This window comes from Nocardiopsis endophytica (assembly GCF_027706725.1).
Classification (GTDB): domain Bacteria; phylum Actinomycetota; class Actinomycetes; order Streptosporangiales; family Streptosporangiaceae; genus Nocardiopsis_A; species Nocardiopsis_A endophytica.
In genome coordinates this window covers 1-54305 of record NZ_JAQFWQ010000003.1, presented here as the reverse complement: position 1 = coordinate 54305, position 54305 = coordinate 1, and the positions used below count along the sequence as shown (strand labels likewise).

At 73.9% G+C, this 54305-nt stretch carries 59 protein-coding genes and 1 tRNA gene (1 of these 60 running past the window's edge); 24 read left to right on the top strand and 36 right to left on the bottom strand.

Going from position 1 to position 54305, the window contains the following annotated elements:
- On the top strand, positions 1–387 hold the final stretch of the coding sequence (locus tag O4J56_RS01725) for an ATP-binding protein (RefSeq protein WP_270683251.1). 2481 nt of this gene lie to the left of the window's left edge; 387 of the gene's 2868 nt are visible here — the last part of the coding sequence; its start codon lies off the left edge, out of view; the stop codon is at positions 385–387.
- Here the strand turns inward: O4J56_RS01725 and O4J56_RS01720 are convergent.
- From O4J56_RS01720 to O4J56_RS01690, 7 genes are all read right to left on the bottom strand, one after another.
- Positions 381–2084: a polyamine aminopropyltransferase gene (locus O4J56_RS01720; RefSeq protein ID WP_270683250.1), complete on the bottom strand. Its 1704-nt coding sequence runs from the start codon at positions 2082–2084 to the stop codon at positions 381–383. The two genes, O4J56_RS01725 and O4J56_RS01720, sit on opposite strands and share 7 nt — an antisense overlap.
- Complete coding sequence (locus O4J56_RS01715) at positions 2084–2506, bottom strand: DUF350 domain-containing protein (RefSeq protein WP_270683249.1); 423 nt, start codon at positions 2504–2506, stop codon at positions 2084–2086. Before O4J56_RS01715 ends, O4J56_RS01720 begins: the two co-directional genes overlap by 1 nt.
- A 180-nt stretch (positions 2507–2686) precedes the next feature.
- Positions 2687–3025 carry a hypothetical protein gene (locus O4J56_RS01710; protein WP_270683248.1) on the bottom strand — a complete coding sequence of 113 codons (339 nt, stop codon included), beginning with the start codon at positions 3023–3025 and terminating at the stop codon, positions 2687–2689.
- Positions 3022–3678, bottom strand: coding sequence for a DUF2617 family protein (locus O4J56_RS01705; RefSeq protein WP_270683247.1), 657 nt, complete (start codon positions 3676–3678; stop codon positions 3022–3024). Before O4J56_RS01705 ends, O4J56_RS01710 begins: the two co-directional genes overlap by 4 nt.
- A 1-nt stretch (position 3679) precedes the next feature.
- Positions 3680–4339 carry a DUF4178 domain-containing protein gene (locus tag O4J56_RS01700; protein ID WP_270683246.1) on the bottom strand — a complete coding sequence of 220 codons (660 nt, stop codon included), beginning with the start codon at positions 4337–4339 and terminating at the stop codon, positions 3680–3682.
- Positions 4340–4560: 221 nt separating this feature from the next.
- The gene (locus tag O4J56_RS01695; RefSeq protein WP_270683245.1) at positions 4561–5187 is read right to left on the bottom strand and encodes a hypothetical protein; all 627 of its coding nucleotides are present in this window, start codon (positions 5185–5187) and stop codon (positions 4561–4563) included.
- A gap of 106 nt (positions 5188–5293) precedes the next feature.
- Positions 5294–5638: a hypothetical protein gene (locus O4J56_RS01690; RefSeq protein WP_270683244.1), complete on the bottom strand. Its 345-nt coding sequence runs from the start codon at positions 5636–5638 to the stop codon at positions 5294–5296.
- 302 nt (positions 5639–5940) lie between these two features.
- Between O4J56_RS01690 and O4J56_RS01685 the strand changes: the two genes are divergently transcribed.
- Positions 5941–6014 (top strand) — tRNA-Pro (locus O4J56_RS01685).
- A 264-nt stretch (positions 6015–6278) separates the two neighbouring features.
- On the opposite strand, the gene O4J56_RS01680 is transcribed toward O4J56_RS01685, so the two are convergent.
- From O4J56_RS01680 to O4J56_RS01670, 3 genes are all read right to left on the bottom strand, one after another.
- Positions 6279–7454 carry a methyltransferase domain-containing protein gene (locus O4J56_RS01680; RefSeq protein WP_270683243.1) on the bottom strand — a complete coding sequence of 392 codons (1176 nt, stop codon included), beginning with the start codon at positions 7452–7454 and terminating at the stop codon, positions 6279–6281.
- Positions 7451–7585 carry a hypothetical protein gene (locus O4J56_RS01675; protein ID WP_270683242.1) on the bottom strand — a complete coding sequence of 45 codons (135 nt, stop codon included), beginning with the start codon at positions 7583–7585 and terminating at the stop codon, positions 7451–7453. The genes O4J56_RS01680 and O4J56_RS01675 overlap by 4 nt, the downstream gene beginning before the upstream one ends.
- A gap of 200 nt (positions 7586–7785) precedes the next feature.
- Positions 7786–8364, bottom strand: a complete 579-nt coding sequence (locus tag O4J56_RS01670) for a TetR/AcrR family transcriptional regulator (protein ID WP_270683241.1) — start codon at positions 8362–8364, stop codon at positions 7786–7788.
- Between the two features lie 91 nt (positions 8365–8455).
- Here O4J56_RS01670 and O4J56_RS01665 point away from each other — a divergent pair, with 91 nt between their 5' ends.
- Positions 8456–8902: a DUF1772 domain-containing protein gene (locus tag O4J56_RS01665; RefSeq protein WP_270683240.1), complete on the top strand. Its 447-nt coding sequence runs from the start codon at positions 8456–8458 to the stop codon at positions 8900–8902.
- A gap of 72 nt (positions 8903–8974) precedes the next feature.
- On the opposite strand, the gene O4J56_RS01660 is transcribed toward O4J56_RS01665, so the two are convergent.
- The 4 genes from O4J56_RS01660 to O4J56_RS01645 form a co-directional block, all read right to left on the bottom strand.
- Positions 8975–9925 (bottom strand): aminoglycoside phosphotransferase/kinase family protein, encoded by a 951-nt coding sequence (locus O4J56_RS01660; protein ID WP_270683239.1) that lies wholly within the window; start codon positions 9923–9925, stop codon positions 8975–8977.
- Positions 9926–9988: 63 nt separating this feature from the next.
- Positions 9989–11644, bottom strand: coding sequence for a ribosomal protection-like ABC-F family protein (gene abc-f, locus O4J56_RS01655; RefSeq protein WP_270683238.1), 1656 nt, complete (start codon positions 11642–11644; stop codon positions 9989–9991).
- A 294-nt stretch (positions 11645–11938) separates the two neighbouring features.
- Entirely contained in the window at positions 11939–12313 is a 375-nt protein-coding gene (locus tag O4J56_RS01650) for a hypothetical protein (RefSeq protein ID WP_270683237.1), read from the bottom strand.
- Positions 12310–12474 carry a hypothetical protein gene (locus O4J56_RS01645; RefSeq protein WP_270683236.1) on the bottom strand — a complete coding sequence of 55 codons (165 nt, stop codon included), beginning with the start codon at positions 12472–12474 and terminating at the stop codon, positions 12310–12312. The genes O4J56_RS01650 and O4J56_RS01645 overlap by 4 nt, the downstream gene beginning before the upstream one ends.
- A 464-nt stretch (positions 12475–12938) precedes the next feature.
- Here O4J56_RS01645 and O4J56_RS01640 point away from each other — a divergent pair, with 464 nt between their 5' ends.
- Entirely contained in the window at positions 12939–13751 is an 813-nt protein-coding gene (locus tag O4J56_RS01640; protein WP_270683235.1) for a GntR family transcriptional regulator, read from the top strand.
- A gap of 44 nt (positions 13752–13795) precedes the next feature.
- On the opposite strand, the gene O4J56_RS01635 is transcribed toward O4J56_RS01640, so the two are convergent.
- Positions 13796–15160 (bottom strand): hypothetical protein, encoded by a 1365-nt coding sequence (locus O4J56_RS01635; protein WP_270683234.1) that lies wholly within the window; start codon positions 15158–15160, stop codon positions 13796–13798.
- A 135-nt stretch (positions 15161–15295) separates the two neighbouring features.
- Between O4J56_RS01635 and O4J56_RS01630 the strand changes: the two genes are divergently transcribed.
- Complete coding sequence (locus tag O4J56_RS01630; RefSeq protein WP_270683233.1) at positions 15296–16273, top strand: hypothetical protein; 978 nt, start codon at positions 15296–15298, stop codon at positions 16271–16273.
- Here O4J56_RS01630 and O4J56_RS01625 read toward each other — a convergent pair whose 3' ends face one another.
- Positions 16274–16990 carry an SDR family oxidoreductase gene (locus O4J56_RS01625; protein ID WP_270683232.1) on the bottom strand — a complete coding sequence of 239 codons (717 nt, stop codon included), beginning with the start codon at positions 16988–16990 and terminating at the stop codon, positions 16274–16276.
- A gap of 73 nt (positions 16991–17063) precedes the next feature.
- Between O4J56_RS01625 and O4J56_RS01620 the strand changes: the two genes are divergently transcribed.
- A complete protein-coding gene (locus tag O4J56_RS01620; RefSeq protein WP_270683231.1) occupies positions 17064–17879 on the top strand; it encodes a helix-turn-helix transcriptional regulator in 816 nt (271 codons plus the stop codon).
- 33 nt (positions 17880–17912) lie between these two features.
- Here the strand turns inward: O4J56_RS01620 and O4J56_RS01615 are convergent, their stop codons facing one another.
- Positions 17913–19040, bottom strand: a complete 1128-nt coding sequence (locus O4J56_RS01615; protein ID WP_270683230.1) for a M48 family metallopeptidase — start codon at positions 19038–19040, stop codon at positions 17913–17915.
- A gap of 149 nt (positions 19041–19189) precedes the next feature.
- Positions 19190–19735 carry a GNAT family N-acetyltransferase gene (locus O4J56_RS01610; RefSeq protein WP_270683229.1) on the bottom strand — a complete coding sequence of 182 codons (546 nt, stop codon included), beginning with the start codon at positions 19733–19735 and terminating at the stop codon, positions 19190–19192.
- Positions 19736–20319: 584 nt separating this feature from the next.
- Between O4J56_RS01610 and O4J56_RS01605 the strand changes: the two genes are divergently transcribed.
- Complete coding sequence (locus tag O4J56_RS01605) at positions 20320–21042, top strand: peptidoglycan recognition protein family protein (protein WP_270683228.1); 723 nt, start codon at positions 20320–20322, stop codon at positions 21040–21042.
- A 105-nt stretch (positions 21043–21147) separates the two neighbouring features.
- Here the strand turns inward: O4J56_RS01605 and O4J56_RS01600 are convergent, their stop codons facing one another.
- Positions 21148–21891 (bottom strand): GAF and ANTAR domain-containing protein, encoded by a 744-nt coding sequence (locus O4J56_RS01600; RefSeq protein ID WP_270683227.1) that lies wholly within the window; start codon positions 21889–21891, stop codon positions 21148–21150.
- A 35-nt stretch (positions 21892–21926) separates the two neighbouring features.
- Positions 21927–22559 carry a GAF and ANTAR domain-containing protein gene (locus O4J56_RS01595; protein ID WP_270683226.1) on the bottom strand — a complete coding sequence of 211 codons (633 nt, stop codon included), beginning with the start codon at positions 22557–22559 and terminating at the stop codon, positions 21927–21929.
- A gap of 299 nt (positions 22560–22858) precedes the next feature.
- Here O4J56_RS01595 and O4J56_RS01590 point away from each other — a divergent pair, with 299 nt between their 5' ends.
- Together O4J56_RS01590 and O4J56_RS01585 are read left to right on the top strand one after the other, a co-directional pair.
- Entirely contained in the window at positions 22859–23185 is a 327-nt protein-coding gene (locus O4J56_RS01590) for an STAS domain-containing protein (RefSeq protein ID WP_270683225.1), read from the top strand.
- Positions 23186–23261: 76 nt separating this feature from the next.
- On the top strand, positions 23262–23975 hold the full coding sequence (locus O4J56_RS01585; RefSeq protein ID WP_270683224.1) for a Crp/Fnr family transcriptional regulator: 714 nt from the start codon (positions 23262–23264) through the stop codon (positions 23973–23975).
- Positions 23976–24728: 753 nt separating this feature from the next.
- On the opposite strand, the gene O4J56_RS01580 is transcribed toward O4J56_RS01585, so the two are convergent.
- From O4J56_RS01580 to O4J56_RS01570, 3 genes are all read right to left on the bottom strand, one after another.
- Positions 24729–25346 (bottom strand): FMN reductase, encoded by a 618-nt coding sequence (locus O4J56_RS01580; RefSeq protein WP_270683223.1) that lies wholly within the window; start codon positions 25344–25346, stop codon positions 24729–24731.
- Positions 25343–26482, bottom strand: coding sequence for an LLM class flavin-dependent oxidoreductase (locus O4J56_RS01575; RefSeq protein ID WP_270683222.1), 1140 nt, complete (start codon positions 26480–26482; stop codon positions 25343–25345). The genes O4J56_RS01580 and O4J56_RS01575 overlap by 4 nt, the downstream gene beginning before the upstream one ends.
- A 144-nt stretch (positions 26483–26626) precedes the next feature.
- Positions 26627–27547, bottom strand: a complete 921-nt coding sequence (locus tag O4J56_RS01570; RefSeq protein ID WP_270683221.1) for a metallophosphoesterase — start codon at positions 27545–27547, stop codon at positions 26627–26629.
- A gap of 103 nt (positions 27548–27650) precedes the next feature.
- Here O4J56_RS01570 and O4J56_RS01565 point away from each other — a divergent pair, with 103 nt between their 5' ends.
- On the top strand, positions 27651–28106 hold the full coding sequence (locus O4J56_RS01565) for a GatB/YqeY domain-containing protein (RefSeq protein ID WP_270683220.1): 456 nt from the start codon (positions 27651–27653) through the stop codon (positions 28104–28106).
- 129 nt (positions 28107–28235) lie between these two features.
- Here the strand turns inward: O4J56_RS01565 and O4J56_RS01560 are convergent, their stop codons facing one another.
- From O4J56_RS01560 to O4J56_RS01550, 3 genes are all read right to left on the bottom strand, one after another.
- Complete coding sequence (locus O4J56_RS01560) at positions 28236–30674, bottom strand: penicillin-binding protein (RefSeq protein ID WP_270683219.1); 2439 nt, start codon at positions 30672–30674, stop codon at positions 28236–28238.
- Positions 30675–30821: 147 nt separating this feature from the next.
- The gene (locus O4J56_RS01555) at positions 30822–31940 is read right to left on the bottom strand and encodes an ArsA family ATPase (RefSeq protein WP_270683325.1); all 1119 of its coding nucleotides are present in this window, start codon (positions 31938–31940) and stop codon (positions 30822–30824) included.
- A 104-nt stretch (positions 31941–32044) separates the two neighbouring features.
- Positions 32045–33019, bottom strand: a complete 975-nt coding sequence (locus O4J56_RS01550; RefSeq protein WP_270683324.1) for an ArsA-related P-loop ATPase — start codon at positions 33017–33019, stop codon at positions 32045–32047.
- Between the two features lie 112 nt (positions 33020–33131).
- On the opposite strand from O4J56_RS01550, the gene O4J56_RS01545 reads away from it, so the two are divergent.
- The 4 genes from O4J56_RS01545 (at position 33132) to O4J56_RS01530 (ending at position 35554) form a co-directional block, all read left to right on the top strand.
- Positions 33132–33305 (top strand): DUF4177 domain-containing protein, encoded by a 174-nt coding sequence (locus tag O4J56_RS01545; RefSeq protein ID WP_017625908.1) that lies wholly within the window; start codon positions 33132–33134, stop codon positions 33303–33305.
- Between the two features lie 2 nt (positions 33306–33307).
- The gene (locus O4J56_RS01540; protein ID WP_270683218.1) at positions 33308–33769 is read left to right on the top strand and encodes a RidA family protein; all 462 of its coding nucleotides are present in this window, start codon (positions 33308–33310) and stop codon (positions 33767–33769) included.
- A gap of 131 nt (positions 33770–33900) precedes the next feature.
- The gene (locus O4J56_RS01535; protein WP_270683217.1) at positions 33901–34689 is read left to right on the top strand and encodes an NUDIX hydrolase; all 789 of its coding nucleotides are present in this window, start codon (positions 33901–33903) and stop codon (positions 34687–34689) included.
- 52 nt (positions 34690–34741) lie between these two features.
- On the top strand, positions 34742–35554 hold the full coding sequence (locus O4J56_RS01530) for an MBL fold metallo-hydrolase (protein WP_270683216.1): 813 nt from the start codon (positions 34742–34744) through the stop codon (positions 35552–35554).
- Positions 35555–36634: 1080 nt separating this feature from the next.
- Here the strand turns inward: O4J56_RS01530 and O4J56_RS01525 are convergent.
- A complete protein-coding gene (locus O4J56_RS01525; protein ID WP_270683215.1) occupies positions 36635–37042 on the bottom strand; it encodes a MerR family transcriptional regulator in 408 nt (135 codons plus the stop codon).
- Between the two features lie 143 nt (positions 37043–37185).
- Between O4J56_RS01525 and O4J56_RS01520 the strand changes: the two genes are divergently transcribed.
- On the top strand, positions 37186–38163 hold the full coding sequence (locus tag O4J56_RS01520) for an alpha/beta hydrolase family protein (RefSeq protein WP_270683214.1): 978 nt from the start codon (positions 37186–37188) through the stop codon (positions 38161–38163).
- Positions 38164–38254: 91 nt separating this feature from the next.
- On the opposite strand, the gene O4J56_RS01515 is transcribed toward O4J56_RS01520, so the two are convergent.
- Positions 38255–38938: a Crp/Fnr family transcriptional regulator gene (locus O4J56_RS01515; RefSeq protein WP_017625912.1), complete on the bottom strand. Its 684-nt coding sequence runs from the start codon at positions 38936–38938 to the stop codon at positions 38255–38257.
- Positions 38939–39325: 387 nt separating this feature from the next.
- Here O4J56_RS01515 and nth point away from each other — a divergent pair, with 387 nt between their 5' ends.
- The 3 genes from nth to O4J56_RS01500 are packed head-to-tail and all read left to right on the top strand — an operon-like array spanning position 39326 to position 41848.
- Complete coding sequence (gene nth / locus O4J56_RS01510) at positions 39326–39982, top strand: endonuclease III (protein ID WP_270683323.1); 657 nt, start codon at positions 39326–39328, stop codon at positions 39980–39982.
- Complete coding sequence (locus O4J56_RS01505; RefSeq protein WP_270683213.1) at positions 39979–40653, top strand: NUDIX hydrolase; 675 nt, start codon at positions 39979–39981, stop codon at positions 40651–40653. The genes nth and O4J56_RS01505 overlap by 4 nt, the downstream gene beginning before the upstream one ends.
- A gap of 16 nt (positions 40654–40669) precedes the next feature.
- Positions 40670–41848 carry a MarP family serine protease gene (locus O4J56_RS01500; RefSeq protein ID WP_270683322.1) on the top strand — a complete coding sequence of 393 codons (1179 nt, stop codon included), beginning with the start codon at positions 40670–40672 and terminating at the stop codon, positions 41846–41848.
- 33 nt (positions 41849–41881) lie between these two features.
- On the opposite strand, the gene O4J56_RS01495 is transcribed toward O4J56_RS01500, so the two are convergent.
- A complete protein-coding gene (locus tag O4J56_RS01495) occupies positions 41882–42028 on the bottom strand; it encodes a hypothetical protein (protein WP_270683212.1) in 147 nt (48 codons plus the stop codon).
- Between the two features lie 34 nt (positions 42029–42062).
- Here O4J56_RS01495 and O4J56_RS01490 point away from each other — a divergent pair, with 34 nt between their 5' ends.
- A complete protein-coding gene (locus tag O4J56_RS01490) occupies positions 42063–42821 on the top strand; it encodes an MBL fold metallo-hydrolase (RefSeq protein WP_270683211.1) in 759 nt (252 codons plus the stop codon).
- Positions 42822–42893: 72 nt separating this feature from the next.
- Here O4J56_RS01490 and O4J56_RS01485 read toward each other — a convergent pair whose 3' ends face one another.
- From O4J56_RS01485 to O4J56_RS01475, 3 genes are read right to left on the bottom strand one after another with little or no spacing between them, the layout of a single operon-like run.
- Positions 42894–43496, bottom strand: a complete 603-nt coding sequence (locus tag O4J56_RS01485) for a peptidylprolyl isomerase (RefSeq protein ID WP_270683210.1) — start codon at positions 43494–43496, stop codon at positions 42894–42896.
- Positions 43493–44020 carry an ATP-binding protein gene (locus O4J56_RS01480; protein ID WP_270683209.1) on the bottom strand — a complete coding sequence of 176 codons (528 nt, stop codon included), beginning with the start codon at positions 44018–44020 and terminating at the stop codon, positions 43493–43495. The genes O4J56_RS01485 and O4J56_RS01480 overlap by 4 nt, the downstream gene beginning before the upstream one ends.
- 24 nt (positions 44021–44044) lie before the next feature.
- On the bottom strand, positions 44045–44392 hold the full coding sequence (locus O4J56_RS01475; RefSeq protein ID WP_020380481.1) for an STAS domain-containing protein: 348 nt from the start codon (positions 44390–44392) through the stop codon (positions 44045–44047).
- Between the two features lie 271 nt (positions 44393–44663).
- On the opposite strand from O4J56_RS01475, the gene O4J56_RS01470 reads away from it, so the two are divergent.
- The 5 genes from O4J56_RS01470 to O4J56_RS01450 all read left to right on the top strand — a co-directional run bounded on the left by O4J56_RS01470 (position 44664) and on the right by O4J56_RS01450 (position 49629).
- Positions 44664–46943, top strand: coding sequence for a DEAD/DEAH box helicase (locus O4J56_RS01470; RefSeq protein WP_270683208.1), 2280 nt, complete (start codon positions 44664–44666; stop codon positions 46941–46943).
- Positions 46944–47313: 370 nt separating this feature from the next.
- Positions 47314–47451 (top strand): DUF4244 domain-containing protein, encoded by a 138-nt coding sequence (locus O4J56_RS01465; RefSeq protein ID WP_017558890.1) that lies wholly within the window; start codon positions 47314–47316, stop codon positions 47449–47451.
- Positions 47429–47857 carry a TadE family type IV pilus minor pilin gene (locus tag O4J56_RS01460; RefSeq protein ID WP_270683207.1) on the top strand — a complete coding sequence of 143 codons (429 nt, stop codon included), beginning with the start codon at positions 47429–47431 and terminating at the stop codon, positions 47855–47857. The genes O4J56_RS01465 and O4J56_RS01460 overlap by 23 nt, the downstream gene beginning before the upstream one ends.
- Before the next feature lie 170 nt (positions 47858–48027).
- On the top strand, positions 48028–48372 hold the full coding sequence (locus tag O4J56_RS01455; RefSeq protein ID WP_270683206.1) for an Rv3654c family TadE-like protein: 345 nt from the start codon (positions 48028–48030) through the stop codon (positions 48370–48372).
- 963 nt (positions 48373–49335) lie between these two features.
- A complete protein-coding gene (locus O4J56_RS01450; RefSeq protein ID WP_270683205.1) occupies positions 49336–49629 on the top strand; it encodes a hypothetical protein in 294 nt (97 codons plus the stop codon).
- Here O4J56_RS01450 and O4J56_RS01445 read toward each other — a convergent pair.
- The 4 genes from O4J56_RS01445 to ssd all read right to left on the bottom strand — a co-directional run bounded on the left by O4J56_RS01445 (position 49616) and on the right by ssd (position 53683).
- Positions 49616–50377 carry a type II secretion system F family protein gene (locus tag O4J56_RS01445; protein WP_270683204.1) on the bottom strand — a complete coding sequence of 254 codons (762 nt, stop codon included), beginning with the start codon at positions 50375–50377 and terminating at the stop codon, positions 49616–49618. The genes O4J56_RS01450 and O4J56_RS01445 overlap by 14 nt on opposite strands.
- The gene (locus O4J56_RS01440; protein WP_270683203.1) at positions 50374–51027 is read right to left on the bottom strand and encodes a type II secretion system F family protein; all 654 of its coding nucleotides are present in this window, start codon (positions 51025–51027) and stop codon (positions 50374–50376) included. The genes O4J56_RS01445 and O4J56_RS01440 overlap by 4 nt, the downstream gene beginning before the upstream one ends.
- Positions 51028–51422: 395 nt before the next feature.
- Complete coding sequence (locus O4J56_RS01435; protein ID WP_270683202.1) at positions 51423–52601, bottom strand: TadA family conjugal transfer-associated ATPase; 1179 nt, start codon at positions 52599–52601, stop codon at positions 51423–51425.
- Positions 52598–53683: a septum site-determining protein Ssd gene (gene ssd, locus O4J56_RS01430; RefSeq protein WP_270683201.1), complete on the bottom strand. Its 1086-nt coding sequence runs from the start codon at positions 53681–53683 to the stop codon at positions 52598–52600. The genes O4J56_RS01435 and ssd overlap by 4 nt, the downstream gene beginning before the upstream one ends.
- Positions 53684–54305: the final 622 nt, after the last annotated feature.

Sequence of the window (54305 nt, the reverse complement as noted above, 5' to 3'; positions counted from 1 at the left end):
CTCTACGGGCTGGGCCTCACCTACGGCAGGGCGGGCCGGGTAGGCGAGGCGCAGGAGGCGTACGAGAAGGCCCTGCGGATCGCTCGGGAGCGCAAGGAGCGATACGCGGAGGGCAAGGCGCTGCTCGGTCTCGGAACGCTCCAGCAGCCCAAGGACTCCAGGGAGGCCGAGACCGCGCGCGACCGGCTCTCCGCGGCCACGGCGATCTTCATGGAGATGGGTGTTCCCGAGGCCGACGAGGCACGAGACGCCCTGAAGCGCCTGGGCGGGCGTGTGCCCGCGCCGCGGATCGAGAGCGTCCCGGAGGGCGGCCCCGACGTGGAGGCCGATGAGGGCTTCAATCAGGTGGAGGAGTCGCCGAACCCCCGCGACCACCGGGATCAGTAGCCTTCCCAGGCCTCCTTCTCCTGCTGGTAGGCGATGACGGCCGGGTCGAGGAGTGTCGACGCCCGGACGTCCTTACCTCCGGACCCGTCTCCCTCCTCGCCGCCGTTCCCGCTGCTTCCGCCGCCTCCGCCGTCCCCGGCGGCCCCGCGGGCGCGGTCCTTGGGGAACACCTTCGCGGCCTCAAGGATGCGGTCGTCGAGGAAGCGCAGTTCCGGCGCGTCCTCCGGCACCGTCAGCTCCGGGTCCCCGTTCCGCCCCGGCGCGGCCAGGTAGAACCCCCAGTTTCCGAAGCTCGGCACGTCCACGTTGTACGGGACGGTGCTCCACCCCGCCTCCTTCAGGGACTCGCCCACGCTCCAGTACGCGTCGTTGGCGAAGTACGGCGACCCCGCCTGCACCGTCATCAGGCCGCCCTCGCGCAGCCGCTCCCGCACCAGCCCGTAGAACTCCACCGAGTACAGCTTCGCGGTCCCCACGTCGTCCGCGTCGGGCATGTCCACGATCACGGAGTCGAACCGGCGCCCGTCCTCGCGCAGCCACTTGAACGCGTCGGCGTTGACGACCTCGGCCCGCGGGTCGTCCAGGGCGTCCTCGTTCAGCTCCGACACCACCGGGTCCGTCCGCGCCAGCCGGGTGACGGCCGGGTCCAGGTCGACCAGGGTCAGGTGCTCCACATCCGGGTAGCGCAGCACCTCCCGCGCCGCCAGCCCGTCGCCGCCGCCGAGCACCAGCACGTCGCCGTGCGGCCCCGCCAGCGCCGGGTGCACCAGCGACTCGTGGTACCGGTACTCGTCCAGCGAGCTGAACTGCAGGTCCCCGTTGAGGAAGAGCCGGGTGTCCCGCCCGTCCCGGGTGACCACGATCTCCTGGTAGTCCGAGCGCTCGGCGTGCACGATCGGGTCCCGGTAGAGCGCCTGTCGCGCGGTCACCTCGAACCGGCCGGCCTGCAGGTAGGCGACGGCGAGCACCGCCACCACCACCGCCATCCCGGCGGCCGCCCCGGCCCGGGCGCGCGGGGCCAGCTCGGACCGGAAGATCCACAGCACCACCCACATGCCGACCAGGGCGTTCAGGGCTCCGACCGCCAGCGTGCCCTCGACCAGCCCCAGCACCGGCAGCAGCAGGAACGGGAAGGCCAGTCCGCCGACGAGCCCGCCCACGTAGTCCGCGGCGAACAGGTCGGCGACCGCGTCGGCGGCGTCCTGGCGCCTGATCCGCTGGATGAGCTTCATCAGCAGCGGGATCTCGGCGCCGATGAGCGCCCCCACCGCGAAGGCGCACAGCACCAGCGCGGGCTGGTACAGCGACAGGTAGGCGTAGGCGGCGTACAGCGCGAGCACCGACAGCCCGCCGACCACCGACAGGGCGCCCTCGATCACCACGAACCAGAACGCGGGGCGGCCGGTGAGCCCCTTCGAGGCCAGCGAGCCCACGCCCATCGCGAAGACCATGACGCTGAGCACGATCGAGGCCTGGGTGACGGTGTCGCCGAGCAGGTAGCTGCCCAGCGCCACCAGCGCCAGCTCGTACACCAGGCCGCAGGCGGCGCAGACGAAGACGCCCAGCAGCACCAGGAACCGGGCCGCGCGGGGGCCGACGGGAAGACGGGCGGGGGAGGCGCCCGCGTCGGGCGCCTCCCCCGCCTCCGCGGACCCGGCCGACCGCTCCGTGTCCACGGCCCCTTCGGAACCGCCCATCAGGAGATCGCCGCCGCCACCACCAGGGCGACGGACACGTGGGCGGTGGCGTTGACCCAGGCGGCGGGGACCAGCTCGGCGTGGTTCACGGCGTCGCCCAGGCGGCCGGGGGTCAGCAGGTCGATCGCGGCGAACGACACGGCCATCAGCACCAGGCCGATCACCCCGTACACGGCGGTGAGCAGCAGGCCCTCGGCGATGCCGTCGCTGTCGGAGGCGTAGATGGCCATGGCCACGACCATGGCGACGCCGAGGGTGTTGGCGGCAAGGACGAGGGTGGCGTTGGGGTTGCGGTCCTGCCAGATGAGGACGTGCAGCTTGCCGGGGGTGAGCAGGTCGACGATGAGGTAGCCGGCCAGCATCAGGATGAGGCCGAGGGCCCCGTAGGCGAATACGGCCAGGGCTTCGTAGAGGATGAACATGGTGTTTCGGGGGTTCCTTGTCTGTCGCGTTCCGTCATGGGCGCCGCGGGTGCGGAGCGCCGCCGCACCGGGGCTGCGGGGGGTCGGGGACGGTACAGGTCAGGGGGCCGCTCCCAGGGGCCGTCACAGGGGCCCGGCCACGGGGGTGCGGTCGCGGGCGGCCGGGCGCCGCCTCCGGCCTCACTTGCCGAAGCCGGGGCCGCCGCCGCGGAATCCGGAGCCGTCGCGGGAGCCGCCGCCCCAGGACGAGAAGAAGCCGCCCCCGCTCGAACCGCTGTTGTTGTTGTGGCCACTGGACCCGCGGGACCCGGAGGAGCAGCCGACGTAGATGTACTCGCCGTTCTCCTTCTCGTAGTCGCCGCGGTCGTCGCGGAACACGTATTCGCCGTTGACGCGGTCGTAGTCGCCGCATTCGGGGCGGCTCGACGCGTTGCCGAGCGAGACGAACGCCACGACGAGGATGGCGCCCGCCAGGCCGATGAGCAGCAGGATCTTGCCCGTGGTCCCTTCGATGTTCACGGGGCCGGGCTCCTTTCCTCGGAGGGATGGGGGGCGGTGCCCTGGACGGGGGCGACGCGGGTCCGCGTGCGGGTGCGGACCAGCTCGCCGGTCTGCGGGTAGGCGTGCCAGGTGCGCCACTCCAGGCATCCGGGGGCGGGGGACGCGGCGGCGAGTGCGGTCACCGCGGACGGCGACCCGGGGAAGGCGGCGGCGACCGCGGCGGGGTCGCCGTGGAGCCGGTCGACCAGGGCGCGGACGCGCCGGTCCAGCTCGGGGCCGGAGAACCGGTCGACCGCGCTGGTGAAGGCGTAGGAGGCCAGGCCGGGGACGTCGGGGGCGGCCGATCCGGGCAGGTGCCCGTCGGTGCCCGGCAGGCAGGCGACGGTCTCGACGACCCGCATCGACCCCTGGGGGCCGTCGGCCAGCACGACCTGGTGCGACGCCCCGAGGACGCGCAGCTCGACCGCGATCCCGGCCCCGGCACCGGCCGGGCCGACGGTGCGGGTGGCGAGTGCGGGCAGCGGCGGGCGGTCCAGCGTCCAGACCAGGTCGCGGGCACGGGTGTCGGCGAAGGGCACGGAGACCGGGACGGCGGTGCCGCCGCCGTCGGCCCCGGCACTGGCCCCGGTACCGGACTCGGAACGGGCTTCGGGAGCGGACGCGGTGCGCACGTCAGACGCCCGGCCCCTCGACGCCGCCGGAGGGATAGACGGTCAGGGTGCCGCGCCGCACGGGCGTGCCGGTCGCCGCCTCCCAGCCGCCGTGGTCGAAGCGCTCGAAGGAGAGCAGCGAGCCGTCGTCGGCCTCGTAGTCGGCGTAGTCCATGCCGCCGGAGGCGCGCAGCCCGGTGGTGCCCTCCGAGCGGTAGGAGGCGCTGCCGCGCTCGGAGAGCCGGTAGCGCACCCCGTCCAGCTCCTGGGAGGACGGGCCGGGGACCAGGTCCAGTTCGGGGCGGGCGGTCCCCAGGGCCATCTGCAGGTCGGGGTCCTCCTCGACGGACAGCCAGCGGCGGGCGGCCTGCCCGCCCCCGGCGTCGGTGCCCTGTGCGTCGACGAAGTGCTCGGCCCACTGCGCGCCGCCCTCGGAGAGCCGCAGGGTGCCGCGCACCCAGGCGCGCTCGGCCCCGAGCTCGACCATGTCCCCGGCGCGGAGGGCGCGTGGGTCCCCGTTGATGTCGCCGACGTCGGCGAACGGGTCGCGCGGGGCGGCCGGAGCGGACGGGGCGGACGCTGCGGGGCGGCCGCGGCGGCGGAGCTGGACGATCAGGATCGCCGCTCCGAGGACGACCAGTGCACCGAGCAGGATCAGGACCACGGTCGTGGGGGTGTCCAAGGCGCTCCTCCGGAGCTCGGGGGTCGAAGTCCGGCCCTATGTGACGTGCGGGGCCGTCCCCAGGGTTCCACCTGCGGGGTCACGACCCCGTCACGGTTTCGGTGCACCTCGGCGGGGATCCGCCGCCCCGCGTCGGACCCGGGGGCCGCACTGCGCGCCCATGACGGCGCCCGCCCTCCTCTCCGGGCCGGGATTCGCCTGCGGGGAACGGCCCATGGCCGTCAGCACCACTCCGGAGCCCAGTGCTCGACGGTCAGGAACTCCCCGGACATGTCCTCCCAGAGAAGCGTGGTCCCGTCCGGCGGTGCGACCGAGGTCGCGATGAACCGCTGGAGGAGTTCGCGGACGGGGAGGGCGCGCACGCCCAGTTCGGCCGCCAGGAGCGCGTGGACCTCGTTCCAGTCGCGCGGGTGGTCGGCGCTGTCGTCCGGGATGTTCGGAGCGGAGCGGTTCCGAGAGCGCTCGTGTTGGGCGGCCGCCTCCTCCACTCCCCGGCTCCGCAGGGGGATCTCCAGGTCCAGGAGGTCGGGGACGCCGATGAGGAGTTCCAGCGCCTCGGTGAGGTCGCGGCCGAGCACCTGGACATAGCCGCCGTCCCCCTCGTAGTAGACGACGGGGTCGTGTTCGCCCGTGCCGCACAGGAGGTAGGCGCTTCCGGTGGAGGCCGACCCGATCCACGTCAAGGGGGCGCCCGAGGGCAGGGAGAGGGGCCAGTCGACGGGTTCCCCCTCTTCGGCGAAATGATCGATGTCGTACAGGACGGTCCGGGCGAGTTCGCTGCCGCGCAGACGCTCCAGCAGCCCGGGCCGTCGTGGCTCCGCACCGCTGCCGGCCGGATCGGACTCCATGTGCGCTCCCCTCGGTCTCCGCGGGCGGGAGGCCCGCTGTGCGCCCGTTGGATGGGGTGGACGCGGAAGCGGTTCCAGGCCGAGGGGAATGGGGACACCACGGCACCTAAGGCGAGGAGGCCGGGACGTTCCAGCGGCCTCGGGAGGAACGGGCGAAGGCGGCGCGGACCAGCGCGGCGTCCCCGTGGGCACGGCACAGGTCGCCGTGGACGTCGCCGCCCTCGCGCGGGTCGGGGCAGCCCTCCTCGGCACAGCGCCGGTCGCCGAGGCGGGAGCGGAGGACGCGGACGGCGTCGGTGTGCGCCGCGCAGTACGGCTCGTCGGGATCGGTCATCCCGATGCAGCCGGGCACGGCGCACACCCGCTCCCCGTTGAGTCGGCGGGACAGGCGCACCCACCAGGGGAAGGGCCGCGCATCATCGGGGTCGGGGATGGTGGTCGCGGCACCCATGCCCTGAAAGTGCGACGGGGGAGTGCGCCGGGCAAGGGAAGGGGCCGCCCCCGGCCGTTCTTCTCTAGAGAGGTTTGGTCCGCCGCCGTGTGGAAACCGTCCTTCCATGCGCGAGGACCGGGGAGGCCGAGCCTGAGGGCGCGGCCTCCCCGCATTGCGTCCGGGGACGAACCCTCTTTCCGGGACGGCCCGGAAGGCTCCTGCCTCCGGCTTCACCCGCGCCCCCGGATCAACGCCCCGCTGCGCGCCCCGACTCGTGTGCGAGCACCCCTGTACGTCCGCTAGACTGATCAGCGTTGCCACGGGGTGTAGCGCAGCTTGGCAGCGCGCTTCGTTCGGGACGAAGAGGTCGTGGGTTCAAATCCCGCCACCCCGACAGAGGAACGGGTGTCCACATGAGTGGGCACCCGTTCTTTGTGTCTCGTCCTCCTGGCGCTCCGTGGTCCGACGCACATACCCGACGGGCGCGGCCTTGTCCATCAGGCGGCATCGCTCCCTGAGGCGGTACTGGGTGAGTACGGTGGGCGCCGTGGCGACGAAGGAAGAGCTGCACGCACTGGTGGACCGCCTGGCCGCCGTCACGGTGCGGGGGGACGACCAGCCGTCGGGCCACACTGTTGGCGGCCGTGGTAGGCGGGGGTCAGGCGGTCAGGACCCGGTCCGGGGTGTCGAGCCACAGGTCTTGGCGGCCGTCGGGGTGCACGGTCACTCCGAGCCGGTCACGGCCTGGCCGTCCGGCCCGCTCCCAGGCGGCGCGCGCGGCGGCGACCTCCGCCCACAGGTCGCGCGCCCCGCCCGCGAGGGTTTCGTAGGGCGGGCCCGCGGGGGTGTACTCGGCGGTGGCCCACGACCCGGCGCGGTCGTACAGCCGGACGGTCGCCTCGCCGACGGCGTCCGTCGCGTCGTCGGCGGCCTCGGCGACGTGCGCCACCAGGCCGGGCACGAGGTGCCCCAGCACCACGCCCCACCCGGGATCCGGGTCGGAGACGGTGCGCGGGTTCAGCGCGGTCTCACCCGCGGCCGTGCCGGGGGCGGCCTCATCGATGTGGTCGCGCCAGGAGTCGACGGCGCGCCGCTGGTCCCGGAGCCACATGAACGCCGCGTCCCGCAGCATCCGGCCGCGAGCCGCCCCGTCCTCACCGACCACCAGCCGAAGCAGCGCCGCCGACGTGTACCCGGGCCCCCACGGGGTGACGATCCGGCCGCCGGGGCGCACCTGCTCCAACCAGGCCGGCGGGACCTGCTTGGCGCCGACCGTCGCGAGCACGTGGTCGAACGGGCCGTGGTCCGGGACCCCGGCCGCGCCGTCGCCGGTGATGATGGTGGGCTTGTACCCCAGCTCGGCGAGCGTGCGGCGCGCCCGCTCGGCCACGCCGGGGTCCACCTCGATGGAGACGACCCGGTCGTCGCCGAGCCGTTCGCACAGCAGCGCCAGGTTGTACCCGGTGCCGGTGCCGACCTCCAGGACCCGGTCGCGGTCGGCGGTGTCGAGCGCCTGGAGCATGGCCGCCACGAGGGACGGCTGGGAGATGGAGCTGGTCGGAACGATCCCGGTGCCGTCGGGACCGGCGGGCTCGCCGTCGTCCACCTGGGTCATGAGGGCGTAGTCCTGGTGGATCCACCGGGACACGTCGGCGTCGGTGCGGGGGTAGGGCGCGAACACGGTGCGCCCTTGCCGAGTGGTCCGGATCCACACGGTCTCCGGGATGAACGCGCTCCGGTCCACGGCGAGGACGGCGCGGTGCCACGCCGGGTCGAGCACCTCGCCCTTGGAGGTGAGGGCGCGGGCGATCCGCGCCCCCGGTGCCGCGTTCACTTGTTCGGGTCCTGGCCGTCGCCGCCCTGCTCCGGCATCGGCTCCGAGCCGTGCTTGGCGGGGTCCTGGCCGTCGCCGTCCTTGCCGGGGCCGCTGTCGCGGGGAGTGTCCTGGTCGCCGTGCCTGCCCATGGCGGGTCCCTTCGAGAGGGGGTGACTTCGTGATCACGGTAACCCGGTGGTCGCAAGGCGTCACCGCATCCGGCCGAATACGGTCGCAGGTTGGACGACCGTCCCAAGCAGGGGCATGTCGCGGTGGCGAGCGAGGCCGCCGTAGGCCGGAGCTTGTGTGGTGTGGGCCCCATCCCCGCGAGGCGCAGGCCGCCGCTGCGTCAAGCCGCGATGAGACGGCTCACCAGTAGGTCCGTCCGCCGTTCGGCGTCCGCCTTCGGCAGCCGTCCCGAGCGGCCCAGGGTGGCCAGGCCGTGCAGGGACGCCCAGAACACCTCGGTGAACATTGCGGGGTCGACGCCGTCGCCCGCGACTTCGCCGAGGGGGTCCAACAGGGAGGCGAAGGCGTCCTTCAACGGCTCCGGGGTGTCCTCGTGGGCGAACACCAGGCCCCCGTCGAGCCGGAACATGGCGTCGTAGACCGCCGGGTTGCTCTCGGCGAAACCGAGGTAGGCGCGGGCGAGGGCGGTGACCCGGGCGCGCGGGGTGTCCGCGGCCGAGGTGGCGGCCCGCGCCGCCGCGGCCATCTCCGCGGCGCCTTCGAGGGCGACGGCGCCGATGATCTCGCGCTTGCCCCGGAAGTGGCTGTAGAGGACGGGCTGGCTGTACTCGATGTGCTCGGAGAGCCTGCGGGTGGTGACCGCGTCCCAGCCGTGCTCCTCGGCGATCTCGCGGGCCGCCGCCACGATGAGGCGCTCGCGGTCCGCCCGTTCGCGCTTCTTGCGCTCCTGTACCGACATGGATCGATCCTAGCACTGCTAGACAAACGAGCGCCGGTAGTACTAGCTTTGCTTCATCAGCTAGCAGTGCTAGATCCTAGGAGGGGTCGCCATGCTCGACGTGCTCGAGGTCCTCACCATCGTGGTGGTCGGCGTGATGGTGGGGGTGGAGGCCTCCGTCGCCTTCGTCATCAACCCGATCCTCGACGCCCTCCCCGACGACAGCGCCGTGCGGGGCCGCGCCCACGGGGGCAGGATGCTCGGCGCCCTGATGCCGGTCTGGTACATCACGTCGCTCGTCCTGGTCGTGGTCTGGGCCGTCGTCGAATGGGGAGAGCAGGGCACCGTCCTCGTCGTCGCCTCGGCCGCGCTCCTGATCCTCAGCGTGGTCATGTCGCTCCTGCTGCTCGTCCCGATCAACAACCAGGGCAAGACGTGGACCCCCGAGACCCGCCCGGCCGACTGGAAACAGCGGATGAAGCGGTGGGACCGCTACCACTACGTCCGCGTCGCGGTCATCATCGCCGCCTTCGCCCTGCTGCCCGCCGCCCTCGTCTGAGCCTTCGGGCCCGTGTCCCCCTCGATGGGCCCTGGCCCGGGACTCGTCCCGGGCCAGGGCCTTCGTGCGAGGTCAGCCGGACATGCCACCGGCGAAGGGCGTCGTGCGCCAGTGGTCGACCGCGGGAGCGAGGTACTCCATCAGCTCGGGAAGCCGCGGTGCCAGGGCGAGAGTGGCGATGGCCCGCAGCATCCCCAGGGCGTTGACGAAGGCGAGGACGTCCTTGTCGAGCGGCCTCATCCCGTTGCGGCGCGCCCCGCGGTCGTAGGCGGCCTCGAGCTCGGGCCCCAGCGCGGCCAGGTCCCATTCCACGGGCCCCAGCGTGATCAGCTCGAAGTCGGCGTAGAGGTCGCCGTCCGCGCCGTTGAAGATGTTCGCGGCCGGGGAGTCGCCGTGGACGGGCTGGATGCCGATGCCGGGGAACCGGGCCTCGAAGGCGCCCTGTGAGCGCACGAGGGGTTCGAGGAGCCGCCATTCGCGGCGGGCGCGGTCGAGGTCGTCCGGCCCGATCAGGTCGGGGTGCCGGCCGAGCCGGTCCAGGCCGTCCGCGATGGAGTCGGGATCGGCCGCGGACAGGAACCCCAGGTGCCCGGGGTAGTCGCGGAGCGCCGCGTGAAGGGCGGCGACGCTCTCGGCATTGGCCGCGTAGTCGGGTTCCTTGCCCCGGGCCTCCTCGACGAACGGCCAGAACGTCATCGAGTACCCGTCGCGCTTTACGGGTTCGCGCGGCACGAGCGGGCTCGGTGCGATCACGGGAACGCCCCGGTCGGCCAGCCAGCGGGTGACGTCCAACTCGTCCCGCTGGCGGCGCGCGAGGGCGTCCAGGTCGTCCGGGCGGGGCAGCGCCGTGGGGACCCGGGCCACGACCGGAGAGGGTGCCAGGTGGACGACGACGGAGAAGACGTCGTGGAGCACCACGGGCTCGGAGACGGTCAGGCCGAGCCCGCGCCCGGCCGCGACGGCCGCCCCGACGGCGGCGGAGGTACGGTCGGCACGCTGGTGCGGGGTCAGGAAAGTGGTCATGGATCCCTCGTCTCGGTGGACGTGTCGTTGAAGGGCCGCGTAGGGGCGGCGGGCCGGGACGGGTCAGCACCTGCGGCCGGCGCGCAGCTCCAGCCGTTCGGTCCCGAATGCCTCACGAAAGCCCCGGTCGTGCGAGACCGCGACGACCGCCCCCGGGAACGCCGCGAGCGCCGCCTGAAGGTCCTCGACCAGGTCGAGGGCGATGTGGTTGGTCGGCTCGTCGAGGAGCAGGAGGTCCGCCGGGCGGGTCACCAGGGTCGCGATCTGCAGGCGCCGCTGCTGTCCCACGGAGAGCTCGGCGACCGGCACACGGAGGTCCTCCTCGCGGAACAGGCCCAGCGACAGCAGCCGTTCGGCGTGCTCGTCCGGTGCCCCCGGCCGTCCCTCGGCGAACGCGGCCAGCAGTGGCAGCCGTGTGGCGCGCGCGGGCGGGTCCTGCGTGAGGTGGCCGACGCGGGCGGGGAGGCGCACGGAACCGGCGTCCGGCCGCAGATCGCCCGCGAGGACGCGGAGCAGCGTCGTCTTGCCCGCCCCGTTCCCGCCGGTGACGAGGAGGCGTGCCCCGGCCACGATCTCCACGTGCCCGTCCAGGCGCAGCCGGTCCCCCACGCGGACGTCGTCGAGTTCGGCGAGTGGGCCCGGGCCGGGCCCATCGTCCGTCGGCCGGGGCGGCGACGTGAACCTGAGCGGGTCCGGCGGTTTCGCCACCGGGTTGCGCCGCAGGTGCGCCAGGCGCTCCCGGGCCGAGCGCACCTGCCCGCCGAGCTTGGCCTCGCTGGACCGGCGGTGTTTGCCGAACCCCTGCCCCGGGTCGCGGCCCGTGGTGGCGAGCCGCCTGCCCGCGGCCTCCAACAGCCGCTCCGAACGGGCCACCTCCTCGACCCACTCCGCGTACCGCTGCTCCGCCCCGCGCCGGGCGGCGGCCTTGGCGGCGCGGTAGCCGGCCCACCCGTCGCCGTACCGGCGCACGGTGCGCTCGTCCCGGTCGACTTCGAGAATGGTGGTGGCGATCCGCTCCAGGAAACCGCGGTCGTGGGTGACCGCGACGACGGTGCCGCGGTGCGCGCGCAGGTGGTCCTCCAGCCAGCGCACGGCGGCGGCGTCGAGGTGGTTGGTCGGTTCGTCGAGGAGCAGCAGTTCGGGGGCGGCGGCCAGGACGCAGGCGAGTGCCAGGCGCGACCGCTCGCCGCCGGAGAGCGAGCCGAGCCGGCGGTCGCGGGTGATCCCGGCGAGCCCGAGCCCGTGCGCGGCCGCGTCCACGCGGGCGTCGGCCTCGTACCCGCCGCGTTCCTCGTACGCGGTCAGCAGCTCACCGTAGGCGGCGAGCTCCTCGTCCGACGCGTCGGCGAGCGATTCCTCCGCCGCGCGGAGTCGTCGTTCCATGTCGCGCAGTTCGGCGAGGGCGAGGTCGACGGCGTCCTGAACGGTGCGGTCCGCACCGAGGGCGAGGGTCTGGGCGAGGTGCCCGGTGCCGCCGGGGAAGCGGACGGTGACCTCCCCGCGGTCGGGGGATTCGGCCAGGGCGAGCAGGCGGAGCAAGGTGGACTTGCCGGACCCGTTCTCGCCGATGACGGCGGCCTTCTCACCCGGCCGGACGGTGAAGGAGAGCTGGTCGAAGATGGTCCGTTCGCCGTAGGCCTTGGTGACGGAGGCGACGGACAGCTGCGCCACGGCGACGGGGCCGTCGGCGCGCAGAGCAGTGGAGGCGCGGTCGCGCATAGGGCTTTCCAAGCATGCGAATGGTCAACGGGCAGCAGAAACGGCGGCATCGGCCGTGCCCGGACTCACATGAAGTAATGGAAAGCCATGGCGCCAGACTAACAGGCGAGTCCCTCATGGCAGGGCTGACGTGACGAGTGCCACCGGGCATTCACCCGAGACGCTTCTCCCTAGAGCATGCGGCGCACTTCCCTTTCAGTCCTGAGACCGCCCGCAGCCTCCCCACGGCTGCGGGCGGCCGTTCTCATTGGCCAGGATTCGCTTGGGCCCCGAACTCGCCGTCGAGCGCTGGGCTCACGCGGCGGCCCTCGTGGGAGCGACGGTGGCGAGGGCGAGGCTGCCACCCAGTCGTGCGGCGAGGTCGACCAGCGCGGCCAGGTCGCGCCGTTCCCGTTCGGCCTGCTGCCGCTCCCAACGTCGGTAGTACCGCCTCACCCGGCCTGCGGCCGGGGTGCGCCGGAGGTGCCGGTCGGACGCTGCGAGCACCGCTTCGAGGGTGTCGAGGCCGTGGCAGGAGACCTGTGCGTCGTGGAGCTTGTGCACGGCGGTGAACAGCAGGCGCTCGCCGTCGCTGGTGTAGCCGATGCCCCAGCTCGTGTACCGCAGGGCGAGGTCGACGAAGCGGGCGTACCGGGCGCCGTCCAGAGGCGGCGGGGTGTAGCTGATCATGACCGCCGCTCCGCGCCGCCGATGCCGAGCCCGTAGTTGACCGGGAACAGGGCCGGTGCGAGCCGCAGGGCGCGGACCGTGGTGTCGAGGTCGTGCGCGTCGGCCTGTTCGAGAACGCCGCAGACGTAGTCCGCACGAGCGGACCGGATCCGCTCCCGCACGTTCCGATGCGCGAAGTCGGAGGGCGGCGCGACGTCCATCGCATCGCGGACGGCGCCGAAGAGGTCGTTCAGAGTTCCCCTAAGCGATTTCCTGCCTGGTTCGACACCAGGGTCGGCGGGGAGGCGGGATTGTGGGCGCGAACCGTGGTGTGCGGGCCGGGCGAGTGGGCAAGGGCCCTGCCGATCCGGTGGCTTGGCGCCTGGCATGGACATGGGTGCTCCTCGGGGGCATCTGCGGTGTGGACCACCGTGCGGCCAGTGACCGCCAAGCCGCGGCCGCACGGTGGTCGGCGGCCGCATGGAGGGCTGCGGCAGACTGGAGGCGTGACCGCCACCCGCTGCCCGTGGCCCCACCCCCGTTTATAGGGGCTAAAGAGCCGCCTGATATGACGGTAGCCATGTACGCCGCCCGGCGCAATAGAGGGGCTAAAGTTCGGGTCGGAAAGCCGCGACAAGAGGACTCCATGGACGCACGGACACTTCACGACATCGCCGCGATCGCCGATCCGGTGGAGCGCGCCCGGGCCGCTTCGGCTGCCATGGCCTCGCTCCAGGGCCAGAGCGTCGAGCTGTCGCGCATCCGCCGCGGCGCCATCATCGAGGCCCAGGAGGGCGGGATGCGACAGGAGGAGATCGCCAAGAGCCTCGGCGTCACCCCCGGCCGCATCAGCCAGATGAAGAAGGCGGGCGCGGGCGGGGACCACAAGGCGCCGAGCGGGCCGGTCGAGCCCCGGCCGCGTGTGCTCGTCGAGCGTGCCCTGCCGACCCCTCCCACCGTGCGCGGTTCCAAGAGCCTCTACCTGACCGAGGCCGACCGCCAGGGGCTCACACCCGAACGCAAAATGCTGTTCGTGGGGCAGGAGCCCGCCTCGGAGCACGTGGCCGCCGCCCTGCGGGTCGAGCCCGGCGACATGGTGATCGCGCGGCGGAAGATGTTCTGGGCCAACGGCGTGCCCGTGCGCATCGCGACGAGCTTCTTCCGGGTGGACGTCGGTGAGGGCACGCGGTTGGACGGCGAAGGCTTCGTGCTGCCCACGCTCCAGGCCGCCATCGAGGACCTCGGCCACCGGTTCGGGCATGCCACCGAGACCCTGACCGCCCGGCCGCCGACGCCCTATGAGGCCGACCTGCTCGACGTTGCCGGCGAGTGGGTCGTGCAGGTCCTCCGGGTGAGCGTGAGCACGGAGGACGTGCCGATCCACGCCTTGGAGACGATCTGTGCGGCCTCGCGCCACACGTTCCCCATCGGTCAGGTGGCTGGATCAGATCAGTTCTGAGGCGTTGAGGCCATGCCCCCCGGCGGTGGCGGTGTTCTCAGTCGCTAAGGGGACTCGCGTGTGGCCCGGGCGTTGTGGGCGTACGCGGCCAACTCGGGGAGATGGACGTGTGCCACGTCGATGATCGCCTGGATTTCGTCGTCCTCCGCCGGACCGGCCATCTTGTCGACCAGGGCGGTCCCCATCTCCATGGCCAGTTCCGGCGGGCGGGCCGATCCGCTGGCCAATGCGTGCAGGAACGGTCCGCTATTCCACCCCTCGTCGGCCAGTTCCGCCATGCGGCGGGCCGTGTCGGTGTCACCGGCACGGGCGTGCACGAAAGCCAGGTCCATCGCGAACCAGCCCATCCAGGTCCCTTCCAGATCCCCTTCGATGCCCGCCCCGCAGATCTCCTCGGCCCGGTCGAAGTCCCCTGCGTAGAGAGCGAGCGCGAACGCGGCCACTCGGGCTGAACCGTTGTCGTAGATCCTGCGCAGCTCCGCCGCCGCCCGAGACAGGTCGCCTGCCTGGGCGAGGCGGTGCCCGTACTCGGCCGGACTCTCCATACCCGCCCGTCGGCGCGCTTCGGCGATGACCGCAGCGCCACCCACGAAGACGTCGCCGATGGAGCCGTCGCCTCGGAAGACCGCCTCCGCGTAGGCGGCGCGCGCCTCCTCTTCGCGACCTTCCGCCCACAACCGGAGTGCCAATTCCAGAGGCACATCGGATCCTTCGTCCTGTGCGGCGTACCGGTCCCGCCCGGCCAGGAGGGCGTCGAGCTCCATACGGGCCTGCGCTTTGGCGTATGGGTCGCCATGTTCGAGTCCGATCGCGTGCCGGAACGCGGCGGCGGCGCCTTCAGGGGCGTCGTCCCACAGAATCCACCCGCGGCGCACGGAGGCTTCGGCCTCTGAGAGCGGCCCCCAAGCGCCGGTGCCCCAGCACTGGCCGGTCCGGAGGGTCTGCGTCCACCGGGGGTCGGTGGGCCAGATGTCGTACTCCGCCTGAACGAGGCGTTCTTCCAATGGGCCGTGCTCATCGGGGCGGTACCCGCCGTTGAACGTCCCCGCGTAGTAGAGGCGGTCGAGGACGTCGTAGGAGTCGCGGTAGTACACCGCCAGCGCATCGTCGACAGGGTGATGGCGCACGGCCACCCGTTCGACGCGTTCGACGAAGCGGTGGGCGTTGGAGTGGACGAACGCCGGATCCAGCGATTGCGCCTCGCCGACCTCGTCGGCCAACGGCCCTCGGGGGCGTCCGGCCTCGCCGTCCGCCGCTTCGCGCAGCACCTGCAAGAAGAACCCAGGGTCGCGCGGAAGCAGCTCGGCCTGGTCCCACCACGGCTCATGGTGGACGAGCAGCACCCGCAACCGGACCGGCCCGCCTGACCGATCCGCGTGCACGATGTGGATCCGGTACATGTTCTTCATGGCGGACACCTTGGCAGCCGTCCATGACAACAGGCACCTCCGTGAAGGGGTCCTGGCAGGACTCATGGAACCCCGGCCCCGTGGGCGTCATCCCAGTACCGGATGTGATGCCGGAACGATGGGGAGTAGGGGCCTGTGGAGCTGGAGTCGCCGGGGACGTCGATCGGACCGAGCCGGGCTGCGCTGTGGTCCGCCGCCGTCATCGGGCTCCTCTGGCCGGGGGTGACGCTCCTGTCCTCGGTCGCCTTCCTCGCTCCGTTCGACAAGGCCTATGCATGGGACACCGACGAGACCCTCGCCCTCTTCCTCCTGGGGCTCCTCCTCGCCGCCGTGCCCGTACTGCCGATCGTGTTCCTGCTCAGGCTCCTGCGTGTGCCGCATCCGTGGAAGACCGCGGTTACCGGGCTGCTCCTCGCCTGTCCGACGGCGAGCTTCGTCATCGGAGTCGTCGTCGGCAGGGTCGACGAGGTGTTGGCCGTCCTGCTCGCGATGGCGGCCGGCGCGGTGCTGTTCTCGCTGATCGTGCGCGCCGCGTGGAGCCCGCTGCGGCTGCGCCGCGCGCTTGTGGCCGGTGCCGCGGCCATGGTCGTCACCTTCGTCGCGTCGGCGTCCCTGTACGTGTCCGGGAGCTGGAAGGACGCGCGCGAGGAGTTCGACAAGGCCGCCGACTCGGTGGTGCTCCTGGACGATGACGGCTGGACGCGCGTAGAGGCCGCCGCCTACGGCGGCGATGTGCAGATCACCTACCACTCCACCGGTCCCGAATCGCGCGCGCTCCAGGTCACCGGGTATTCGGACCCCGATGCCATGGACTTCGACGACCCCTGCGCGAACTGGGACGACGACGTCACCTGCGAGGACGAGGGGATCGGCGTCGTGCGCGACACGGGCTCCGGTCCGGAGCTGATCACCGAGCACGAAGGCGTCCCCGTCACCATCGCCGCGCCGACTTGGGAGCCCGAGGCGCGTGTCTCCGAGCTCCTGGACGCCGCGGAGCACCTGCGCCTGCCCGCCGGGGAGGAGCGGGAGGCGATCGGGGACGCGTGCGTGCGCGAGCGCGTCTTCAGCGACATCCCCGGCGGCCCGCGCACTCCGCATGCCGGAGCGGCCTGATCACCAGGGCACGGGCGTCGTGTCCCAGGAGTAGAAGCCCCCCGTAGGGCCGTCGTCCGGAAGCAGGGCCAGGTGCACGGCGCCCCGGGCGGCCTCGGCCGGGTCGCCGCCGACGGCCGCGGCTCCAGGGGTGAGATCGGTGGCCCGCAGCCCAGGGGCGAGCGCGTTCACCTTGAAGCCCTCCTCGGCCAAGGTCTGCGCGTAGAGGACGGTGAGGGCGTTGAGCGCCGCCTTGGAGGACCGGTAGGCGGCGGCTCCACCGCTTCCCGGGGTGAACTGGGGGTTGGGGTTCGTGCTCCAGGTCAGCGACGCCGTTCCGCTGGAGACGTTGACGATGCGCGGCCGCGGCGACCGGCGCAGGGCGGGCAGGAAGGCGTTGGTCACCTCCACCACCCCGACCACGTTGGTCTCGTACGCGCTCCGGAGCTCCTCGGCCCCCGTCTCGGTCGGCGGTGCGAGCGAGGGCGCGATCCCTGCGTTGTTCACCAGCACGTCCAGGCGCTCCACCTGGGCCGCCGCCTCCGCGATGCCGTCGGGGTCCGTCACGTCGAGCACCAACGGGCGGGTGCCGGCGCCGATCTCCTCGGCGGCCCTCTTCCCGCGGTCGGCGTCGCGGGAGCCCACGTACACGGTGAGGCCCTCGGCGGCGAGCAGGCGGGCGATGTCCTTGCCGATGCCCTTGTTGGCACCGGTGACCAGGGCTGTGCGATCGTTCATGGAGACCACGGTCCCCTGGTCGCGGCCACCCTGCCAGGGACAGGCCGTACCAGGAAGTGGTGGGGGAGGCGGCATGGCGCGACAAGAGCTGGCCCGCTACCTGCGGGACCGCCGGGCGGGCCTGCGCCCGCACGACGTCGGCCTGACGGCGATGGGCACCGACCGGCGCACGCCGGGCCTGCGCCGCGAAGAGGTGGCCGAACTCGCCCACATGTCGGTCGACTACTACACGCGCCTGGAGCAGGCCCGGGGGCCGCGGCCGTCCGACCGGATCCTGGACGCGCTGGCACGGGCCCTGCGGCTCACCTCCGCCGAGCGCAGCCACCTGTTCCGCCTGGCGGGGTCGAGCCCACCTCCCGGCACCCGCGCCGAACGGAGGGTCCGCCCGCACGTGGCCCGGATGCTGGAGCGGCTGCCGGGGACCGGCGCCGTCGTCACCGACGCGGCCTACGGCGTCATCGCCTGGAACCCCCTGGCCCGGGCGCTGCTCGGCGGCGACCTCGCGGACGGGACGGCGAACCTGGCCAGACGCCGCTTCCTGGATCCGGGACGGCTGTACGAGAACTCCGGCACCGCGGAGTTCGGGCACATCGCGGTGGCGCGGCTCCGCCGGGCCGCCGACCGCTACCCGCACGACCCGCGGGTGGCCGCACTGCTGGCCGAACTCCGCGCCGGCAGCGAGGAGTTCCGGCGGATCTGGGCGGAGCACCCCGTCCACGCGCCCGGGCACCGCACCAAGACCCTCCACCACCCCGAGGCCGGTGCGCTGCGGCTGAACTGCGACGTCCTGCTCGTGCCCGAGGACGATCAGGAGGTCGTCCTGATCACGGCCGACCCCGGCTCACCTTCGGCGCGGACCCTGCACAGGCTGGCCGGGCAGGCGGCCTGAACCGGGGCACCGGCGCGGCCCTCCGGGCGTCCCCTATGCTCCCCCGGGCCCGGTCATGCGGGCCGACTGCTTCTCCAAGCGCCTGATGCGGGATTCGACCGAGGGGTGAGTGGAGCGCAGGGAGTCCCACAGACGGTCCATCGCCTTGCCGATCGCGTCGTCCGGGTGCCGGTCCTGCCGCTTCCCCGGGCGCGACGTGGGCAGGAACGCCTGTGACGATGCGTTCCCCAGGCCGCGCAGGTCCCCTGAGAGGGGGATCGACTTCGTCAGCCGCGCCAGCGTGGCCGCGAGCACCGACGGTGCCCCCGTCAGCTCGGCCGCCGCCCGGTCGGCGGCGATCTCGCGCCGCCGGGTCAGGACGAGGATCACGAGTCGGCCGGGGATCAGGGCCGCGCCGTACGCCAGGACCCCCACGATGAGCGCGGGGAACAGGACCGCGAGGAAGAGCAGGATGAGCGCCGCGCGCGCGAGTCCCGCCAGAATGATGACCACGCGGGCGGCGCCGGGGGAGAACGCCTTGTCCTCTCTCTCTTCGGGCCGCGGAGGCCTCGGGAGCCAGGTGCTCGCAACTTCGGGCGTCCGAGGACCGGTCGACGCGCCGAACGCCGGCCGCCACTTCCGGCCGCACCGGCGGGCGACACGGCACACCCGCCCCTCGGCCGCCGCCACCAGCATCCCCGCCATCGCCGGGAGGGTCAGCGCCCACTCCATCGTCCCCATCAAGGTGGCGAACGACAGCACGCGTTCGTCCCGGTGCGCCAGGTGCGCCAGCTCGTGGGCGAGCACGGCCTCCAGCTCCCGGTTGTCCAGCCGGTTCACCAGCCCCATGCTCAGGTAGACGGTGTCGGGCTCGAAGGACAGGGCGTTGGGCGCGCCGTCGCCGTAGAGCCGCACGACCGGCTTGTCCTGCCCGGTGAGTGCGCACAGCCGGTCGACGACCGCGTGGATGCGCGCGTCGTCGACGGGTTTGATCACCACGCTGTCCGTCGGGGCGTGGGCCTCGTTCACCCGGAGCAGCATGCCCGTGCAGGCACCGGCCACGGCGATGGCCACCGGTAGCAGCCCCCACCACCACGACAGCCCGATCGCCCAGACGGCGCCGCAGCACGCCGCCGCGTAGAGCGCCGAGACCGCGGCCACGAGCAGCCAAGCGCCCACCATCGGCCAAGCGGATTTCGCGGCTCTCGACATGCGCCGGAGATTAACAGGGGCATGTCGTTCGGAATAGGGGCACAGCGGGCGAAACGCACCGGGCGGCGGGCGGGGACGCGTCCCCGCCCGCCCTGCTCACCGCTCGGATACCGGACGGCTCAGATGCCGAACGGCGCCGCGTAGCGGATCGTCCCCGGCGGCACCGGGTCCCCGGGTCGGAGCGCCATGACCATCAGCGCCTCGTCGGGGACCTCGATCGTCAGACCGACCCCGTACTCCGAGGCGCGGCCGAACCCGAACCTCGGGTAGTACTCCGGGTGCCCCAGCACGGTCACGTACCGCTCGCCCAACGAGGCCGCCGCCTCCAGCGCCGCCCGGATCGCCGCCGAACCGGCGCCCGTCCTCTGGTACTCGGGCAGCACCGAGCACGGTGCCAGGCACAGCGCCGGAACCGCGTCGATGTGGCACCGGGTCAGCAGCGCGTGCCCGACCGGCCGCCCGCCGCTGTCGGCCGCGACAAGGGACAGCCCGTCGATCCACGCCGGGTCGCCGCGCAGTGCCTCGACCAGGTCGGCCTCATCGGGCCGGTCGAAGGCGGCGCGCACGATCCGCTGGACCTCGGGCACGTCGGTCGGCGTCTCGACGCGCACCGCCCAGTCGGCGGACGCGGAACGCGCAGGGGATACCGAGAAGTCGTCGTTCATCGGTGAAGGGATCCGTTCTCTCGGGCCAATGGATTTCGGCCCGCCGCCTCACGCTCTCGGCGGGCGGAACGGAAGAAGGGCGGTCACACCGCGCACCGGGGCGTGAGGAAGGTCCGGACGTGCTGCGCGGTGGTCGCCGTCGGCGCGGTCATCGACCCACCTCCCTGTGCTCGCGGTCGTCGTCCGCCGAGTGGAACGGACCTGGTCAGTATAGGCGGCCTGCCCCCCCGGGCGGCACCTGCGGCCTTCGGACGCCCCCGCCGCCGCCCGGCCGCGCCGCGGACGGCGGCCGCGCCGTGGACCGGTGGGGCGCGTGGGGCATACGAGCCGCCCGCATGAGGGCCCTTCCGGGGTTTCGGCACGGGCATCCGCCCCTTGACGTGCCCTCCCGGTGCAGGGCACCGGATGTGGATTCTCCGGATTCCCCCCTAGTGACAGCGTGCGATCCCTAAGATGCGAAATGTGAGATGCGCGATGGGGTCGAGGGCCGGTCACCGTACCGCCCCCTGTCCTGCCGCCGCTCACCGTTCCCCGCAGGCCCCGGACCGCGCGCCGGGGCCGCTCGCGTTTTCCAGGAGGCTCGCATGGTCTCGATCGTCCCGCGCTCCGAATGGGGCGCGCGGGCGCCCCGCTCCCGGTCGACCACCTCGTGGTCGCAGCGGCGCGGGGTCACCGTCCACTACTCGGCAGGGCCGCCGGGCCAGTCCGTCCGCTCCATCCAGGACTTCCACATGGACGGCAACGGCTGGGCCGACATCGGCTACAACTTCCTGGTCGACCGCTCCGGCACCGCCTACGAGGGGCGCGGCTGGCTGGTCGTCGGCGCCCACGCCTCCCCCTACAACACCTCCCACATCGGCATCTGCTTCATCGGCCGGGACGGCGACGCCACCGGCGCCGCCAAGGCCGCCATCCGCGCCCTGTACGACGAGGCCAACCGCCGCGCCGGGCGCACCCTCGACAAGACCGGGCACCGGGATCTGAACCAGACCTCGTGCCCCGGCGACGACCTGGCCGCCTGGGTCGACGCCGGAATGCCCGCCGACGCCGGACGGATCGGAGACGACGACATGGTCGGACTGAGCAAGGGCGACACCGGAGAGCGCGTCAAGTACCTGCAGGTCATCCTCATGAAGGCCGGATTCGACCTGCCCGAGTTCGGCGCCGACGGCCACTACGGCGACGAGACCGAGAAGGCGGTGCTGGCCGCCCGCAAGTCCCAGGGCTCCGAACAGGACTTCGGCGACCGCATCACCGGCTGGGCCGCCGCCCAGATCATGACGGCCTTCACCAGGAACCAGGTCTGACCCCTCCCGGTCCCGGAGTCCTCCGTTCCCCGCCTGCTCCGGGGAACGCAGGGCTCCGCCGGGCCCGGGGACGCGTGTCCCACGGCTCCGGCCGCGTCCGCCCGGTCAGTGCAGCGCGTGGCCGCGGGGCGGGATGAGTTCGGCCGTCGACGTCTCCCGGCGCACCACGGCCGCGGCCACGTGCGACAGGCGGACGTTGTTGTTCCGGGAGAACCGGCGCAGCATCTCGAAGGCCTGCTCCATCTCCACCCCGTGGTATTCCGCCAGCATCCCCTTGGCCTGCTCGATGGAGATGCGGCTGTTGAGCGCCGCCTGGAGCTGCTCGGCGAGGCGCTCCTGCTCCTCCAGCGCGCGCGAGTTGATGATGCCGATCGTGGCCACATCGGCGAGCCCCTGGGCGATCGCCGTGTCGGTCTCGTCCGGACGGCCGGGGGAGGTGCGGAACAGGGTCATCGCGCCCAGCGTGCGGTCGCGCAGCCGGAGCGGCAACGCCTGCACGGATGCGAAGCCGGCGTCCTGCATGGCCTGGTGGAGCCCGGGCCACCTGTCGGCGTGCGCCCCCAGGTCCGGCACGTCGACCCTCGCTCCGGTGCGGTAGGCCTCCAGGGCGGGGCCCTCCTCGTTCTGCAGCTGCAGCAGTTCGAGCATGCGCGCCTGTTCGGTGGAGGCGGCGATGAAGCGCAGCCCCTGGTCGGTGGCGTCGCTCAGTAGCAGGCCGCTGGCCTGTGCGTCCACCAGCGAGACCGAGCGCACCACGAGGTCGTGCAGGAATTCGACGACGTCGAAGCCGACGACGAGGGTATCGGCCAGCCCGACGAAAGCCTCGACGAGTTCGAGCTCTCGTGACACTCGGGATTCCTCCTTCGAGGTGGGACGGGGGAGGGTCAGTCCGGCTGCGGGTCGGGAGTGAAGCGCAGCCTGCGGCGGACGACCTCTACCGCCACGTCCGCAAGGGTCATGTCGTGCCGGAAGGCGTGGGCCCGGAGGCGGGAGTAGGCCTCGTCCACGGTCACGTCGAGTTGTATGGACACCATTCCCGCCGCCTGGTGCACCTCCACCTGGTGGGCGCCCAGATCGGCGCCGTCGACCCAGGTCACGGCGGTGTCCGTGGTCGGAGTGTGCAGCATGAGGTCGAGGGCGACCCCGGCGGAGGCGAGCCCGTAGGCGAGCTCGCCCTCTGCCAGCGGGGAGGGGGAGGAGCGGTGGATGGTCAGGGCGCCGAGCACGGCCGCGCCCGTGCCCACGGGGAAGGTGAAGACGCCCCTGAGGCCGTCCGCCAGTGCCGACTCGGCGAATACGGGCCAGACGCGGCGGGCCCAGGCCTCGTCCAGATCGGGGACCAGGACCGTCTCGCCCTGGGCGGCGGCGGAGATGCTGGGCCCTTGGCCGAGGGCGGTCTGCATCTCGTCGAGGCGGCGGCTGAAGTCCGTGGTGGCGTAGTAGGAGCCGGTCGTGGTCCCCGTGGCGGAGGTGACGATCACTCCGACGCCGCGGCAGGGGACCAGCTCGGCGCACACGTCGCATACGTCGCTGACGGCCGCCGATGTCTCCCGTGCCCGGGCACGCTCGGTGACCCGTTCGCGGATCGTTCGCAGCGGACTGGACAGGAAACGCCCCTCACGTGGATCGAGGTCGTTTCCCATCCTATGCCCGGACGCCGGAGAGGCGGGGGGACCTTCGTCGGTGATGCGTATGGAGGGAAGGCGGGGTACGGCCTCCCCGGTCGGCGTAACTTGGGCGGTTCGGGAAACAGGTGTCCACTCCGGTTCCGGACCTCGATCGGGGAGGAACGGCGGCGAAGGAGCCGAGGGGCGCGATGACCGGAATCGACATCGACGTGTGTCCGGACGAGGGTGCGGTGCGGCTGAGCATTCGGGGTGAGCTGGACCTGGTGGGGGCGGCGGAGGCGCGGGGCACGGCCTGCGGCGCCGAGCGCCGCGCGGGGCCGCTCCTGGTGGTCGACCTGACGGGGCTGGACTTCATCGACTCCAGCGGTCTGGCGCTGCTGGTGGAGCTGGAGCGCAGGCGGCGGGCCCGCGGCGGCCGGATGGCGGTTCGGGTGGCCGGTTCGGGCAGGCCCGCCAGGGTGCTCGGCTGCTCCGGGTTGGACCAAGTGCTCGATGTCCGCGTCATCGGTTCCTGAGCGGCCTCGATCGGGCCTTCCCGTCCGGGTTCGGGCTCCGATAGGCAGGAGGGGGCGAGGGAGAGGAGTGCCGGCGATGGCTCCAACGGGCGGTGAGGGCTGGCCGGAGGGTACGTTCATGGCCCGCATCGGCCCGGAGGCGCGGGAGGGCCTGCTGGCCCTGGCACCGCCGCGGCGGGTGCCGGCCGGGCGGGTGCTGATGAGCCAGGGCGGGCCCGGTGACGGCGTCCTGCTGCTGCGCGCCCCCGGGCGGTCGGCCTCGGCCTGCGTGAAGGTCACCGCGGTGCTGCCGAACGGCACGGAGACGCTGCTGGGCGTGCGCGTCGACGGCGACCTGGTGGGGGAGATGGGCATCGTGCGCGACCGCCCTCGCACGGCGACGATCGTCACCTGCACGCCCACCGTGGTGCACGCCTACAGCGCCCGCGCCTTCAAGGACTTCCTCGACCGCACCCCCGGCGCGTGGGAGGCGGTGGCCTCGGTGCTGGGGGACCGTCTGGAGTGGTCGGACCGGCAGCGCAGTGAGTACACCGCCTACCGGGTCCCGGCGCGCCTGGCGCGGGCGCTGCTGCAGCTCGCCGCGCGCCACGGGGTGCCGATCGGGGACGGGGCGGTCGACATCGGTGTGCGGCTCTCCCAGGCCGAGCTGGGCATGCTCATCGGGGCCCGGGAGGACGCGGTCGGCGAGGCGCTGCGCCGGATGCGCGAGGCCGGGGGCGTCGAAGCCGGGTACCGCAGGGTCGCCATCCTCGACGACGGGGCGCTGCAGGCCTTCGCCGACGAGGACTGACCCGTGGGAACCGGCGCGGATGGGCCGCCCGCGTCGTTGATCTCGGGAAATGCGCCTCTGGGACGTGTTTCTCGGAGGCTTTTCGACCAGCGGGCGGCCGTCGCCCCTACTGCGCCGGCTTCGCCATGTCGGCGCAGCGGGGCCCGGGCTCCGCTCGCAGGACGGGGCGCGAAGTCCATCCTGGTCGGCTGCTCGAGCGTCCCGGTGCAGCGAGCGTCGTCCTATTGGTCGCGAGCCGAGAACGATCCGAGAAACACGCCCGAGAGCCGGCCCGGTACCGTCGTTCGTCCCGAGATCGACGCCGAGCACACCCGCATATCGGCGCGGGCCCCGAGAGCATCGATGGACCGGTCGGCGGCCCCGACGGAAACGCCGCCGGAGCGGGGGCGGTGGCGGCGCATTCGCCGGGTCCGCCGGGGCGGGCGGAACGTGAGGGGCTGGGCCCCCGGTATGCGCGGTACGAATACGGCGGGGCGGCCTGCCCCCCTTCGTCACGAGCGTCGTGTCGTGTCGTCCGGTGGGGGCGCGGAATGCCGACCAGTCCGGGATTCCGGCGCGGCTCGGGAGCCAGACTGGGAAGGTGAACGGGGCGCGGTGCCCCTTCCCGGAGGAGCCGGAGGCCGACCGCCGCACCAGCGGCGGCGGACGGCGGCGGGGCGGCGCTAGGACGGGGCGACGCCCCGCTCACGGCCCGGAGCCTCCGCGGGAGGGGCCGGGCCCGCCCGGACCGCCCTGCCCCCGCGGCCCGGGCTCTCACTCCCCGCGCAGCAGGCGTTCGAAGGGCACCGGCTCCTCGTAGGGGTCGGGGCGCTCCCGCTTGGGGCGCCCGGACACCAGGGCGGCCAGCTCTCCGCCCGCCCGGGACACGCGGTCGGTGAGGGGCGCGTGGACGTCCCCGCCGCCGCCCCAGTCCTCCGAGGCGGCGTAGACCGCCGTGGGCGCCACGGTGGCGCGCAGGTAGGCGAACATCGGCCGCATCGCGTGCTCCAGCACCAGCGAATGGCGCGGCGACCCGCCGGTGGCGCCGATCAGCACCGGGGTGCCGTGCAGGTCGTCGGCGTCCACCAGGTCGAAGAAGCTCTTGAACAGCCCGCTGTAGGAGGCGTTGAACACCGGCGTCACCGCGATCAGCCCATCGGCCCCGGCGACCGCGTCCACGGCCCGCTTCAGTTCCCCGGTGGGGAACCCGGCCGCCATCGCCTCGCCCAGCGCGCGGGCGTGCTCGCGGAGTTCGACGGTCTCGACGGCCGCCGTGTCCCCCGCCTCGCGCAGGGCGGTGCCGACCGCCCCCGACAGCCGGTCGGCCAGCAGCCGCGTCGACGACGGGGTGCTCAGCCCCGCCGCGACGGCGACGATGCGCTGCTCGGTCACTTCGCGCCCTCCTTGTCGGCACCGTCGGTGTCCTTGCCGGTGGCGTCGCCCGCGCCGTCCTTGGCGAGCGCGCGCCTGCGCTCTTCGTGTCCGGGCGGCCCGTCGGGCACGCCCGCCGGCCGCCGGGCGGCGAACTCGCGCCGCAGCACCGGCACGACCTCCTCGCCGAGCAGGTCGAGCTGCTCCAGCACGGTCTTGAGCGGCAGTCCCGCGTGGTCGACGAGGAACAGCTGGCGCTGGTAGTCGCCGAAGTACTCGCGGAACTCCAGGGTGCGCTCGATGACCTGCTCCGGGCTGCCCACGGTGAGCGGCGTCTCGCGGCTGAAGTCCTCCAGCGAGGGGCCGCCGCCGTACACCGGGGCGTTGTCGAAGTAGGGCCGGAACTCGCGCACCGCGTCCTGGGAGTTGCGGCGCATGAACACCTGCCCGCCCAGGCCGACGATGGCCTGGTCGGCGCGGCCGTGCCCGTAGTGCTCGTAGCGCCTGCGGTACAGCCCGATGAGCCGCTGGAAGTGCTCCTTGGGCCAGAAGATGTTGTTGGCGAAGAACCCGTCGCCGTAGTAGGCGGCCTGCTCAGCGATCTCGGGGCTGCGGATGGAGCCGTGCCACACGAACGGCGGCACGCCGTCCAGCGGGCGCGGGGTGGAGGTGAAGCCCTGCAGCGGGGTGCGGAAGCGCCCCTCCCAGTCGACGACGTCCTCCCTCCACAGCCTGTGGAGGAGGGCGTAGTTCTCCACCGCCAGCGGGATGCCCTGCCGGATGTCCTGGCCGAACCACGGGTAGACCGGGCCGGTGTTGCCGCGCCCGAGCATCAGGTCGGCGCGGCCGCCGGCCAGGTGCTGGAGCATGGCGAAGTCCTCGGCGATCTTCACCGGGTCGTTGGTGGTGATCAGCGTGGTGGCGGTGGACATCACCAGGCGCTCGGTGCGTCCGGCCAGGTAGCCGAGCATGGTGGTGGGCGAGGACGGCACGAACGGCGGGTTGTGGTGCTCGCCGGTGGCGAACACGTCCAGCCCGACCTCCTCGGCCTTCTCGGCGATGCGCATGACCGCCCGGATCCGCTCGCCCTCGGTGGGCGTGCGCCCGGTCGTCGGGTCGGGGGTGACGTCCCCGACCGAGAAGATCCCGAACTGCATGGCTCCTCCAGCCCCCGCGTGAAGTCGTTCCGTTTTCAACTACTTCCCGGGAACAGGGTAAGGCGGCCGCGCATTCCCGGAGCCCGCCGTCGGTCCCGCCACACCCCCGCGGCCGGGGCCGGGCCCCGGCCGCCGACCGCGGCCTCAGGCGTCGGACGGGACCAGCTCCAGCAGGGCCGCCTCCGGGCGGCAGCAGAACCGCACCGGCGCGTACGGGGAGGTGCCCAGCCCGCCCGACACGTGCAGGTGCGCGCGGCCGTACCGGCTCAGCCCCCAGGCCCGCCGCCGGTCGATGCCGCAGTTGGTGACCAGCGTCCCGTACAGCGGAAGGCAGACCTGCCCCCCGTGGGTGTGCCCGGCCAGCAGCAGGTCATAGCCGTCGGCCTCGAAGCGGTCCAGGTTGGCGGGCTCGGGGGAGTGCAGCACCCCCAGCCGGAGCGCCGCGTCGGACGGCGCCGGACCGGCCACCTCGTCGTAGCGGTCCAGGCCGATGTGCGAGTCGTGCACCCCGGCGGCCGCCACCCGCTGACCGCCCGCGTTCAGCGCGCCCGTGCGGTTGTTCAGGTCCAGCCACCCGGCCTTCTCCATCGCCGCGCCCAGCTCCTGCCAGGGAAGGTCCGGCTCCCGGCGGTCCCGGTAGTCGGCGGTGCTGTTCCGCCACAGGTAGCGGGCCGGGTTCTTGAAGCGCGGCGAGAACATGTCGTTGGACCCGAACACGAACGCGCCCGGCCGGTCCAGCAGCGGGCCCAGCGCCTCGAGGAACGGCTCCACGGCGTCCGGGTGGGCCAGGGAGTCGCCGGTGTTGACCACCAGGTCCGGCTCGTACCGCTCCAGGCCGCGCACCCAGTCGATGAGCATGCGCCGCCCGGGGGTCAGGTGCGCGTCGGACAGGTGCAGCACCCGCATCGGCGCCGCCCCGGGGGAGAGGACCGGCAGCTCGTAGCGGCGCAGCCGGAACCAGTTCCGCTCGACCACGGAGGCGTAGGCGAAACCGGCCGCCCCCACCGCCGCGACGGCCGCCGCGGTCCGGCCGAGCCTGCGCAGTCCCGCTCGCTGTCCACTCACGTGTCGCACCTTTCGCCTGTCTCGCCTGTCCGAGCGTGCGCGTGCGCGCACGCCGCGGAAAAACCCTGGGGAAGCCGTCCGGCACCAGCCTATGATCGTTGGCATGTCCGAACTCAAAGACCGCCTCAAGGCCGACCTCACCACCGCGATGAAGGCACGCGACGACGTGCGCACCCGCACCCTGCGCATGGTCCTCACCGCCGTGTCCAAGGAGGAGGTGGCGGGCGGCTCCTCCCGGGAGCTCAGCGACGACGACATGATCGCCCTGGTCACCCGGGAGGCCAAGAAGCGGCGCGAGGCCGCCGAGGCCTTCGAGTCGGGCGGCCGCGCGGACAAGGCCGCCGACGAGCGGGCCGAGGGCGAGGTCCTCGCCGAGTACCTGCCCGCCCAGCTCACCGACGAGGAGCTGGGGGCCCTGGTGGAGGCGGCGATCGCCGAGTCCGGGGCGAGCGGCCCCAAGCAGATGGGCGCCGTCATGAAGATCGTCAACCCGAAGGTGGCCGGGAGGGCCGAGGGCTCCCGGGTGGCCGCCGAGGTCAAGCGCCGCCTCGCGGGCTGACCGCCCGCTGCCCGCCGACCGCTCGCCGGGCGGGCGCCGAACGCACCGCGGCCCGCACCCCTGCAGGGGTGCGGGCCGCACTGCTCTCCTCCGTTCCCGGCCGACCGGCGGCCGGGAACGGAGGAGCGGTCACTCCTCGCGCCGCGGCACCTCGGAGGCGGGTACCACCGGGTGCGTGCCGACGCCGGGGTCGGGGCCCCGGTCACCGGATCCGCCCCGGCCGCCGCCGTCGCCGTCGCCCGCGTCGGCCGACGGCGAGGCCCGGCCCGACGACCCGGTGCTGAGGAAGACGTTCACCGTCGCCCCCTCGGGGAGCACCGTCCCGGGGTCGGGGTTGACCGCGGCCACCGTGCCCTCGGCCTCGTCGGAGCGGACGCGCGTACCCGAGACGCTCACCACGTACCCGGCCTCCTCAAGGGCGGCCACGGCCTGGCCCTCGCTCTGGCCGACCACGTCGGGCACCCCGCCCTCGACCGACGCGCCGCTGGCGGTCTGCTCGGCGTCGGGGGCGCCGGAGCCGCCGCCCCGGTACTTGGACGGCGCCGAGGGGAAGCCCTTCTCCGGCAGCTCCTCGGTGGCCTCCCGCATGGTCTCCTGCCAGATCGGCCCGGGGATGGTGGCCCCGTAGACCGTCCCGTAGTAGCGGCCGCCGAGGTTGACGCCGCGCAGCGGGTAGTTCTGCGGGCCGCGCGGGTCGCCGACGAACACCGAGCCGGCCAGGTTCGGCGTGTACCCGGCGAACCAGGCCGCCGCCGAACCGTCGGTGGTCCCGGTCTTGGCCGCCGCCGGGCGGCCGATCCCCAGGCCGGTCGTCGTGCCGCCCTTGAAGGTCTGCTGCAGCAGGTAGCTCACCCCGGCGGCGACGTCCTCGCTGATCCGCCGCTCGCACTCGGACTCGATCTCGATGGTCTTGCCGGCCTGCTTGTCCTCGATGGAGGTGATCGCCTGCGGCTCGCAGTAGGTGCCGCCGGAGGCGAAGGTGGCGTAGGCGTTGGCCACGCGCAGCGGGGAGACCTCCTCGCTGCCCAGGACGAAGGAGTTGTTGGCCTGGGTGTGCGGGTTGTCGAAGGACTGGCCGTCGGCGCGCTTGACGCCCAGGTTCTCGGCCATCTCGATGACGTTGCACAGCCCCACGTCGCGCTGCAGGTGCGCGAAGTAGGTGTTCACCGACCCCTTGGTCCCGGCGACCATGCTGCTGCCGCCGCCCTTGGTGTCGCCCGCGTTGCTCAGCGTCCACGGCGCCAGGGTCCCGCCGTCGCAGTTGCGGTTGCCGGTGATGGTGGTGCTGCTGTCGTTGGCCCCCGAGTAGGAGGTGCCGAAGCCCTTGCCCTGCTCCAGCGCCGCGGCCAGGGCGAACGCCTTGAAGGTGGACCCGGCCTGGAAGCCGGTGCTGCCGCCGCGGTCGGAGTCGGTGGTGAAGTTGATCGAGGTCTCGCCGAGCTTGGACTCGTCCGGCCCGTAGTTGCGGCTCTGCGCCATGCCGCGGATCTCGCCGGTGCCCGGCTCGATCAGGATCTCCGCAGCGACCTTCTTCGACTTGTTCTTGCGGGGGACGTACTTGTCGACCGCGTCCTGGGCCGCCTCCTGCATGTCGGCGTCCAGGGTGGTGTGGATCTCCAGGCCGGCGGTGCGCAGCCAGCGGGCGCGCTCGGTCTCGTTCTCACCGAACCGCTCGCTCTTCTCGATCTCCTGCACCACGTAGTCGCAGAAGAACGGCTGGTCGCTGGGGACGCACCCGTTGGAGGGGTTGGACACGTCCAGCTGGTCCTCCAGGTCGGCCGCCTTGGCCTCGGCGGCCTCCTCCTCGGTGATCCTCCCGATCTGCACCATCCGGTCGAGCACCACGTCGCGCCGGTCCTGGGCGTCCTCGGTGTTCAGCCGCATGTTGTACAGGTACGGGTAGCGCACCGCCCCGGCCAGCGTGGCCGCCTCGGACAGCTCCAGGTCCGCGGCCTTCTTGCCGAAGAAGTGCTGGGCCGCCGACTCGACGCCGTAGGCGCCGTCGCCGAAGTAGGCGATGTTCAGGTAGCCCTGCAGGATCTCGTCCTTGGTCATGCGCTTCTCGAGCGTCAGGGCGTACCGCAGCTCGCGCAGCTTGCGCGCGATGCTGGTCTCGGTGGCCTCCTCCTGCTCGTCCTGGTTGTCGGCGCTCTCCACCAGCACGTTCTTCACGTACTGCTGGGTGAGGGAGGAACCCCCCTGGGTGCTGCCGGCCAGCGTGCGCAGCGCGGCCCGGAAGGTGCCGCCGATGTCGATGCCGCCGTGCTCGTAGAAGCCCGAGTCCTCGATGGAGATGATGGCGTCCTGCATCACCGGGGACATGTCCTCGAGGTCGACGAGTTCCCGGTTCTTGTCGTAGATCTCCGCGATCACGCCGCCTTCGCGGTCGTAGATGGTCGACCGCTGAGGAGGGGGCGGCGTCTCCAGGTCGCTCGGCATGTTCATGAAGCCGGTGGCGACGTTGCGCGCGGTGATGCCGATGCCGCCGACGGCCGGCAGCGCCAGGGCCGCGACCAGGATTCCGGCGATGACACCGACACCGAAGAGCTGAGCGATTCTCTGAACCATTGTCCCCTGACCCACCCCAACAGAGTACGTGCGGACGCCACCGGCCTCAGTGGCCGGTTGAGGCGGGGGATGACCGGTGCGGCCGGAGTGGCGGGAGAGATGCGGACCGGCCGTAATCGGCGTACCAGATGTCCGCTCGCCATCCTGTCATACGGCGGGCGGCCCCCCGCCCAGGGCGTCGCCCACCTCCCGAAGCGCCGCGAGGTCGTGAACGTCCCGTGTCCGGGCCGGGACCTCGGCCACCGGAAGGTCGGGGTGCGCGGACGCCAGCCGTCCCCGCAGCGCGGCCTCCCGATCGCGCAGGTCCGCGGCGCGCGCGTGCAGGTGCAGCGCCGCCGCGGCCAGCCCGTGCCCGCCCTGGCGCTCCAGTTCGGCACAGGCGGCCATGCTCTCCCCGGCGGACAGGTCCTCGGCCCCGGTGCCGTGTGTGCGGTTCATCACCAGCCCGGCGAGGGGCATCCGGTCGGCCGCCAGGCGCTCAACGAAGTAGGCGGCCTCGCGGACCGCGTCGCTCTCGGGCACCGCCACCACCAGGAAGGCCGTGCCCGGGTCCTGCAGCCGCCGGTAGGTGCGCTCGGCCCGCTCCTGGAACCCGCCGAAGACGGCGTCGAAGGAGGACACGAACGACTGCACGTCCGCGAGCACCTGCGCGCCCACGATCTTCGACAGCATCCCGGTGATCATCCCGACCCCGGCGCCCAGCAGGCGGAAGGCGCCGGTGCGGGCGGGGGCGGCCAGCAGCCGGATGAGCCTTCCGTCCAGGAACCGGCCCAGCCGCTCGGGGGCGTCCAGGAAGTCCAGCGCCGACCGGCTGGGCGGGGTGTCCACGAAGATCAGGTCCCAGTCGCCCTCCTCGCGGAGCTGGCCCAGCTTCTCCATGGCCATGTACTCCTGCGTGCCGGTGAAGCCGGCCGAGAGCGACTGGTAGAAGGGGTTCGCCATGATCTGCTGGGCCCGCTCGGGGTCGGCGTGCGCCTCGACGATCTCGTCGAAGGTGCGCTTCATGTCGAGCATCATCGCGTGCAGCGACCCGCCGGGGGCGGCGAAGGACGCGGGCAGCTCCACCGGGCGCGGGGTGTTGTCGAGCTCGGACAGGCCCATCGACTGGGCGAGGCGGCGCGCGGGGTCCACCGTGATCACCACCGCCTGGCGCCCTAAGGCGGCGGCCCGCAGGCCCAGGGCGGCGGCGGTGGTCGTCTTGCCGACGCCGCCGGAACCGCAGCACACCACCGTGCGCACGGCCGTGTCGGACAGGAGGGCGTCCACGTCGAGCCGCGGGGTGTCCGGGGCTTCGGGACCGCCGGGCGTGCCGGGCTGGTCCGGCCCATGGGGCGTGCCGGGGCCGCCGGGGTCCGTCGTCGGGTCTCCGCTCACCGTGCCACCCCCTGGGCCGTCAACCGGTCGGAGAGGCGGAACAGCGCGTCGGTGTCGATCCCCCCGCCGAGGAAGGGCAGCTCCAGCATCGGCCGCCCCAGCGCGCGCAGCCGCCGGCGCACCGCGGACTCGGCGCCCACCCGCTGCGCGTGCGCGGTGACCTCTTGGGCCAGTGCGGACGCCCTGTCCCTGGGGGCGTCGAGCCGTGCGGCCTTGAGGCCCTGCGCCAGCGCTTCGGTGTCCACCTCGCCGTGCTCGGCCGCCTCCAGCACGTCCGGCGGCAGCAGCGGCTCGTGCACCATGTTGAGCAGGACGAAGCCCGGGTTCAGCCCGGCCTCGCGCACCTCGGCCAGACCGTCGGCCGCCTCCTGGGCGGGCATCTCCTCCGGCAGCGCGACGAAGTGCACCGCCGTCGCCGAGGAGCGGATCGTCGCCATCGCCTTGTCCGCGTGGTTGCGGATCGGGCCCATCCGCGCCAGCCCGGCCACCTCGGCGTTCACGCACAGGAACTGGGCGATCCGCCCGGTCGGCGGGGCGTCCAGCACCACCGCGTCGTAGGAGTAGGGGGCCTCTTCTCGGCGGGACCGGCGGCCGCCCTCGCGGCGCCGGACCGCCTCGGTGGCCTTCCCCGTCAGCAGCACGTCGCGCACACCGGGGGCGATGGTGGTGGCGAAGTCCACGGCGCCGAAGCGCGTCAGGACCTGCCCGGCGCGGCGGATCCCGTAGAACATCTCCAGGTACTCCATCAGCGCGGCCTCGGCGTCCACCGCCAGCGCGACGACCTCCCCGCCGCCGCGGGCCTCGGCGACCTTCCGCTCCTCGTAGGGGAGCGGGTCGCGGCCGAACAGCTCGGCCAGGCCCTGGCGGCCCTCCACCTCGACCAGCAGCACCCGTCCCCCGTCCGCGGCCAGGGACAGCGCGAGCGCGGCGGCGGCGGTCGTCTTTCCGGTGCCCCCCTTGCCGGAGACCACGTGCAGGCGGACCCCGGTGGAGCCCTGATCAGGTGCGCTCACCCCTCGGAGTCTATGTCCGCGCGCCCGGCCGGGCCGGATCGGGCCCACGCGGCCGGTTAGGGTTGCGCCCATGACGAAGTGGGAATACGCGACGGTGCCGCTGCTGTCGCACGCGACCAAGCAGATTCTGGACAACTGGGGCGAGGACGGCTGGGAGCTGGTCTCGGTCATCCCCGGCCCCTCCGTGGACGGCGACCCGCGCAACCAGCAGCTGGTCGCCTACATGAAGCGGGAGAAGCAGTAGGCATGGGCGCGCCCGAGGAGAGGCTCGCAGAGCTGGGGCTGTCCCTGCCCGAGGTGGTCGCCCCGCTGGCGTCCTACGTCCCCGCGGTCCGCACCGGCGACCACGTCTACATCTCCGGCCAGGTGCCGATGGTCGACGGGGCGCCCGCCGGGACCGGCAAGGTCGGGGCCGAGGTCACCCAGGAGCGGGCGGCGGAGCTGGCGCGCATCTGCGCGCTCAACGCCATCGCCGCGCTCAAGTCCGAGGTCGGTGATCTGGCGTCGGTCCGGCGGATCGTCAAGATCACCGGGTTCGTGGCCAGCGACCCGTCGTTCACCGCCCAGCCGAAGGTGGTCAACGGCGCCAGCGACCTGATCGGCGAGGTCTTCGGCGAGGCGGGCGTGCACGCGCGCAGCGCCGTCGGCGTGGCCGCGCTGCCGCTGGACGTCCCGGTCGAGGTGGAGATGATCGCGGAGGTCGGCTGACCGTCCCGGCGGGCGCGGACCCCCGCGGGTCCGCGCCCGTCCGCATACCCGGCGCCGGCGTCCGTACCCGGCCGCCCCGGTGGGGACGCGCCGGGGGCGAGCGGGGTACCGTTCCGCCGAGGAGGACGAACATGACGACACGGCCGGTGCGTCCCCGCGACGCCGCCACGGTGATGCTGGTCCGCGACGCGCCCGGCGGCGTCGAGGTGTACATGCTGCGCCGGGCCCCCTCCATGCCGTTCGCCCCCGGCGCCTACGCCTTCCCCGGCGGCCGCGTCGACGAGCGCGACGCCGACCGGGACGTGCGCTGGGCCGGTCCGCCCCCGGACGCGTGGGCGCGCACCCTGCGCACGGACGAGCGCAAGGCCCGCGCGCTGGTGTGCGCGGCGGTCCGGGAGACCTTCGAGGAGTCCGGGGTACTGCTGGCGGGCCCCTCCGGGGACGCGGTGGTGGACGACACCCGCGGTGAGGACTGGGAGGCCGACCGCGCGGCCCTGGTCGACCGCACCCTGTCCTTCGCCGAGATGCTCGCCCGGCGCGGGCTGGTGCTCCGCACCGACCTGCTCAACGCCTGGTCGCAGTGGATCACCCCGGCGCCCGAGCCGCGCCGGTTCGACACCCGGTTCTTCGCCGCAGGGCTGCCCGCAGGGCAGCAGGCCCGCGACGTCGGCGGGGAGGCCGACCGGAGGGCGTGGATGCCGCCCGGCGAGGCGGTGCGGCTGTGGCGGGGCGGCGAGATCGCGATGCTGCCGCCGACCGTGTCCACCTGCATGGACCTGGAGGCGGCGGGGTCGGTGGCGGCGGTGATGGCGGCCGAGCGCGAGATCGCCCCGATCGAGCCGGTGCTGGAGGAGGTCGGGGGCGAGACGCGCATCGTCGTCCCCGAGGGCGTCGTCTACCCGCGAGGCGAGGTGCGATGAGGACTGCTGGTGTCGTCCCCGAGGGCGCGGTCTGTTCGCGAGGCGAGGTGCGATGAGGATCGACGGTTCCGGAACTCTGCGTGCAGGCTGCGTGCTGTGCCCCAACCCGGGGCCGATGACGCTGGACGGCACCAACACCTGGATGCTGCGCGAGCCGGGCTCGCGCGACGTCGTCGTGGTCGACCCCGGGCCGCACGACGAGCGGCACCTGGAGCGGGTGGCACGCACCGTCCAGGAGCAGGGGGCGCGGGTGGTGTGCGCGGTGGTCACCCACCACCACGACGACCACACCGGCGGGGCGCGCTACTTCGCCGAGCTGACCGGGGCGCCGGTGCACGCGGTCACCCCCGCCTTCCGTGTCGGCGGGCACGGGCTGGACGACGGGGACGTGATCGAGGCCGGAGGGCTGGAGGTGCGGGTCGTGGCCGCGCCGGGGCACACCGCCGACTCGGTGTGCCTGTACCTGCCCGCCGACGGGGTACTGCTGACCGGCGACACGGTGCTGGGCCGCGGCACCCCGGTGATCGTCGACGGCGACGGCGGGCTCTCGGCGTACATGGACACCCTCTACCGCCTGCGCGACCTGGTCGAACAGGAGGGAGTGCGGACCCTGCTGCCGGGGCACGGGCCGATCCTGACCGACGCGGGTGCGGCGGTGGCCGAGTACATCGCCCACCGGGAGCAGCGGATGGAGCAGGTGACCGAGGCGGTGCGCAAGGGCGACCGCACCCCGGACGAGATCGTGGACCGGGTCTACGCCGACACCGACCCGTCCGTCCGCGACGCGGCCCTGTCGTCGGTCCGGGCTCAGCTCAGGTACCTGGCCGAACGCGGAGATGTACCAGCGGAGCTAGGCGACGTCTGAGCGGGTCCCTTGGGTGGGGGGCTCCATATCCCCCCAACGACAGATGTCGGCGGCCCTGGCTGCAGCGCTGTCGTGCGCGGCGCGTGCGGGTGGTCGCCGTGAGGGGCGGCGACGGAGCGAGCAGGGCGGTTCCCGGGCCCGGCCTGCCGTCTGTCCGGTCGTCGGCGGTCCAGGTGGTCGGGCGGCTGAGCAGGTACCCCGCTCATGGACCCCGCCCGGGCGGTGGGCTGGTGCGGTGTGGCGTGGAGGGCAGCGACGAGGAAAGGTCGGCGGCCCTGGCTGCAGCGCTGTCGGCCGCCCGGCGTGTGCGTGCTCACCAAGCTTGGCAGCGACGGAGTGAGCGGGGCGGTTCCCGGGCCCGGCCTGCCGGCCGGCGGGCCGCTCGCGGTCCGGGTGGGCGGCTGGGCAGGTACCCCGCTCGTGGGCCCAGCCGGGCGGCGGGCAACCGGGCGGGCGCGTGGCCACCCTCGCCCGTGGCGCCCCTGCCCGGCGATGATCTCGACAAGGGTGCTGTCATTCCGGCGGCTTTGACAGCACTTCCGTCGAGATCATCGCGGAGGGGGCCGTCCGGGCGGTGCATACCGGGCATACCGGACAGTGGTAGAGGGGGCCGGGCATCCTGTGTCGTAAAACCGACGCTTTTATGCAGATCAGGCGTCGATTTCACCACTCAAGACGACCCTCGGGCGCCCGGGCGCCCGGAAGGCGGGTTTCGGTCGAGCCGCTACCGCCCCAGCGCCCGCCATGAACGCGAACGCCCCTCGTCCCCCGGCCGCGCCGCCCGCCCGGACCGTGAGGAACCTGCCGCCCGGCAGGCGGGGCCGGGGAACCGCCCTGCTTCTGCCGTCGCTGCCAACCCCGGTGACCACGCACACGCCGGGCGGCCGACGGCGCTGCGGCGAGGGCCGCTGACCTGTGTCGTCGCCGCCCTCGCGACCTCCGACCCCGTCGGCCTGCCGCCCGGCTGGAGCCCGTGAGCGGGGTACCTGCCCTCCCGTTGTCCCTCTACCGTGCGGACGCCTGGTAATCGGCGTCGCTGCGCCTGGGCGTACCCTCTCCGCCCCGGTCGTCGGGACGTGTTCAGTCGGACCGGTTCGCGCTCGTGAGGTGGGCCTGGTCGTCGGCCTGGCAGGAGCGGCCGGTCAGCATATTGGTCGTGGCGCCGGTGATCACCGATTCGAGGCGGTTCCGGGTGTCCGCCAGGTCGTCGATGCGTTCGTCGATGCGGTCGCGTTCGGCGGCCAGGCGATCGAGCAGTTCAGGGGTGGCGCGGCCGTCCACCACGCACGGCATCAGCTCGACGATGGTCCGGCTCGACAGGCCCGCGGCGTACAGCCGCTGGATCAGCCGTACCCACGCGACCGCGTCCTCGGGGTAGCGGCGCTGCCCTCCCGCGCTGCGCTCGGCGGACAGCAGGCCCTGCTCCTCGTAGTACCGCAGGGCCCGGACACTGACCCCGGCCTTCTCGGCGAGTTCCCCGATGCGCATGCGATCCCTTCGCGACGTGTCCTCTATGACGTGCGGCACAAGTACTTGTATCTGACGTCGACGTCAGGTTCTAGCGTACGCGGTGTGGGGGCGGACGCCCCTTCGGAGCTGTGGCACAGCCGCACGCACGGATCGGAGACATCATGAGCACCACCCCGTACCCGGAAGCCGGCCCGGACCAGGTGAGCCGAGACACCGCCGACCCGGCCGCCTCCCCGGTGGTCTCGGTCAAGCCGGTCGTCCTGCCCGCCCCCGAGCGCGGCCAGGACCTGCATGTACGGGTGACCGCGCCGGTCACCGGCCGGGACCTGCCCATCGTCGTGTTCGCCCACGGGTTCGGCTCGGACCTGGACGGATACGCGCCCCTGACCGACCACTGGGCCGCCCACGGCTTCGCCGTACTCCAGGCCACCCACCTGGACTCCCGGCGGCTGGGCCTGCCCGCGGACGACCCCCGCAGGCCGCGGCTGTGGCGGTGGCGGGTCGACGACCTCAAGCGCATCCTCGACGGCCTCGACGTGCTGGAGGCGGCGGTCCCCGGGCTGGCAGGGCGCCTGGACCGCGGGCGCGTCGCGGCGGCCGGGCACTCCGTCGGCGGGCAGAGCGCCGGGGTCCTGCTGGGACTGCGCGTCACCGACCCGCAGACCGGGATCGCCGAGGACCTGTCCGACCCGCGGGTCTCGGCGGGCGTCCTGCTGGCCACGGCCGGCGCGGGCGGGGACCACCTGACCCCCGAGGCCGCACGCGACCTGCCCTGGCTGCGGGAGGTCGACTTCTCCCGCATGGCCGCCCCGGCCCTGGTGGTGGCCGGGGACGCGGACGAGCTCCCGGTGACGACCAGGGGGCCGGAGTGGACCGCCGAGCCCTACGCGCTCAGCCCCGGCGGCAAGGGCCTGCTCACCCTCTTCGGCGGCCGCCACCTGCTCGGCGGCATCTCCGGCTACGGGGCCGCCGAGACCACCGACGAGGACCCCGGGCGCGTCGCCCTCGTCCAGCGGGTCACCCTGGCCTTCCTCCGCCGGGCGCTGGGCGTCGACACGGTCGGCTGGGAGGCGGTGAAGGCGGAGCTGGCCGACGGCGTCCACCCGTCGGGGCGGCTCGAGACCAAGGGCGGGATCTGAACAGGGCGACACGAAGAAAGGCCCGGCGTCTGCCGGGCCCGTCCTCGTTGCGGCGCGTGTGCCGGGCGGTCCGCCCGGCCTCCTCGGCCGGTCAGCGTGCGCGGCGGCGCATCCGCTCGACGTCGAGGAGCACGACGGCCTTGGCCTCGATCCGCAGCCAGCCGCGGAGCGCGAACTCGGCCAGCGCCTTGTTCACGGTCTCGCGCGAGGCGCCGACCAGCTGGGCCAGCTCCTCCTGGGTGAGGTCGTGGTGCACGTGGAGGCCGTCCTCGCCCTCCTTGCCGAACTTGTCGGCCAGCTCCAGGAGCTGCTTGGCCACCCGGCCCGGCACGTCGGTGAAGACCAGGTCGCTCATCACGTCGTTGGTCCGGCGCAGCCGCGCGGCCAGCGCCTTGAGGAGCTGGAGCGACACGTGCGGCTGGCTCACGATGAAGGGGCGGAGGTCGTCGTGGCCCAGCCCGGCCAGCACGGTGTCGGTCACGGCCACCGCGCTCGCGGTGCGCGGCCGGGGGTCGAACAGCGACAGCTCGCCGAACATCTCGCCCGGACCCAGGACCGCCAGCAGGTTCTCCCGGCCGTCGACCGCCGAGCGGGTCAGCTTCACCTTGCCGCTCAGCACGACGTAGAGCCGGTCGCCCTCGTCGCCCTCGGAGAACAGGGTCTGGCCCCGGCCGAGGCGCACCTCGCTCACCGACGCGCGCAGCGCCGCGGCGCCCTCTTCGTCGAGTGCCTCGAAAAGAGGCGCCTTGCGCAGCACCTCGTTGGTCTCGTCCACCACTTCCTCCTTGCAACCTGACCGTCAACAGTGTGACGTATATCGCACCCGTGTGTGAAACCAGGTCGTTATCTCGGCTTGTCGTCCGGGTGATGCGACCAGCCCGTCACAGCCGACGTCAGCCCTCCCCGATAGTAGTCGCCGTGACCGCCCGGATCGTGCCGACACCGCCGTTCCCGTCGCATTGCGGACATAATCTGCGCCACCATGACGTGGGCGAACGGGTCCGGCCGCCCCCGCCCCCCGGCGGAGCGCGGCCCGGGTACGTACCCTTTGGGTGTGCCTGGTGATGCTTCCACGACCGCCCAGCCCGCGGCGGCGGCGCCCCCCGGGGCCCCGACGCCCACGGGGGAGACGCGCCTCGCCCTGGTCCGCCGGGCCCGACGGATGTACCGCGAACTCGTCCGCCTCTACCCCGACGCCCACTGCGAGCTGGACTTCGAGAACCCCCTCCAGCTGCTGGTCGCCACCGTGCTCTCCGCCCAGACCACGGACCGGCGGGTGAACGCGGTCACGCCGGGCCTGTTCGCGCGCTTCCCCACCGCCGCCGACCTCGCCGGGGCCGACCGCGTGGAGCTGGAGGGCATCCTGCGCCCCACCGGCTTCTACCGGGCCAAGGCCGACAACGTGATCCGTCTCGCCCAGGCGCTGTGCGAGCGGCACGGCGGCGAGGTCCCCGGCGACCAGGACGACCTGGTGAAGCTGCCCGGTGTCGGCCGCAAGACCGCGAACGTGGTGCTCGGCAACGCCTTCGGGGTGCCCGGGATCACCGTCGACACCCATTTCGGGCGGCTCGCCCGCCGCTTCGGCTGGACAGCCCAGACCGACCCCGTCCGCGCCGAGCGCGAGGTGGGGTCGCTGTTCGAACCCAAGGACTGGACCATGCTCTCGCACCGCGTCATCTGGCACGGGCGCCGCGTGTGCCACGCCCGCAAGCCCGCCTGCGGCGCGTGCGGCCTGGCCCGGATGTGCCCCGCCTTCGGGGAGGGCCCAACCGACCCCGACGCCGCCCGGTCCCTGCTGCGGGACGGACCGCGCGCATGACCGACCTCAGGACCGAACAGGTCGGCGCCCCCGCCCCCGACTGGCTGACCGCGCTGGCCGAGGCCGGCTCCCGGATGCCGGTCCCGCCGCTGCTGCGCCCGCCCGCCTCGGGCGGCCGCCGCGCCGCCGTGCTCATCCTCTTCGGCGCCGGCCCCGCCGGCCCCGAGGTACTGCTCATCCAGCGCAACGACGGGCTGCGCCGCCACTCCGGCCAGCCCGCCTTCCCCGGCGGCTCGTTCGAGGATGGCGACAGCACCCCCGAGGAGTGCGCCGTGCGCGAGGCCGTGGAGGAGACCGGGGTCGACCCCGCGGGGATCGACCCGGTGGGGCGCCTGCCCGAGCTCTACATCCGGCACAGCGGCTTCCGGGTGGCCCCGGTGCTGGCCTGGTGGCGCTCCCCGTCTCCGGTGCGCGCCGCCGACGCCGGGGAGGTGGCCTCGGCCGCCGCGGTCCCGGTGGCCGAGCTGGCCGACCCCGCCAACCGGGTGCGGGTGGAGGTCGCCGGGCGCGGCGCGGCCGGTCCGGGCTTCCGCGCGGGCGGGATGCTCGTGTGGGGGTTCACCGCCGGGGTGGTGGACGAGCTGCTGCGGCTCGGCGGCTGGGAGCGGCCCTGGCGGAGCGCGGCCACCGAAGTGGTCACGCTCGTGCCGCCGGGGTCGGCGATACCGTAACGGGATGGAAGGCATCGTGCTGGACGCGCTCTTGGTCGTCCTGGTGCTGCTCTTCGCGGGGTCCGGGTACCGGCAGGGGTTCATCGTCGGCGTGATGAGCTTCGCCGGATTCATCGGCGGCGGGGTGCTGGCGGCGCTGGGCGCGCCGCCGCTGATCCAGTCGATGGTCTCCGACCCCGGGCGGCAGGCGCTGCTCGCGATCGCGGTGGTCTTCCTGTCCGCGGCGATGGGCCAGTTCGTCGCCTCCTACCTGGGGGCCCTGGTGCGCAACCGGGTCACCTGGGACTCGGCGCGGGTGCTGGACGCCATGGGCGGGGCGGTGGTCAGCGGCGCCGCGGTGCTGCTGGTGGCCTGGCTGGTGGGCAGCGCGGTGGCGAACTCCTCGCTGCCGGTGGTCACCGGGCAGGTGCAGAACTCCCGGGTGCTGCACCAGGTCGACCGGGTGATGCCGCCGGCCGCCGACACCTGGTTCTCCACCTTCCGCAAGATCGTCGACCAGAGCGCGTTCCCGCAGGTGTTCAGCGGGCTGGGCACCGGCGAGCCCGCCGAGGTGGAGCCGCCCGACCCGGCGGTGCTCACCACCGAGGAGCTGCGCGAGTCCAGCCAGAGCATCGTGAAGGTGCTCGGCACCGCGCCCTCGTGCCGCCGCCGTGTGGAGGGGACCGGGTTCGCCTACGCGGGCGACCGCATCATGACCAACGCGCACGTGGTCGCCGGGGTGACCGAGGACCTGCGGGTGGTCACCCGCAACGGGCGCCAGCTCCCGGCGACGGTGGTGCTGTACGACCCGCAGCAGGACATCGCGGTGCTCGACGTGCCCGGGCTGGACCTGGACCCGCTGGACTTCGAGCACGAGGCCGCCAAGGGCGACGACGCGGTGGTGGCGGGCTTCCCCAAGAACAACGGGTTCACGGCGGTCCCGGCCCGGATCCGCGCCGAGCAGACCGCGCAGGGGCCCGACTTCTACCACTCCACGCAGGTGAGCCGGGAGATCTACCAGGTGCGCGCGCTGGTGCGGCCGGGCAATTCCGGCGGCCCGCTGCTGTCGGCCGACGGGACCGTGTACGGCGTGGTGTTCGCCGCCGCGACCAACGACGACGAGACGGGCTACGTGCTCACCGCCGACGAGGTCGCCGAGAACGCCCAGACGGGTCTGGAGGCGGACGAGCCGGTGTCCACCCAGCACTGCGACTGAGAGGGACGCGAGGGGCGGCGCAGGGGGCTGCGCTCACCAGGCGTCCTCTTCGTCGGACAGATCCTCGTCCCGAGGGCGCCGCGCGTCCTCGCGGGCGTGCCGGAGCCACGCCGCGCGTTCGGCCGCTCGGTCCTGAGCACGCTCGGCGGGACCGGGGCACATGCCTTGCGGCTCGTTCACATGTCGACGCTAGAGGAAAGGCGGGGAACCCGCGATGGAACTGACGGTTCTGGGGAGCGCGTCCCCCTATCCACGTCCCGGCAACCCGTGCTCGGGATACCTGGTGCGGCACAACGGCACGGCCCTGTGGATGGACGCCGGGCCGGGCACCCTCGCCGAGCTCCAGCGCCATGTCCGGCCCGACCGGTTGGACGGGATCTGGATCTCCCATCTGCACGCCGACCACGTGTCGGACCTGCTGACCGCCTACTACGCGCTGCTCTACGCCGACCTGGAGCCGTCGGGGCCCATCCCGCTGTACGGCCCGCCGGGCACGGCGGAGCGGCTGCGGCACTTCCTGTCCAACCAGGGCCCCAGTCCCGTGGAGAACGCGTTCGACGTGCACGAGCTGCACGACGGGCGCACCGACCGCATCGGCGGGCTCACCGTGCACTCACGTGCCGTCGAGCACGGCTTCCCGGCCTTCGGCGCGCGCATCGGCACCGGCGACGCGGGTGACGGCGTCCTGGCCTACTCCGGCGACACCGGCCCCTGCCCGGCCCTGGACGAGCTGGCCGAGGGGGCGTCGCTGCTGCTGTGCGAGGCCGACCTGGACACCCCCGCCGACGGCGAGGCCGTGCACCTGACACCGGAGCAGGCGGGCGAGAGCGCCCGCAAGGCGGGCGCCGGAAGGCTGGTGCTGACCCACGTAGGGCCCTCTCTGCGGCCCGAGGAGGCGGTCGCGAGGGCCCAGGCGGTCGTCGGTGGGCCGACGGCCTACGCGGCGCCTGGAGAGGCGTTCAGCGTCTCCTGAGGCGCACCGGGCCGCAGGGGCCGCCGGGGCGGTGGGGGAGCGGTGCGCCGTGACCGGCCGGCGCCGGCGGCGTCAGCCGTCCGCGCGGTGGATCTCCACCGACTCCAGCACCACGTCCTCCACCGGCTTGTCGGCGCCGTCGGTCTCCACCTGGGAGATGGCCTCGACCACCTCCTGCCCCTCGGTCACCTCGCCGAAGACGGTGTGGAGGCCGTTGAGGTGCTCGGCCGGGGCCGTCGTGATGAAGAACTGGGAGCCGTTGGTGTCCGGCCCCGAGTTGGCCATGGCGAGCAGCCCCGGCCGGTCGAACTCCAGGCCGGGGTCGATCTCGTCGTCGAAGGTGAACCCGGGGCCGCCGGTGCCGGTGCCCGTCGGGTCGCCCCCTTGGACCATGAACCCGGGGATCACCCGGTGGAACACCGTGCCGTCGTAGAACGCGCGCTCACCCGTCTCCGGGTTCTCCGCGAGCTCCCCCTCGGCGAGCCCGGCGAAGGTGAGCACCGTCTCCGGGGCGCTCTCGGGGAAGAACGCGACCTCCACGACGCCTTCGGAGGTGTGCAGGGTCGCGCCCTCGACGTCCTCGGCACCGTCGGCGGAGGCCCCGCCGGAACAGCCCGCGGCGGTGAGCACGGCGGCCGCGGCCAGCACGGCCGGCGCCGCGGCGCGGTGCCTCACGCCGCGGCCTCCAGGGGCCAGCTCATCCGGACGGCGGTCCCCTCGTCTCCGGGCTCGATGCGGACCTCGTCGGCCAGGCCGACGATGACCGCGAGCCCCACGTCGGGGGACAGGCCCGACACCCCGCCCGGCGGGGTGCTCTCCCCCGGGTACAGGCCGGTGCCGACGGGCTCGTGGTCGGTGGCGGCCGCGTCCGGCTCCTTGGCCGGGGCGCGGTCGGTGACGACCACCTCGAAGCGGCGGGCGGCGCCCGCGTGCCCGTTGGACGGGGCGGCGGTGCCGGCGGCCCGCTGGGCGGGGGCGCCGTCGGCGGAGCCGTCGATGAGCTCGACGGTGATCGGTCGCCCGGGGCAGTGCGCGCGGTGCGCCTCGACGGCGCGGGAGCACGCCTCCCCGACGGCGAGCCTGATCTCGTCGAGGGCGGACTCGGCGATGCCCGCCCGGCGCGCGACGGCCGTGGCCATCAGGCGGGCCGTGCGCACATGGGCGGGCAGCGCGCTGATCGTGAGCTGGACGAGAGCCATCTTCTCGCTCGTTTACGCAGCCGGTTACTTGGAGGCGCGTTTGTCGATGGCCTCCTGCACCGACTCATAGATGCCGAAGACCTTGGTCAGTCCCGTGATGCGGAAGATCTTGAGGATCCGCTCCTGGGTGCAGACCAGGTCGAGGGTGCCGTCGTGCGCCCGGACGCGCTTGAGGCCGCCCACGAGCACCCCGAGACCCGTCGAGTCGAGGAACTCCACCTTCTCCATGTTCACCACGAGGTGGAAGTTGCCCTTGTTGACCAGGTCGATCAGGAGCTCACGCAGCCGAGGCGCGGTATAGACGTCGATCTCACCTTCGACGACGACGATCTCCGTGTCGTCCTGGGTGTGGTGATCCAGCTTCAAGTCCACTAGTCCTCCAGCGCCGAACCGCGAAACCGCGAGTGATCTGTGCCGGGCGTTACCCCGCAGGGCGGCATTCAACCACGCTTTTCCCCCGGGCCTTCCGGCTTCCGCACGGAAAACCCGGACACCGCGCGTCTGTTCCCCCGGATGTCACACTGAAACCGGTGGCCGACGGCCGCCCGCGTGGTGCGAGGGCCGCCGAGGGAGGGTGTCGAGCGTGGGACCGTGGGAATCGACACTCCGGCGATCGTGGCGTGACCATACCCGGAACCCGCAGGTGACACATGTGGAGCGGCTGGCACGTGGCGACGGGGTAAGTGAAGACTGGCCGACATGGACACCGCCCTCCGTTCGGCGCGGGCTCGCCGAGTCGGGGATCACGGCGCCGTGGTCGCACCAGGTCGACGCCGCGAGCCGGGCGCGCTCCGGTAGCAACGTGATCATAGCGACCGGCACGGCGTCGGGGAAGTCGCTGGCCTTCCTGCTCCCGGCCGCCGAGGCGGTGGCCGACGGCGGCTCCGTGCTCTACATCGCACCGACCAAGGCGCTCGCCGCCGACCAGCTCCGCGGGGTGCGCGCGATCGCCCCGGACCTGCGCGCGGCCGTCTACGACGGCGACACCCCGGGCCAGGAGCGGTCCTGGATCCGCGCGCACGCCGACTACGTGCTCACCAACCCGGACATGCTGCACCACGCGGTGCTGCCCCGGCACGCCTCCTGGGCCTCGTTCCTGCGGCGGCTGCGCTACGTCGTCGTCGACGAGGCCCACCACTACCGGGGCGTGTTCGGCTCGCACGTGGCACAGATCATCCGTCGGCTGCGGCGGGTGTGCGCGCGTTACAAGGCCGAGCCCGTGTTCATTCTCGCGTCGGCCACCACCGGCACGCCCGCCGAGAGCGCGTCCCGGCTGGTGGGGGCAGAGGTCGAGGCGGTGGTGCGGGACGGCTCCCCGCGCCCGGCCGTCGACTTCGCCCTGGTCGAGCCCGAGCTGACCGAGCTGCGCGGCGAGCGCGGCGCCCCGGTGCGGCGCACCGCGACCGCCGAGGCCGCCGACACCCTGGCCGCGCTGGCCGCCCAGGGGGTGCGCACGCTCGCCTTCGTGCGGTCCCGGCAGGGGGCCGAGGCCGTGGCACTGGCCGCCCAGCGCACGCTGCGCGACGCCGACCGGCCCGACCTCGCCGAGCGGATCGCCGCCTACCGCGCCGGCTACCTGGCCGGGGACCGCCGCTCGCTTGAGGAGCGGCTGCGCACCGGCGACCTGCTCGGGCTGGCCACCACCAACGCGCTGGAGCTGGGGGTGGACATCACCGGGGTGGACGCGGTGCTGGTGGCGGGGTGGCCGGGCACCCGGGCCTCGCTGTGGCAGCAGGCGGGCCGGGCCGGGCGCCGCGGCGCCGACGCGCTCGCGGTGTTCATCGCGCGCGACGACCCGCTCGACACCTACCTGGTGCACCACCCGGCGTCCATCTTCGGGGCGTCGGTGGAGGCGACCGTGATCGACCCGGACAACCCGTACGTGCTGGGGCCGCACCTGTGCGCGGCCGCCGCGGAGGTGCCGCTCACCCGCGCGGACCTGGAGGTGTTCGGGCCGCGGGCCGGGGAGGCCGTGGAGGACCTGGTGCGCCGGGGGCTGCTGCGCGCGCGCCCGCGCGGGTGGTTCTGGACGCGGCGGGAGCGCGCGAGCGACCTGGCCGACATCCGGGGGTCGGGTGGGCCGCCGGTGCAGATCGTCGACTCGGGCAGCGGGCAGCTGCTGGGGACCATCGACGAGTCCGCGGCGCTGAACACCGTGCACGAGGGCGCCGTTTACCTGCACCAGGGGCGCAGCCACCTGGTGGAGGAGCTGGACCTGGAGGACGGGGTGGCGCTCGTGCACGAGGAGGACCCCGGCTATTCCACCTGGTCGCGGGAGGTCACCGAGATCGAGGTGCGCGCCACCCTGCGCAGCGCCGGCTGGGGGCCGCACACGGTGGAATTCGGCGACGTACGGGTGGGGCGGCAGGTGGTCGGCTACCTCAAGCGGGACGTGCGCTCCGGGACGGTGCTGGGGGAGCAGCCGCTCGACCTGCCGGAGCGGCCGCTGGACTCGCGGGCGGTGTGGTGGACCCTCGCGCCGGAGGCGGCCGAGCGGCTGCGCAAGGAGGACGTGGAGCTGCGCGGGGCGGCGCACGCGGCCGAGCACGCCGCGATCGGGCTGCTGCCGCTGTTCGCCACGTGCGACCGGTGGGACATCGGCGGGGTGTCCACGGCCGAGCACGCCGACACGGGGCGGCTGACGGTGTTCGTGTACGACGGGCACGAGGGCGGCGCGGGGTTCGCCGAGCGCGGCTTCGCGGCGGCGCGGGAGTGGCTGGCGGCGACGCGGGCGGCGATCGCGGACTGCGAGTGCGCGCGGGGGTGCCCGTCGTGCATCCAGTCGCCCAAGTGCGGGAACGGCAACGAGCCGTTGAGCAAGCCGGGGGCGCTGCGGCTGTTGGACGAACTGCTCGCCCACTCTCCACAGGGCGGTGCGCCGGAGCCCGGAGAGGCGGGGGAGGCGGCCGAGATCGGGCCGTGATGGGGATCGGTGAAACCCGTGGGCACACGCCTGCGGGGGCGGCTCCGGGGGAGTTTTCCACACCGTAATTCACAGCCTGTGGGTAATTCGCAGCGGTTATCCACAGGCGGGGGATTTCCCATTCCACAGCGGGGCGCGGGCGCCCACGATGGCCCCCACAGGCGCGGTCCCGGCAGGTGGCCGCGCGAGGTCCGCGCTTTGGAGGTCCACCGTGACCGCAATCCGCGGCGGCCCCGCCGGGGCCGTCTTCCGGTGTTCGCCCCCTGTTCCCCCGCCGTCCGTCCCGGGTGGGGTGCGCCTTCTTCCCAAGGGGAAGGGGGTGCGCCGCGGCGGCCCCGCGGCGGGTCCGCGTATCGGCGGCGACAGGGGAATGTCCACGGCCGAGTACGCGATCGGAACCGTTTCGGCGGTCGCGTTCGCCGCCGTTCTCTACGCAATTCTGACCAGTTCCGAAGTCCGCGAGACGCTGACCCGGATCGTCGTCGATGCGCTCCAGTCCGTGGGGTGAGGCCCGCCGAAACCCCCGCCCGGAAGGGAATCCGGGCGGGGGCGAGCGCTCCGCGCCCGACGCGGAACGCGGCATCGCGACCGCCGAGACCGCCGTCGCCCTGCCCGCCCTCGCCCTGGTGCTGGCGCTGTCCATCGCCGCGGTGAACGCGGTGGCCACCCACCTGGAGTGCGTGGACGCGGCCCGGGCGGGGGCACGGGCGCTGGCGCGCGGGGAGAGCGAGGCGGTGGTGCTCCGGGAGGCGTCACGGGCGGCCCCGGAGGAGGCGCGGGTCCGGGCGAGCCGCACCGGGGGCGAGGCGCGGGTGGAGGTTTCGGCCCCGGTCCGAATCATGCCCGGAATGCCCGCCCCCGTCCGGGCCGTGGCCACGGCGGCGACGCCCGTGGAACCGGGGGCGGCCCCATGAGCGGGTCGTCTCGCGCCCCTGCGCGGTGGAGCCTCCGTCCCGCGAGGCCGGTGCGGTGGATCCGGCGTCGGACCCGGCCGCGGACCCGGCCGCGCCCCGCCGTCGGGGCTCTGGTCGGCCCCCTGCCGCCGGGCGTCGCCCCCTCCCTGCGGGCGCCGTTGGAGCGGCCTGTGGACAGTGGGTCGGGGACGGTGTGGGTGCTGGTGGTGTGCGCCCTGGTGTGGACGGCGGCGGTCGCTGCGGTGATCGTCGGCGGCGCCCGCGTCGACCGGCACCACGCCGGGGCCGCCGCGGACCTGGCGGCCCTGGCCGGTGCACGTCGGGCGGCGGAGGGCGCGGACCGGTCCTGCGCCGCCGCGGCCCGGACGGCCAGGGCGAACGGGGCCCAAGTGGAGTCGTGCGCGACGGAGGGGCTGGAGGTCGTCGTGGAGGTGTCGGTCCCCGTGAGGACCTGGCCGACCCGTGCCCACGCCAGAGCGAGAGCGGGCCCGGTGGAGGCGAAGGCCTACGACTGACGGCGGTCGCGTCCCGTGACCCGAAGGCCGGACCCTGTCCGGCCTTCGGGAGTAGCGACCGGTGATGCGCCTTCCGGTGGGCGGACGATGGCCGGCCGCGGAGGGCGGTCACTTCCGCCGAGGGGTCCTCCGCTCCAGCGGACGCCGTCCTCTCGGTCCACGTCGCCCTCGTGGCGGTCGGCCCCGAGCGGGACCTCCAGAGGCGACGTCCCTGAGACCACGACGCAGTCCTCGGTGCTGCTCGACGAATGCCCGTCCACCCACGTCGCCCTCGTGGCGGTCGGCCCCGAGCGGGACCTCCAGAGGTGACATCCCTGAGATCACGACGCAGTCCTCGGTGCTGCTCGACGAATGCCCGTCCACAAGGCTCCGGTGCGCCTGTGGGCGGCGGACATGAGACCGAACGCCTGTGCCCCGTCGGGCGACGACGACCACCCGCTTCGCGAGGCGCGACGGCGCGCTCAGCATCGCCGAAGGACCACGAGCGGCCCGGGGGGCGTGCCTCCGAGGCCCCGACGAACGCATTCCTGTCCTCATCCTCGATCACGAAGGATCGCCATGGGTGCCCACTCCCGACCCCCGGAACGCCGTCCCGCCTCCCCCTCCTCCCGCAGGGTGCGACGGGTCGCCCTCCTGTCGGCCGGTGTCCTCCTCCTCGGCGGAGGGGCGTCGGCGGCCGAAGTGCTGCCCAGCCCGGCTCCCCCGTCGGACTCCTCGCCCGACGAGGTCACGGAGACGAGGGCGCCGGGAATCCTCCCCTCCCTCCCGTCGACCGGCCCCGTACCGCCGGATCTCCCGCTGCCCCCGCCTCCGCCGCCGCCCGTGCGGCCGGTCGTGCCGGACGCCCCCGCGCCCCCTGAAGCCCCCGACACCGGCACGGCGGGCGACGGCCGGCAGTCGGCCCCGCCTCCCTCGCCGCGCCCGTCCCCGACCCGGTCGCCCTCCCCGACGCCCGTCCCTTCCGTGTCCCCGAGCCCGTCCCCCTCGCCCTCGCCGTCGGCGAGCGCCACTGCGACGACGCCCGGTTCCGGTCCGTCCGACGCGTCCGGCCCGGCACCCGAGCCCGAGGTCGCCTTCGGATACACCCCTTCCGAACCGGCGTCCGACGCGCGCCCGCTGAGCACGGCCGCGGCCTGGCTGCTCCCGCTCCTCGCGGTGGCGGCCCTGGCACTGCGCCTCAGCGTGGGCTGGCCCCGCTTCCCGCCCCGCTACCGGGGGCGGCGCCGGGTCGCCCGCGACGCCCCTATGGGCCCGTGAGGCCGCCGACGAGGGAGGCCACCAGCGGTACCACCCCGATCAGTACGAACGCGGGGAGGAAGCACAGGCCCAGCGGCGCGACCACCAGCACCGCCGTGCGCTGGGTGCGGGCGAGGGCGCGCCCGTGGGCCGCTCGTCGCGCCTCGGCGGCGTGGTGGGCGACGAGGTCGCCGACGGGGGCGCCGGTCTCCGCGGCGCGGGTGAGGGTGCGCCCGAGGGCGGCCAGCTCGGGAGGACCGCCGACCGACCGCCACGCGCGTTCCGGCGCGGCGCCGAGGCGCTGCCGTTCGGCCACCTCGGCCAGGGCCTCGCCCAGCGGCCCGCCGATGGAGTGGGACAGGGCGGACAGGACGTGGCCGGTCTCCCCGCCGGCGCGGACCCCGGCGACCAGGAGGTCGAGCGCCAGGGGGAGACCGGCGGCGATCCTGGCCTCCCGCTCCCTGTCCTGGGCGCCCGCGACCCGGCGCAGTCCCAGCCACAGCAGGGCGCCCATCGGCGCGCCGAAGAGGAGGGCGGGGCCGGGGCCGACCGTGAGGCCGAGCGCGAGCACCGGCGCGAGGACGACCCCGGCCGTTCCCAGGCGGCCGATGCCCCGGCCCGGGGCGCGGTCCGGAGCGGGGTCCGCCGTTCCGGGCGGGGGAAGGAGGGCCTCCAACCGCAGCCGCGCCACGGAGGGGCCGGGGAACAGCAGCAGGCGGACGGCGTAGGTCCCGAAGACGACTACGACCGTGCCGAGGACGGTGGTCATTCCCCCTCCAAGGCGGAGACGGCCTTGCGGACCATGCCGTTGGTCCACCACAGGCCCAGCGCGTCCAGCAGCACACCGCCGGCGAGGCACGCCAGGCCCACGGGTGTGGTGAACAGGAACACGATCGGTCCGGTGCCCATCGCCGCGGACAGGCCGAGCCCGGCCGCGGGGAGGATCGCGAGCAGGACGGCGGTCGTGCGTGGGCCCGCCAACTGGGCGGTGAGCTCACGGCGCCGTTCCTCCTCCTGGGAAAGGGAGGCGGCCAACCGCTCGGACACCTCGGCCAGCCCGGCCCCGGAGCGGGAGGCCACCGCCCAGCACGCGGCCAGGTGGGACAGCCCGGCCATTCCGGGGGCGGTTCCGGCACGGCGAAGGGCCTCGGCCGGGTCGGCCCCGCTCCGCGCGGCGGCGGCGACGGGGGCCAGGGCGTCGGCGCCCGCCTCGACGGCTTCGGCGGCCGAGCGCTCCAACGCGGCGGTCGGGGGCCGACCGGCCCGCAGCTCGGAGGCGAACGCGCGGCACACGGCGATGGCCGTCTCCCGCCCGTGGGCGCGTGCCCGCCCGAGGAGCCGATCAATGAGCGCACGGAGGAGCCGGAGCGCGGAGGCGTGGGGGCGCGGCCCATCCCCAGGCGTGTGGAGAACCGCCATCAGGCGAACATGCGCGGGCGACGGCACGAGCGCCATGGCGACAGCACCGGCACTCCCGAGAACCATGAGCCCCACCCCGACCTCGACCAGGGGAAGACCGTCCACCGGACCTCCTTCACAGACGCCCCACAACCGTGTTGGTCTCGGGAAATGTGCCTCCAAGGGTCCGCGTGGATGGGTGGGCGGGCCGCAGGGGTCGAGCCTCGCTGGCTCCGCCGTTGAGCGCCGTGCCTGCGTCGTTGGTCTCGGGAAATGTGCCTCCAAGGGTCCGCGTGGATGGGTGGGCGGGTCGCAGGGGTCGAGCCTCGCCGACTCCGCCGTCGAGCGCCGTTCCCGCCGTTGGTCTCGGGAAATGCGCTCCTGAAAGCGGCCCGGTAGCGTCGGTTCTCCCGAGTTCAACGAGGCGGGCACTTCCACTCGGTGCCGACGCGGGCGGCCAGGTCCGCATGGGCCTCGCCCTCCTCCGGTGGGCCCTGCCTCGGGAACAGCACCGCGGGGACCGCCCGCACCAGGCCGTCCCCGCTCCTCCTCAACACGCACACCTGCGCCGGTCTCCGCATCCCGTCCTCCCCGCGCACCATGTGGACGGCCACGGCCCCCGTCGCCGCGAGCTGGCTGTGCGCAGCCTCCCTCGTCAGGCCCGCCGCGCAGGCCAGCGCCTCGATCCGGGCGGGCAGCTCCTCCGCCGCGTTGGCGTGCACCGTCCCCGAGCCCCCTTCGTGGCCGGTGTTCAAGGCCGCGAGCAAGGACACCACCTCGGCCCCGCGCACCTCGCCCACCACCAGGCGGTCCGGGCGCATCCGCAGCGCCTGGCGCACCAGCTGCGGCAGGTCCACCTCGCCGGTGCCCTCGATGTTCGGCGGCCTGGCCTGCAGCCGCACAACGTGCGGGTGGCGCGGCCGCAGCTCCGCCGAGTCCTCCACCAGGACCAGCCGCTCACCCGGCCCCGCCAGCGACAGCAGCGCCGACAGCAGCGTCGTCTTGCCTGTCCCCGTCCCGCCGGTCAGCAGCAGCGGCACCCGCGCGTGCACCAGCGCCTCCAGCAGCCGCACCGCCTGCGCCGACAGCGACCCCCGCCGCTCCAACTCGGCCAGGTCCAGTCCGCCGCGCGGCGGCAGCCGCAGCGACAGGCACGCCCCCTCCGGGGCCACCGGCGGCAGCACCGCGTGCAGCCGCGCCCCCGACGGCAGTCGGGCGTCGCACCACGGCGCCGCCGCGTCCAGCCTGCGCCCCGCCTGGGCGGCCAGCCGCCGGGCCAGCGCCCGCACCTGCTCCTCGCCCGCGAACCGCACCCGGGTGGCCCGGCGCAGCCCCTCCGGCCCGTCCACCCACACCTCCTCGGGCCCGTTCACGAGGATGTCGGTCACGTCCGGGTCGGCCATCAGCGGCTCCAACGGCCCCGTCCCGGACAGTTCGGCGCTGAGCACCCGCACCACCGCCAGCAGCTCGGCGTCGCCCAGCACCGCCCCCTCCGCGCGCACCGCCGCCGCGACGCGGGACGGGGACGGTGCGTCGCCGTCGCGCACCAGGCGCGCCCGCACGGACTCCAGCAGAGCGGTGTCGGGGCGGGTCACGACGCCTCCACGGCGGGCGCGCGATCCGGGGCGCGCACGGACTCCAGAAGTCGGCCGGCGGCCCTGGCTAGCGGGGAGGAGCGGTCGGCGCCGGGCAGGCCGCCCCGCTCCAGCGCCTTCCTCACACGCGGGTCCTCGGGCACGTTCCCCGCGAGCTCCAGGCCGAGGGTCGCCGCCACCGTCGCCCCGGGGAGGCCGGGACCCGCGCCCCGGGTCACCAGGCGCAGCACCGAGGTGTGCGTCCGAAGCCGGGGGATGAGCCGGTGGGCCGCCATCACCGAGCAGAAGTCGGCGGGCACCACCACCAGCACCGCGGTGCACCGCCGCAGCGCCTCCACCGCACCCGGGCCGGGGGCGCGCGGGGCGTCGACCACCACCAGGTCGCCGCCGAGCGCCGCCGCGCCCAGGACCGCGCGCAGTGCCGGGGCGGGCACCTCCTCGGCCGGGCCGCTGTCCCAGGTCACCACCGGGCACCCGCGCACCCGCGGCAGCACGCCGCTCAGGGCGGGCCAGCTCATCCGTCCCTCGCGGGCGAGCAGGTCGCCCCACCGGGTGCCGCCCAGTCCGTCGGCGCCGCAGAGCAGGTCCAGCCCGGGGCCGAGCGGGTCGGCGTCGACGAGGGCGGTGCGCAGTCCCGCCCGCACACCCGCCATGGCCAGCGCAGCCGCGAGCACGCTGGCTCCGGCCCCGCCGCGTCCGCCGACCGCGGCCACCACCGGGCACGGGCCCAGACGCTCCCGCCCGGCGTCGGCCAGCAGGTCGGTCAGCCGCGCCTCGTCACCGGGCAGCCGCAGCAGCGCCCGGACCCCGGCGCGCAGCGCGTCGGGCTCGGGCGCGGGGGAGTCCGTGGGCAGGGGGCCGACGGCGGCCAGGGCGTGCGGGTGCGGCGGCGGCTCCAGGTCGGCGACGGACCGCAGCAGGTCGCCGCCGACGACGACCAGCGGGGCCCGCGCCCAGTCGCGCAGCGCCGCACCGGCGGAGGCGGCGACGTCCACCTCGACGGAGGCGGCGGCCGCAAGCCGCAGCAGGTCGTCCAGCAGCTCGGGATCGTCGGTGGCCAGCAGAGGGCGGGCACGTTCCATACGACCGACGATCACCCGCCCGGGAGCGTGGCGGTAGGGGGTCCACCCCGCCTGTGGACAGCCACGCGGCCCCCGCTGATCAGGAAGGAGTCCGCTGAACCGCGCTCTCGACCTTCGGTTCCTCCGCGTGCGGGCGTGCGGGCGTGCGGCACGGCAGTGTGCGTGGCGTGGCTGGATGGGCGGCTGAACAGGTACCCCGCTCAAGGGCCCCGGCCGGGCGCCGGACCGTCGGGTGTGGGGGTGAGGGCAGCGACGAGGAGAGGTCGGCGGCCCACTCCGCAGCGCTGCCGGGTACGGCGCGTGTGCGTGGTCACCGGAGATGGCGGCGACGGCGAGAGCGGGGCGGTTCCCGGGCCCTGCCTGCCGTCCGGCAGGTTCCTCGCGGTCCGGGTGGGCGGCGCGGTGGGCGGGGTGCGCGGTCGCCCGCGCTCGTGGCGGCCGCCGCCCCGGTGCGCCCCTTCCTGGCGATGATCTCGACAGAGGTGCTGTCATTCCGGCCGTTTTGACAGCACCTTCGTCGAGATCATCGCCGAAGGGGGCGAGCGAGGGGGCGCGGGGGCATCCAGCGTCGTGAAACCGACGCCTGATCAGCCAAAAAGCGTCGATTCCACGACGCAGGATG

Bases quoted from the DNA above. Each gene is read 5' to 3' on its own strand.
- O4J56_RS01695 (WP_270683245.1), bottom strand. From the start codon at position 5,187: ATGGAGTCCGATCCGGCCGGCAGCGGTGCGGAGCCACGACGGCCCGGG.
- O4J56_RS01635 (WP_270683234.1), bottom strand. From the start codon at position 15,160: ATGAAGAACATGTACCGGATCCACATCGTGCACGCGGATCGGTCAGGC.
- abc-f (WP_270683238.1), bottom strand. From the start codon at position 11,644: ATGCGCGACCGCGCCTCCACTGCTCTGCGCGCCGACGGCCCCGTCGCC.
- O4J56_RS01720 (WP_270683250.1), bottom strand. From the start codon at position 2,084: ATGGGCGGTTCCGAAGGGGCCGTGGACACGGAGCGGTCGGCCGGGTCC.
- O4J56_RS01445 (WP_270683204.1), bottom strand. From the start codon at position 50,377: ATGACCACCGTCCTCGGCACGGTCGTAGTCGTCTTCGGGACCTACGCC.
- O4J56_RS01660 (WP_270683239.1), bottom strand. From the start codon at position 9,925: ATGACCACTTTCCTGACCCCGCACCAGCGTGCCGACCGTACCTCCGCC.
- O4J56_RS01440 (WP_270683203.1), bottom strand. From the start codon at position 51,027: ATGGCGGTTCTCCACACGCCTGGGGATGGGCCGCGCCCCCACGCCTCC.
- O4J56_RS01575 (WP_270683222.1), bottom strand. From the start codon at position 26,482: ATGCAGTTCGGGATCTTCTCGGTCGGGGACGTCACCCCCGACCCGACG.
- O4J56_RS01690 (WP_270683244.1), bottom strand. From the start codon at position 5,638: ATGGGTGCCGCGACCACCATCCCCGACCCCGATGATGCGCGGCCCTTC.
- O4J56_RS01675 (WP_270683242.1), bottom strand. From the start codon at position 7,585: ATGGGCAGGCACGGCGACCAGGACACTCCCCGCGACAGCGGCCCCGGC.
- O4J56_RS01605 (WP_270683228.1), top strand. From the start codon at position 20,320: ATGGTCTCGATCGTCCCGCGCTCCGAATGGGGCGCGCGGGCGCCCCGC.
- O4J56_RS01520 (WP_270683214.1), top strand. From the start codon at position 37,186: ATGAGCACCACCCCGTACCCGGAAGCCGGCCCGGACCAGGTGAGCCGA.
- O4J56_RS01650 (WP_270683237.1), bottom strand. From the start codon at position 12,313: ATGATCAGCTACACCCCGCCGCCTCTGGACGGCGCCCGGTACGCCCGC.
- O4J56_RS01585 (WP_270683224.1), top strand. From the start codon at position 23,262: ATGGCTCCAACGGGCGGTGAGGGCTGGCCGGAGGGTACGTTCATGGCC.
- nth (WP_270683323.1), top strand. From the start codon at position 39,326: ATGTACCGCGAACTCGTCCGCCTCTACCCCGACGCCCACTGCGAGCTG.
- O4J56_RS01625 (WP_270683232.1), bottom strand. From the start codon at position 16,990: ATGAACGATCGCACAGCCCTGGTCACCGGTGCCAACAAGGGCATCGGC.
- O4J56_RS01670 (WP_270683241.1), bottom strand. From the start codon at position 8,364: ATGTCGGTACAGGAGCGCAAGAAGCGCGAACGGGCGGACCGCGAGCGC.
- O4J56_RS01620 (WP_270683231.1), top strand. From the start codon at position 17,064: ATGGCGCGACAAGAGCTGGCCCGCTACCTGCGGGACCGCCGGGCGGGC.
- O4J56_RS01560 (WP_270683219.1), bottom strand. From the start codon at position 30,674: ATGGTTCAGAGAATCGCTCAGCTCTTCGGTGTCGGTGTCATCGCCGGA.
- O4J56_RS01545 (WP_017625908.1), top strand. From the start codon at position 33,132: ATGACGAAGTGGGAATACGCGACGGTGCCGCTGCTGTCGCACGCGACC.
- O4J56_RS01590 (WP_270683225.1), top strand. From the start codon at position 22,859: ATGACCGGAATCGACATCGACGTGTGTCCGGACGAGGGTGCGGTGCGG.
- O4J56_RS01530 (WP_270683216.1), top strand. From the start codon at position 34,742: ATGAGGATCGACGGTTCCGGAACTCTGCGTGCAGGCTGCGTGCTGTGC.
- O4J56_RS01490 (WP_270683211.1), top strand. From the start codon at position 42,063: ATGGAACTGACGGTTCTGGGGAGCGCGTCCCCCTATCCACGTCCCGGC.
- O4J56_RS01505 (WP_270683213.1), top strand. From the start codon at position 39,979: ATGACCGACCTCAGGACCGAACAGGTCGGCGCCCCCGCCCCCGACTGG.
- O4J56_RS01525 (WP_270683215.1), bottom strand. From the start codon at position 37,042: ATGCGCATCGGGGAACTCGCCGAGAAGGCCGGGGTCAGTGTCCGGGCC.
- ssd (WP_270683201.1), bottom strand. From the start codon at position 53,683: ATGGAACGTGCCCGCCCTCTGCTGGCCACCGACGATCCCGAGCTGCTG.
- O4J56_RS01480 (WP_270683209.1), bottom strand. From the start codon at position 44,020: ATGGCTCTCGTCCAGCTCACGATCAGCGCGCTGCCCGCCCATGTGCGC.
- O4J56_RS01615 (WP_270683230.1), bottom strand. From the start codon at position 19,040: ATGGTGGGCGCTTGGCTGCTCGTGGCCGCGGTCTCGGCGCTCTACGCG.
- O4J56_RS01465 (WP_017558890.1), top strand. From the start codon at position 47,314: ATGTCCACGGCCGAGTACGCGATCGGAACCGTTTCGGCGGTCGCGTTC.
- O4J56_RS01640 (WP_270683235.1), top strand. From the start codon at position 12,939: ATGGACGCACGGACACTTCACGACATCGCCGCGATCGCCGATCCGGTG.
- O4J56_RS01540 (WP_270683218.1), top strand. From the start codon at position 33,308: ATGGGCGCGCCCGAGGAGAGGCTCGCAGAGCTGGGGCTGTCCCTGCCC.
- O4J56_RS01565 (WP_270683220.1), top strand. From the start codon at position 27,651: ATGTCCGAACTCAAAGACCGCCTCAAGGCCGACCTCACCACCGCGATG.
- O4J56_RS01665 (WP_270683240.1), top strand. From the start codon at position 8,456: ATGCTCGACGTGCTCGAGGTCCTCACCATCGTGGTGGTCGGCGTGATG.
- O4J56_RS01610 (WP_270683229.1), bottom strand. From the start codon at position 19,735: ATGAACGACGACTTCTCGGTATCCCCTGCGCGTTCCGCGTCCGCCGAC.
- O4J56_RS01535 (WP_270683217.1), top strand. From the start codon at position 33,901: ATGACGACACGGCCGGTGCGTCCCCGCGACGCCGCCACGGTGATGCTG.
- O4J56_RS01715 (WP_270683249.1), bottom strand. From the start codon at position 2,506: ATGTTCATCCTCTACGAAGCCCTGGCCGTATTCGCCTACGGGGCCCTC.
- O4J56_RS01460 (WP_270683207.1), top strand. From the start codon at position 47,429: ATGCGCTCCAGTCCGTGGGGTGAGGCCCGCCGAAACCCCCGCCCGGAA.